This is a genomic window from Saccharothrix sp. NRRL B-16314 (assembly GCF_000716595.1).
Taxonomy (GTDB): Bacteria; Actinomycetota; Actinomycetes; order Mycobacteriales; family Pseudonocardiaceae; genus Actinosynnema.
In genome coordinates this window covers 228,726-286,396 of sequence record NZ_JNXC01000012.1, presented here as the reverse complement: position 1 = coordinate 286,396, position 57,671 = coordinate 228,726, and the positions used below count along the sequence as shown (strand labels likewise).

General features: G+C 72.1%; 50 protein-coding genes and 2 pseudogenes (2 of these 52 cut by a window edge). 22 read left to right on the top strand and 30 right to left on the bottom strand.

Features of this window, described 5'->3' with window-relative positions; all coding sequences use genetic code 11:
- The 5 genes in view from OQ02_RS20020 to OQ02_RS20000 are tightly spaced (at most 48 nt apart) and all read right to left on the bottom strand, a layout consistent with a single transcriptional unit that may run on beyond the window.
- A protein-coding gene (locus tag OQ02_RS20020; protein WP_033439966.1) for a PfkB family carbohydrate kinase crosses the window boundary here: on the bottom strand, positions 1-297 show its start. It extends 624 nt beyond the left edge of the window; 297 of the gene's 921 nt are visible here — the first part of the coding sequence; its start codon is at positions 295-297; the stop codon falls past the left edge of the window.
- 48 nt (positions 298-345) lie between these two features.
- The gene (locus tag OQ02_RS20015; RefSeq protein ID WP_033439965.1) at positions 346-1,611 is read right to left on the bottom strand and encodes a hypothetical protein; all 1,266 of its coding nucleotides are present in this window, start codon (positions 1,609-1,611) and stop codon (positions 346-348) included.
- Entirely contained in the window at positions 1,604-2,254 is a 651-nt protein-coding gene (locus tag OQ02_RS20010; protein ID WP_081915779.1) for an RNA polymerase sigma factor, read from the bottom strand. Before OQ02_RS20010 ends, OQ02_RS20015 begins: the two co-directional genes overlap by 8 nt.
- A 44-nt stretch (positions 2,255-2,298) precedes the next feature.
- On the bottom strand, positions 2,299-3,567 hold the full coding sequence (locus OQ02_RS20005; RefSeq protein ID WP_033439964.1) for a M1 family metallopeptidase: 1,269 nt from the start codon (positions 3,565-3,567) through the stop codon (positions 2,299-2,301).
- Complete coding sequence (locus OQ02_RS20000; RefSeq protein ID WP_051772546.1) at positions 3,564-7,400, bottom strand: Pls/PosA family non-ribosomal peptide synthetase; 3,837 nt, start codon at positions 7,398-7,400, stop codon at positions 3,564-3,566. Before OQ02_RS20000 ends, OQ02_RS20005 begins: the two co-directional genes overlap by 4 nt.
- 350 nt (positions 7,401-7,750) lie before the next feature.
- Between OQ02_RS20000 and OQ02_RS42500 the strand changes: the two are divergent.
- A pseudogene (locus OQ02_RS42500) lies at positions 7,751-8,593 on the top strand (IS5 family transposase).
- A 228-nt stretch (positions 8,594-8,821) separates the two neighbouring features.
- Here the strand turns inward: OQ02_RS42500 and OQ02_RS46945 are convergent.
- Positions 8,822-9,769 carry a cold-shock protein gene (locus OQ02_RS46945; protein WP_033439962.1) on the bottom strand — a complete coding sequence of 316 codons (948 nt, stop codon included), beginning with the start codon at positions 9,767-9,769 and terminating at the stop codon, positions 8,822-8,824.
- A 582-nt stretch (positions 9,770-10,351) separates the two neighbouring features.
- Between OQ02_RS46945 and OQ02_RS19980 the strand changes: the two genes are divergently transcribed.
- Positions 10,352-11,593: a cytochrome P450 gene (locus OQ02_RS19980; RefSeq protein WP_051772544.1), complete on the top strand. Its 1,242-nt coding sequence runs from the start codon at positions 10,352-10,354 to the stop codon at positions 11,591-11,593.
- 18 nt (positions 11,594-11,611) lie between these two features.
- Here OQ02_RS19980 and OQ02_RS19975 read toward each other — a convergent pair whose 3' ends face one another.
- Positions 11,612-13,978, bottom strand: coding sequence for an ATP-binding protein (locus OQ02_RS19975; protein WP_156077156.1), 2,367 nt, complete (start codon positions 13,976-13,978; stop codon positions 11,612-11,614).
- 230 nt (positions 13,979-14,208) lie between these two features.
- Here OQ02_RS19975 and OQ02_RS19970 point away from each other — a divergent pair, with 230 nt between their 5' ends.
- Positions 14,209-17,154: a carbohydrate binding domain-containing protein gene (locus OQ02_RS19970; protein WP_197043402.1), complete on the top strand. Its 2,946-nt coding sequence runs from the start codon at positions 14,209-14,211 to the stop codon at positions 17,152-17,154.
- Positions 17,155-17,208: 54 nt separating this feature from the next.
- Here OQ02_RS19970 and OQ02_RS19965 read toward each other — a convergent pair whose 3' ends face one another.
- Both OQ02_RS19965 and OQ02_RS19960 read right to left on the bottom strand, forming a co-directional pair.
- The gene (locus OQ02_RS19965; RefSeq protein WP_051772542.1) at positions 17,209-18,156 is read right to left on the bottom strand and encodes a winged helix DNA-binding domain-containing protein; all 948 of its coding nucleotides are present in this window, start codon (positions 18,154-18,156) and stop codon (positions 17,209-17,211) included.
- A gap of 26 nt (positions 18,157-18,182) precedes the next feature.
- A complete protein-coding gene (locus OQ02_RS19960) occupies positions 18,183-19,208 on the bottom strand; it encodes a LacI family DNA-binding transcriptional regulator (RefSeq protein WP_033440036.1) in 1,026 nt (341 codons plus the stop codon).
- A 134-nt stretch (positions 19,209-19,342) separates the two neighbouring features.
- Here OQ02_RS19960 and OQ02_RS19955 point away from each other — a divergent pair, with 134 nt between their 5' ends.
- Complete coding sequence (locus tag OQ02_RS19955) at positions 19,343-20,209, top strand: hypothetical protein (protein ID WP_033439959.1); 867 nt, start codon at positions 19,343-19,345, stop codon at positions 20,207-20,209.
- Between the two features lie 4 nt (positions 20,210-20,213).
- On the opposite strand, the gene OQ02_RS19950 is transcribed toward OQ02_RS19955, so the two are convergent.
- The 5 genes from OQ02_RS19950 to OQ02_RS19930 all read right to left on the bottom strand — a co-directional run bounded on the left by OQ02_RS19950 (position 20,214) and on the right by OQ02_RS19930 (position 24,755).
- The gene (locus OQ02_RS19950) at positions 20,214-21,074 is read right to left on the bottom strand and encodes a carbohydrate kinase family protein (protein ID WP_033440035.1); all 861 of its coding nucleotides are present in this window, start codon (positions 21,072-21,074) and stop codon (positions 20,214-20,216) included.
- A gap of 101 nt (positions 21,075-21,175) precedes the next feature.
- The gene (locus tag OQ02_RS19945) at positions 21,176-21,673 is read right to left on the bottom strand and encodes a hypothetical protein (protein ID WP_156077155.1); all 498 of its coding nucleotides are present in this window, start codon (positions 21,671-21,673) and stop codon (positions 21,176-21,178) included.
- Positions 21,674-21,677: 4 nt separating this feature from the next.
- Complete coding sequence (locus tag OQ02_RS19940) at positions 21,678-21,920, bottom strand: ATP-dependent Clp protease adaptor ClpS (RefSeq protein ID WP_197043401.1); 243 nt, start codon at positions 21,918-21,920, stop codon at positions 21,678-21,680.
- 30 nt (positions 21,921-21,950) lie between these two features.
- Positions 21,951-23,168, bottom strand: coding sequence for a cytochrome P450 (locus tag OQ02_RS19935; RefSeq protein WP_033439956.1), 1,218 nt, complete (start codon positions 23,166-23,168; stop codon positions 21,951-21,953).
- Positions 23,169-23,366: 198 nt separating this feature from the next.
- Positions 23,367-24,755, bottom strand: coding sequence for a KamA family radical SAM protein (locus tag OQ02_RS19930; RefSeq protein WP_033439955.1), 1,389 nt, complete (start codon positions 24,753-24,755; stop codon positions 23,367-23,369).
- 108 nt (positions 24,756-24,863) lie between these two features.
- Here OQ02_RS19930 and OQ02_RS19925 point away from each other — a divergent pair, with 108 nt between their 5' ends.
- The 8 genes from OQ02_RS19925 to OQ02_RS19890 all read left to right on the top strand — a co-directional run bounded on the left by OQ02_RS19925 (position 24,864) and on the right by OQ02_RS19890 (position 33,638).
- Positions 24,864-25,355 (top strand): FxsA family protein, encoded by a 492-nt coding sequence (locus OQ02_RS19925; RefSeq protein ID WP_033439954.1) that lies wholly within the window; start codon positions 24,864-24,866, stop codon positions 25,353-25,355.
- Between the two features lie 88 nt (positions 25,356-25,443).
- On the top strand, positions 25,444-26,403 hold the full coding sequence (locus tag OQ02_RS19920) for a TIGR03885 family FMN-dependent LLM class oxidoreductase (protein ID WP_033439953.1): 960 nt from the start codon (positions 25,444-25,446) through the stop codon (positions 26,401-26,403).
- Positions 26,400-27,944: an alpha-amylase family protein gene (locus tag OQ02_RS46735; RefSeq protein WP_033439952.1), complete on the top strand. Its 1,545-nt coding sequence runs from the start codon at positions 26,400-26,402 to the stop codon at positions 27,942-27,944. The genes OQ02_RS19920 and OQ02_RS46735 overlap by 4 nt, the downstream gene beginning before the upstream one ends.
- A gap of 122 nt (positions 27,945-28,066) precedes the next feature.
- A complete protein-coding gene (locus OQ02_RS19910) occupies positions 28,067-29,083 on the top strand; it encodes a hypothetical protein (protein WP_033439951.1) in 1,017 nt (338 codons plus the stop codon).
- 95 nt (positions 29,084-29,178) lie between these two features.
- A complete protein-coding gene (locus OQ02_RS19905) occupies positions 29,179-30,732 on the top strand; it encodes an amidohydrolase (protein WP_033439950.1) in 1,554 nt (517 codons plus the stop codon).
- A 109-nt stretch (positions 30,733-30,841) separates the two neighbouring features.
- Positions 30,842-32,407 carry a lysine 5,6-aminomutase subunit alpha gene (locus OQ02_RS19900; protein WP_033440034.1) on the top strand — a complete coding sequence of 522 codons (1,566 nt, stop codon included), beginning with the start codon at positions 30,842-30,844 and terminating at the stop codon, positions 32,405-32,407.
- Positions 32,404-33,237, top strand: a complete 834-nt coding sequence (locus OQ02_RS19895; RefSeq protein ID WP_231500120.1) for an OAM dimerization domain-containing protein — start codon at positions 32,404-32,406, stop codon at positions 33,235-33,237. The genes OQ02_RS19900 and OQ02_RS19895 overlap by 4 nt, the downstream gene beginning before the upstream one ends.
- Positions 33,234-33,638, top strand: a complete 405-nt coding sequence (locus OQ02_RS19890; RefSeq protein ID WP_033439949.1) for a hotdog fold domain-containing protein — start codon at positions 33,234-33,236, stop codon at positions 33,636-33,638. The genes OQ02_RS19895 and OQ02_RS19890 overlap by 4 nt, the downstream gene beginning before the upstream one ends.
- Before the next feature lie 63 nt (positions 33,639-33,701).
- On the opposite strand, the gene OQ02_RS19885 is transcribed toward OQ02_RS19890, so the two are convergent.
- The gene (locus tag OQ02_RS19885; RefSeq protein WP_033439948.1) at positions 33,702-34,139 is read right to left on the bottom strand and encodes a hypothetical protein; all 438 of its coding nucleotides are present in this window, start codon (positions 34,137-34,139) and stop codon (positions 33,702-33,704) included.
- A gap of 98 nt (positions 34,140-34,237) precedes the next feature.
- Between OQ02_RS19885 and OQ02_RS19880 the strand changes: the two genes are divergently transcribed.
- Entirely contained in the window at positions 34,238-34,591 is a 354-nt protein-coding gene (locus OQ02_RS19880; RefSeq protein ID WP_033439947.1) for a GntR family transcriptional regulator, read from the top strand.
- 17 nt (positions 34,592-34,608) lie between these two features.
- A complete protein-coding gene (locus tag OQ02_RS19875) occupies positions 34,609-35,355 on the top strand; it encodes a TetR/AcrR family transcriptional regulator (protein ID WP_033439946.1) in 747 nt (248 codons plus the stop codon).
- Here the strand turns inward: OQ02_RS19875 and OQ02_RS19870 are convergent.
- On the bottom strand, positions 35,349-35,534 hold the full coding sequence (locus tag OQ02_RS19870; protein WP_033439945.1) for a PspC domain-containing protein: 186 nt from the start codon (positions 35,532-35,534) through the stop codon (positions 35,349-35,351). The two genes, OQ02_RS19875 and OQ02_RS19870, sit on opposite strands and share 7 nt — an antisense overlap.
- 522 nt (positions 35,535-36,056) lie before the next feature.
- Here OQ02_RS19870 and lnt point away from each other — a divergent pair.
- Both lnt and OQ02_RS19860 read left to right on the top strand, forming a co-directional pair.
- Entirely contained in the window at positions 36,057-37,676 is a 1,620-nt protein-coding gene (gene lnt / locus OQ02_RS19865; RefSeq protein ID WP_051772540.1) for an apolipoprotein N-acyltransferase, read from the top strand.
- A complete protein-coding gene (locus tag OQ02_RS19860) occupies positions 37,651-38,442 on the top strand; it encodes a polyprenol monophosphomannose synthase (RefSeq protein ID WP_033439944.1) in 792 nt (263 codons plus the stop codon). Before lnt ends, OQ02_RS19860 begins: the two co-directional genes overlap by 26 nt.
- 101 nt (positions 38,443-38,543) lie before the next feature.
- Here the strand turns inward: OQ02_RS19860 and OQ02_RS19855 are convergent, their stop codons facing one another.
- From OQ02_RS19855 to OQ02_RS19845, 3 genes are all read right to left on the bottom strand, one after another.
- Positions 38,544-38,888, bottom strand: coding sequence for an RNA polymerase-binding protein RbpA (locus tag OQ02_RS19855; protein ID WP_033439943.1), 345 nt, complete (start codon positions 38,886-38,888; stop codon positions 38,544-38,546).
- Positions 38,889-39,352: 464 nt separating this feature from the next.
- Complete coding sequence (locus OQ02_RS19850; RefSeq protein ID WP_033439942.1) at positions 39,353-39,829, bottom strand: NUDIX domain-containing protein; 477 nt, start codon at positions 39,827-39,829, stop codon at positions 39,353-39,355.
- Between the two features lie 457 nt (positions 39,830-40,286).
- Entirely contained in the window at positions 40,287-40,892 is a 606-nt protein-coding gene (locus OQ02_RS19845) for a helix-turn-helix domain-containing protein (RefSeq protein ID WP_051772563.1), read from the bottom strand.
- A gap of 65 nt (positions 40,893-40,957) precedes the next feature.
- Between OQ02_RS19845 and OQ02_RS19840 the strand changes: the two genes are divergently transcribed.
- Positions 40,958-41,866, top strand: a complete 909-nt coding sequence (locus tag OQ02_RS19840; RefSeq protein WP_051772562.1) for an NAD(P)/FAD-dependent oxidoreductase — start codon at positions 40,958-40,960, stop codon at positions 41,864-41,866.
- Positions 41,867-41,902: 36 nt separating this feature from the next.
- On the opposite strand, the gene OQ02_RS19835 is transcribed toward OQ02_RS19840, so the two are convergent.
- Positions 41,903-42,625, bottom strand: a complete 723-nt coding sequence (locus OQ02_RS19835) for a thymidine kinase (RefSeq protein WP_033439941.1) — start codon at positions 42,623-42,625, stop codon at positions 41,903-41,905.
- 293 nt (positions 42,626-42,918) lie between these two features.
- Here OQ02_RS19835 and OQ02_RS19830 point away from each other — a divergent pair, with 293 nt between their 5' ends.
- Positions 42,919-43,233, top strand: a complete 315-nt coding sequence (locus OQ02_RS19830) for a PadR family transcriptional regulator (protein ID WP_033439940.1) — start codon at positions 42,919-42,921, stop codon at positions 43,231-43,233.
- Positions 43,230-43,964, top strand: coding sequence for a hypothetical protein (locus tag OQ02_RS19825; protein ID WP_033439939.1), 735 nt, complete (start codon positions 43,230-43,232; stop codon positions 43,962-43,964). Before OQ02_RS19830 ends, OQ02_RS19825 begins: the two co-directional genes overlap by 4 nt.
- A gap of 44 nt (positions 43,965-44,008) precedes the next feature.
- Here the strand turns inward: OQ02_RS19825 and OQ02_RS19820 are convergent, their stop codons facing one another.
- From OQ02_RS19820 to OQ02_RS19810, 3 genes are all read right to left on the bottom strand, one after another.
- Positions 44,009-44,677 carry a VOC family protein gene (locus OQ02_RS19820; RefSeq protein ID WP_033439938.1) on the bottom strand — a complete coding sequence of 223 codons (669 nt, stop codon included), beginning with the start codon at positions 44,675-44,677 and terminating at the stop codon, positions 44,009-44,011.
- Positions 44,678-44,770: 93 nt separating this feature from the next.
- Positions 44,771-46,786, bottom strand: coding sequence for a putative bifunctional diguanylate cyclase/phosphodiesterase (locus OQ02_RS19815; protein ID WP_231500119.1), 2,016 nt, complete (start codon positions 46,784-46,786; stop codon positions 44,771-44,773).
- Positions 46,787-46,933: 147 nt separating this feature from the next.
- Positions 46,934-47,290 (bottom strand): hypothetical protein, encoded by a 357-nt coding sequence (locus OQ02_RS19810; RefSeq protein ID WP_033439937.1) that lies wholly within the window; start codon positions 47,288-47,290, stop codon positions 46,934-46,936.
- Positions 47,291-47,357: 67 nt separating this feature from the next.
- Between OQ02_RS19810 and OQ02_RS19805 the strand changes: the two genes are divergently transcribed.
- Positions 47,358-48,134 (top strand): glycerophosphodiester phosphodiesterase, encoded by a 777-nt coding sequence (locus OQ02_RS19805; protein WP_033439936.1) that lies wholly within the window; start codon positions 47,358-47,360, stop codon positions 48,132-48,134.
- A gap of 97 nt (positions 48,135-48,231) precedes the next feature.
- Complete coding sequence (locus OQ02_RS19800) at positions 48,232-49,629, top strand: MFS transporter (protein WP_033439935.1); 1,398 nt, start codon at positions 48,232-48,234, stop codon at positions 49,627-49,629.
- Between the two features lie 7 nt (positions 49,630-49,636).
- Here OQ02_RS19800 and OQ02_RS19795 read toward each other — a convergent pair whose 3' ends face one another.
- A complete protein-coding gene (locus OQ02_RS19795) occupies positions 49,637-50,098 on the bottom strand; it encodes a PPOX class F420-dependent oxidoreductase (protein WP_033439934.1) in 462 nt (153 codons plus the stop codon).
- An 83-nt stretch (positions 50,099-50,181) separates the two neighbouring features.
- Here OQ02_RS19795 and OQ02_RS19790 point away from each other — a divergent pair, with 83 nt between their 5' ends.
- Positions 50,182-51,057 carry an alpha/beta fold hydrolase gene (locus OQ02_RS19790; protein ID WP_033439933.1) on the top strand — a complete coding sequence of 292 codons (876 nt, stop codon included), beginning with the start codon at positions 50,182-50,184 and terminating at the stop codon, positions 51,055-51,057.
- Here the strand turns inward: OQ02_RS19790 and OQ02_RS19785 are convergent.
- The 6 genes and pseudogenes from OQ02_RS19785 to ku form a co-directional block, all read right to left on the bottom strand.
- Positions 51,054-54,083: a BTAD domain-containing putative transcriptional regulator gene (locus tag OQ02_RS19785; RefSeq protein ID WP_269321628.1), complete on the bottom strand. Its 3,030-nt coding sequence runs from the start codon at positions 54,081-54,083 to the stop codon at positions 51,054-51,056. The genes OQ02_RS19790 and OQ02_RS19785 overlap by 4 nt on opposite strands.
- Positions 54,084-54,158: 75 nt before the next feature.
- On the bottom strand, positions 54,159-54,293 hold the full coding sequence (locus tag OQ02_RS46730) for a hypothetical protein (RefSeq protein WP_156077154.1): 135 nt from the start codon (positions 54,291-54,293) through the stop codon (positions 54,159-54,161).
- A 293-nt stretch (positions 54,294-54,586) separates the two neighbouring features.
- Positions 54,587-55,492 carry a non-homologous end-joining DNA ligase gene (ligD, locus tag OQ02_RS19780; protein WP_033439931.1) on the bottom strand — a complete coding sequence of 302 codons (906 nt, stop codon included), beginning with the start codon at positions 55,490-55,492 and terminating at the stop codon, positions 54,587-54,589.
- Positions 55,482-56,483: a non-homologous end-joining DNA ligase gene (gene ligD / locus OQ02_RS19775; protein ID WP_442973658.1), complete on the bottom strand. Its 1,002-nt coding sequence runs from the start codon at positions 56,481-56,483 to the stop codon at positions 55,482-55,484. The genes ligD (OQ02_RS19780) and ligD (OQ02_RS19775) overlap by 11 nt, the downstream gene beginning before the upstream one ends.
- Before the next feature lie 72 nt (positions 56,484-56,555).
- Positions 56,556-56,978 (bottom strand): annotated as a pseudogene (locus OQ02_RS47170) (DNA polymerase ligase N-terminal domain-containing protein); the annotation flags it as partial.
- 17 nt (positions 56,979-56,995) lie between these two features.
- On the bottom strand, positions 56,996-57,671 hold the 3' portion of the coding sequence (gene ku / locus OQ02_RS19770; protein WP_033439929.1) for a non-homologous end joining protein Ku. It continues 209 nt past the right edge of the window; only the last 676 of its 885 coding nucleotides appear in the window; the start codon falls outside the window, past its right edge; the stop codon is at positions 56,996-56,998.

The window sequence follows — 57,671 nt, the reverse complement described above, 5'->3', positions numbered from 1 at the left end:
GGGCATCCGCACCACCTGGTCGCGTCCGCCTTCACGCCGGTCGTGCACGTACCCGCCGTTTCGGGCGGACACGTCCCGCGCCTTCAACTCGACCCCGATCAGGTGCCGCAGCACCTGGCCCGTCTCACCGCCCAACGCCGAGCACAGCACCACCTCGGCACCCAGGGATTCGATCATGCGCGACATCCACACCCCCTGCCCTCCGGCGTGGATGTGGATGTCGGGCGTGCCGTCCAGCTCTTCCACCGTCACCGTCAGCTCAGGCGACGGCGCGAACACCGCTACTCGACCCGTCATGACCGAGAGCTACCCGGTTTGACCGTGATCGAAGCCCGCCGGGGTGACTCAGAACTCGTGGGTGAACTCCTCCAGCACGGTGCCGGAGGCGTCCCGGACGATGATCCGCACCGGCGTCGGGCCCACGCCGTTCGAGGCGAGGTCCCTCAGGACCACTGAGCCGGCCACGGGTTCGGCGGTGACGTCGGGGCGGCCGGGGCCGACCAGGGTCACGGTCGCGACCCGCGGATCGGTGACCTCGGCGATCACGGCCTGCGTGCCGGACGTCGCGAAAGTCGTGCCGTCCCGGGTGGTCGGGACGAAGTCGTAGTGCATCAGCACGCCACGAACCGTCGCACCGGTGAAGAGCACCCTGCCCCACTCCGCGGCGTCGGGCCGCCGGAAGTCGTACACCGCGACGGTCCGGTCCTCACGGCACAGCAGCAGCAAGTCCTGGTAGTGGCCCAGCTGCACGGACTCGGTCGCGGTCAGGGCGATCGCCTGCCCGGCCCGCCACGCGGAGGGGTCCGCGACCGGCTGCGGCTGGTCGGCCAGGCACTCGCCGAGCCGACGACCTTCGGCGCTGCCGCGGTCCTCGGGGGTCACCGGCCGGTCGACCGCGGTCGCGGTCGGAGGTGGCGTGGTCAGCTCGAACTCCTGGACGAGTTCGGTCGAGGTGGCCACCTCGGGCTGGGCGACGACACCGTCGGCGACGAAGCCGTCGGGCATCAGGAACAGGCGGCCCGATCGGGCGACGATGGCGCGTTCGTCCTCCTCCGCGCGTGCGGCGAGGGTGAACGACCGGGCGTCGGAACCGGTGAACCCCGCCATCGACCCGGTCGCCGTGCTGAACGCGACGGTGAGGGCGCCGGGGTCGGTCCACGGCGACGACACGGTGACCGACATGGGGGTGTTCTCGCAGAACACGATCCCCGCGGCGGTCTCGAACGCCATCAGGTCCACCCGGTGCCGGGACGCCGTGGCGATCGGGGTCCACCGGTCGGCCGGAGGCAGGCCGGTCGACTGCGCGTGGCAGCGCCGCGCCGCGCCGTCCGGTGCCGAACCCTGGCGCAGGTCGTAGAAGACCGCCGCGTCGTGGTGGCGCAGCTCGGGGATCTCCGCCGACGTCGAAGGGGTCGTCGCGGTGGGGTCCCTGCGGTCGGTGAGCTGCACGGCCAGCCCCGTCGCGGTGACCACGGCGACGGCGATGGCGGCGATCTTGAGGGGCACGTGGCGGGGGGGAGGCGCGTCCAGCCCCGCCCGCAGGCGGGTGAGCGCGGCGGAACGCACGCCGTCGGGCAGCGGGCTGTCCGGGGGCAGGTCCAGGTCAGTCATCGGAGTCCTCCTCGAGCAGCGCGCGGAGCCGGGCACGGGCGCGGGACGTGCGGGAGCGGACGCTGGCCTCGGCGATGCCGAGCAGCCGGGCCGCGTCGGCCGTGGACACCTCGCCGAGCAGGCACAGCCGGACGACCTCGCGCTCGGCGCGGGGCAGGCGGTCGACGGCCCTGACCACGCGGCGCAGGCGGCGTTCGGCGAAGTCACCCTCCACGACCGCGTCGGCGTGATCGCGTTCGGCGGTCGTGCGGGACAACCGCTGGAGCAACGCCGTCAGGCGTGCGCGGGCACGTCGCTCGTCACGGGCCAGGCGGGCCGTGACGGTGAACAGCCACGGGCGCGCGGAGTCCCGCGTCAGCACGGCCCGGCCCCTGGTGCGCCAGGCGTTGAGGAACGCGGTCGACAGCAGGTCGTCGGCCTGCGCCCACGACGCCGTGAGCCGGTAGGCGTAGTTCCACACCGCCTCGGCGTGCCGCTGGAACAACTCGGTGAAGGCGGCGTGCGCCTCCGGTCCGTCGCCCGCGATCGTGTGCCACAATCCGGCGTCGGAGTCCGGGGGCGGGTCCGGTTTCGGGGGCGGACCGGTGTCGGGGGCGTCGGGCAAGGCCAACACCCCGACCGCATCCGTGGGAGCTTCCGTCATGCCTGGTATGAGGACACCGAGGGGTGCGCGCTGCGTGCCGTGGATCACAGCGCCGGGAGTCGGGCATCCTCCAGCCAGGAGCGGAAGAACAGGCCCAGCGGGTAGGCGGTGTGGCGTTGGGCCAACGCCATGAAATCACCGGTCGTCGCCGTGCGGTGACGATAGGAGTCCGTCCACTCGCGGAGGGTGGCGAAGAAGTCGGGATCGCCTTGGCGGGTCCGCAGGCCGTGCAACGTGAGCGCGCCGCGCTTGTAGACCCGGTCGTCGAACAGGTTCGCCACCCCGGGGTCGCCGATCCGGAGGTCCTGCGGTGCGCGGGCCAGCCGGGCGCGGGCGCGGTCGGCGAGGACGGCGGCGGTGGGGCCGCCGGAGCGTTCCGACCACAGCCACTCGGCGTAGCAGGCGAAACCCTCGTTGAGCCAGATGTCCCGCCAGTCGGCCAGGCCGACGCTGTTGCCGAACCACTGGTGCGCCAGCTCGTGCGCGACCAGCCGTTCGTGCCCGCGCTGCCCGTCGACGTGGTTGGCGCCGAACACCGACATGCCCTGCGCCTCGACCGGCACTTCCAGCTCGTCGTCGGTCACCACGACCTGGTAGGCGCGGAACGGGTAGGGGCCGAACAGCTCCTCGAACACGCCCATCATCTGCGGCTGCCGGGCGAAGTCGTGCCGGACGGCCCGCAGCAGCCGGGCGGGCGCGGCCACGTCCTGGCCGTCGCCCAGCGGCAGCCGCACGTACTGCCCGACCTGCACGGACGCCAGGTACGTCGCCATCGGCTCGGCCTGCTCGTAGACCCACGTCGTGCTGCTGCCCCCGCTGCGCCGCTCGACCTGCACGCCGTTGGCCAGCACCGTGTACGGCGACGGGGCGGTGACCGAGATCCGGTAGGTCGCCTTGTCCCGCACCAGGTCGTTGCACGGGAACCAGGACGACGCGCCGACCGGCTGGCTCGCCACCAGCGCGCCGTCGGTGAGCTGGTCCCACCCCAGCTCACCCCAGTGCCGGGTCCGGATCGGGCGTGCGACACCCGAGTACCGGACCTCGACGGTGAACGGCCCGTCCACCGGGCGCGTCGGGCGGACCCGCAGCTTGCCGCCGCCGTGCGCGTGGCGGGCGGGCCGGCCGTCCACCAGCACCCGGCTCACGGGCAGCGCGCCGAAGTCCAGCACGACCCGGCTCAGCGGCGCCGCCGTGACGGCGGACAGCGTCGCCCGCCCGCCCAGCCGCCCGGTGTGCGGCTTGTAGTCCAGGTCGAGGTCGTAGTGCGCGACCCGGTAGCCGCTGTCACCGTGATCGGGGAGGTACCCGGTCATCGCCAGGCGGAGATCGGGTTGCCCAGCCACCGCGTGCCCGCCGGCACGTGCTCGCCGCGCATCACCAACGACGCCGGGCCGACCGTCGCGTGCGCGCCGACCGTCGCGCCGGGCAGCACGATCCCGTGCGGGCCGAGCGTGGCCCCGTCCGCCAACTCCACCTGGTCCATGCGCAGGATCCGATCATGGAAGAGGTGGGTCTGCACCACGCACCCCCGGTTCACGGTCGCGCCGTCGCCCAACCGCACCAGGTCCGACTCCGGGAACCAGTACGACTCGACCCACGTGCCGCGCCCGATCCGCGCGCCCAGCGACCGCAGCCACAGCGCCATCACCGGCGACCCGCCCGCCGAGCCGACCAGCCACGGCACCGCCAGCACCTCCACGAACGTGTCCGCCAGCTCGTTGCGCCAGACGAACCCGCTCCACAACGGGTACTCCCGCGCCCGGAACCGACCGACCAGCAGCCACTTCGCCACCGCCGCCACCGCGCACGCCGCCACCCCCGCGGCGAGCAGCACCAGCCCGGCCAGCAGCGGCCACGCCCACAGGGACATCACGGCTCGCAGCGCGAACACGACACCCACGACCAGCGCGACGTGGCACATCACCGGCACGACCCGGCACAGCTCGACCAGCGCGCGGGCCACGACCAGCCGCCGCGGCGGGTCGAACGTCCGGCTCTGGTCACCCTGCTCGGCCGCGCGCGGCAGCTTCATCGGCGGCATGCCCAGGTACGAGCTGCCCGCCTTGGCCCGCTTCGGCGTCGCCGACAGCACGCCCACCAGCCCGCGGTTCGGCACCGAGCGGCCCGGCGCGGTCATCCCCGAGTTGCCCAGGAACGCCCGCTTGCCGACCCGCGCGGCGGCGATGCGGAGCCAGCCGCCGCCCAGCTCGTAGGACGCGACCATGGTGTCGTCGGCGAGGAACGCGCCGTCGCCGATCGTGGTCATCTTCGGCAGCGCGAGCACGGTCGACGCCTCGACCCGGCGGCCGACCCGCATCCCCAGCGCACGCAGCCACACCGGCGTGAACAGGCTCGCGTACAAGGGGAACAGCGCGACCCGCGCCATGTTCATCAGCCGTTCGGTGGTCCACGCCTGCCAGGCGATCCGGCTGTGCACCGGGTACGTGCCGGCCCGCAGCCCGATGCCGAGCAGCCGCACGGACACGAGGACCAGCAGCGCGTACGCGCCCAGCCACGCCACCGTCGCCAACGGCACGGCAGACAGCGCCGACCCGAGCGTCAACGGCCGGCGCACGACGAGCAGCACCGCGGGAACGGCCGCCGCCACCGGAAGCAGCCCCAGCGCGGACGTCGTCACCGCGTAGACCAGCTTCCACCACGACGACCGCGGCGGGCGCGGGCCGGGACGGCCTGCCTTGCCGTCGCGCGTCGCGGGCACACCGGCCCACCGCTGCCCCGTCGGGACCGAGCCGGTCACCCCCGAACCGGGCGCCACCTCGGCCCGCTTGGCGACCCGGGCACCGGGGAACAGGGTGCTGCGCGCACCGACCACCGCGCCCGCGCCGACCCGGATGCGCCCGACGTGCAGCCGGTCGCCGTCCACCCAGTGGCCGGACAGGTCCACCTCGGGCTCGATCGCGCTGCCCTTGCCGAGCTTGAGCATGCCGGTCACCGGTGGCGCGGAGTGCAGGTCGACGTCCGGGGCGATCTTCGCGCCCAGGGCACGGGCGTAGTGCGTGAGCCACGACCCGGCGAGGTTCGTCGCGCCGCTGAACTCGGCCAGCCGTTCGGCGGTCCACAGCCGCAGGTGCACGCCGCCGCCGCGCGGGTACGTGCCGGGACGCAGACCGCGCAGCAGCAGCCGCGCGCCACCCGCCGCGATGGCCACCTTGCCGGGCGGGCTGACGAACACGAGCCACCCGGCGGCGATCCACCACCACGAGACCGGAGTGGTGAAGCCGACGACGTTGCCCACCGCCGCCAGCGCGACCGACCAGCGCAGCCCGACCAGGCTCATGAGCGGGACCAGCAGCAAGGACTGGATCACGCCGGTCCGCCGGGGCGTCGGCACGACCTCGCGGGTGGCGGCGCGGTGGCCGCTCAGCTCGTCCAGCCGCGCGGCCAGCTGCCGCAGCGTCGGGTGCTGGTAGATGTCGTTGACCGAACCGCCGGAGTGGCGGGTCCGGATCGTGGAGACGAGCTGCGCCGCGGCGAGGCTGCCGCCGCCGTGGGCGAAGAAGTCCGCGTCGGGACTGGTGATGCGCGCGCCCAACAGCTCCGTCCACTGCTCGGCCAGCCACGCCTCGGTGCCGGTGAGCGCGTCCTCGGGCACTCCGACGTCCAGCGACGGCAGCGGCCACGGGAGCGCCGCCCGGTCCACCTTGCCGGACGTGCGGGTGGGCAGCGTGTCCACCACGGCGAGCAGCGGCACGAGGGCGGCGGGCAGTGCGGTCCGCAGCCGGGCCAACGCGTCCGCGTGGTCGAAGTCCGCCGGTTGATCGGAGTCCTGCGCGGCCACCACGTACCCCACGAGGACCTGGTTGCCGCCCTTGGTGGTGCGCACGGCCGCGGCGGCCCCGGCGACGGTGGGCAGCGCCTGCAACGCCGCGTCCACCTCGCCCAGCTCGATCCGCCGTCCGCCCAGCTTCACCTGCTCGTCCGCGCGGCCAAGGAACAGCAGGCCCTCGGGTTCGGCGCGGACCAGGTCGCCGCTGCGGTAGGCGCGGTCCCACCCCGGTCCGTACGAGGCCAAGCCGGGCATCGGCGCGAACTTCTCCGCGTCCTTGGCCGGGTCGAGGTAGCGGGCCAGGCCGACGCCGCCGATCACCAGCTCACCGGAACCGCCCATCGGCACGGGCGCGCCCGCGGCGTCGACCACGGCCAGCTCCCAGCCGTCCAGCGGCAGGCCGATGCGCACGGGACCGTCACCGGTCAGCCGTGCCGCGCACGCCACCACGGTGGCCTCGGTCGGGCCGTAGGTGTTCCACACCTCGCGGCCGTCGACGGCCAGCCGCTCGGCCAGCTCGGGCGGGCACGCCTCACCGCCGAAGATCAGCAGCCGAACGTCGTCCAGCGCGTCCACCGGCCACAGCGCGGCCAGCGTCGGCACCGTGGACACCACCGTCACCTCACGCTCGACCAGCCACGGCCCGAGGTCGAAACCGGTCCGCACCAACGCCCGCGGCGCGGGTACCAGGCACGCGCCGTTGCGCCAGGCCAGCCACATCTCCTCGCACGAGGCGTCGAACGCGACGGACAGGCCCGCGAGCACGCGGTCGTCCGGGCCGATCGGGTCGTCCGGCAGGAACAGCCGCGCCTCGGCGTCCACGAACGCGGCGGCGGACCGGTGCGAGACCGCGACACCCTTGGGCTTGCCGGTCGAACCGGACGTGAAGATGATCCACGCGTCGTCGTCCGGGCCGGGAGTGTCGAGCAGGCCCATCGGCGTGCCGCGAAGGTCGAGCGTCTCGCCGACCACGGCGCACACGTCCGCTTCGGTGAACACCAGTTCGGCGCGCTCGTCGGGATCGTCGGCGTCCACCGGCACGTACGCCGCACCGGCCGCGAGGACGGACAGCACCGCGAGGTACAGGTCGACCGTGCCCGACGGGACGCGGACGCCGACCCGGTCGCCGACACCCACGCCGGACGCCGTCAGCACCCGGCTCCGCGCGTCGACCTCGTCGAGGAGTTCGCGGTAGGTCAGGGACGTGGCGCCGTCGTCCAGCGCGGGGGAGTGGGGGTGCCGGCGGGCCGTGTCGGCCAGGACGTCGAGCAGGGTGCGCTCGGGCGCGGCGGCCTCGGCGCGGAACAGCGCCGGCGTGCCGATCAGGGCGGGGAAGGCGGTGTCGGGGGCGATGGTCACCGGCGGGCACCGGTGGGACGCGAACGCACTGTGTAGTCCTCCGAGGGTCGGATCGCTGCTCCGCACCCGGTGGGGGACCGGCCAAGCAGCCTCGGCGGTCGCAGCCACGAAACCGCCGACGTGCGACTTTACCCGCCATTCACGTGGTCGGTCGGTGAACGTGCCGCCAAGTGGGTGGTGTCACACAGCGTCATGACGGTGCGCGGAGCACCGGAACGTGACGGTCGCGCACCGGCGTCCGGTGGGCGTAGTTCCTTGTGCGCCAACGACATCACCTAAGACCTGGTCTCAGAACTTCAGGGTGTGGCACTGCGTAACCTGCCGGTCCTGGTCGTCGATCGTGGGCAGTCATGGCGAAGACGACGCAGCAGCGGCGGGTCGAAGACCGGCTCTGGGAGCTGATCGAACCCCTGATCCCCGTTCCGACCAGCGCCGCGCGGTCCGGGTGGGCGGCCCCGGATCGATGACCGTGCCGCGCTAGAGGGGATCTTGTTCCTGCTCGACACCGGCTGCCGCTGGCGAGACCTACCCGAGCAGCTCGGATGCGGTTCCGGGCACACCGCGTGGCGGCGGTTACGTGAGTGGCAGGACGCTGGTGTGTGGGACCGGCTGCACCAGCTCGTGCTCGACGAGCTGTCCAACATCGACGAGCTCGACTGGACCAGAGGCTGCATCGACGCGGTGTCGGTGCGGTCGAAAAGGGGGGCGAGCTGACCGGCCGCAGCCCCACTGACCGGGGTAAAGCCGGCTCCAAGTACCACGTTCTGTGGGACGCGAACGGGCTACCGCTGCACATCATGTTGTCGGCGGCAAACACCCACGACAGCATGCTGTTCGAGCCGCTGCTGGACACGAACCCGACCGTGCGTGGCCACCACGGCCGGGCGGGCCGGCCACGATGCCGACCGGACAAGTTGCACGCCGACAAGGGCTACGACTACCGCCGCTGCCGCCGCTACCCGACCCGCCGCGGTATCAAGGTCCGTATCGCCAGGCGCGGGATTGAGGGCAAGTCCCGCCTCGGCCGGGTCCGCTGGGTCGTCGAACGCACCATCTCCTGGCTGCTGCGGTTCGAACGCCTCGGGCTGCGCTACGACCGGAGCGAACGCACCACGCCGGCGCTACTCACGCTGGCCTGCACCGTGATCAACGTCCGCCGGCTCATAAAGATCGAGCTCTGCGACCAGGTCTAACGCATCCATTCACTCGTTGGGGATACATCGGTGGCTCTGTGTCGTCGGGTGGGGTGACTGGTGAGCTTCTGAGCGCGGAGCAGGTCCTCGGGTCGGTACGGGGCTCCGTCACCACGAGGGAGATCGATCTCCTGGAGGAGGCTGCAGCCGCGTTGCTGACGGCACCATCGACGGGGATGAACGAGCACTCTCGTCGGGAAGTGATCAGCCATCGGTGGGGCCGCCTCTTCAGAGGCGTTCGATGCGGTCGGCCTGCGGGCCCCGGTCGCTCTGACGCACCGCGTACCGGACCCGGTCACCCTTCTGCAGCGGCTCCGACCCCATGATCACGGACACGTGGGCGAAGAGATCGTCGCCGCCTGCGTCCGGGGTGATGAAGCCGAAGCCGCGGTCGCCGTCGTAGCGCGCGACGACGCCCTCGCCGCCTCGTACGGGCACGTCCCGCGCGGCCGGCCCCGCGGCCGCGGCAGGTGCCGACCGCTGCGGCGCCGTCTGGGGCTCGGCGCTCCGGACCAGGTGCACGTCGCGGGCCTGCGGGCCCTTGTCTCCACGAGCCACCTCGTAGGCGACGCGGTCGCCCTCCGCGAGCCACGTCAGCCCCTCGGCCAGAGCCTGGGCGTGAACGAAGATGTCCCCGGCGCCGGAGTCGGGGTTGATGAAGCCGAATCCCTTGTCCTCGTCGTACCAGGCCACCGTGCCGTCGGCACCGTCCGAGATACCAGCCGCAGCGGGTGAGCCGGCCCCTGCTCCCAGCGGGATCACGTGCCCGGCCTGCGGGCCGCGCTCGCCTTCGACGATCAGGAATGCCACCCGCTGCCCCTCGGTGACCACGCCGCCGGTCACGATGGCGGAGCTGTGCACGAAGATGTCGGCGCCGCCGCCGTCCGGCGACGCGAAGCCGTACCCCTTGCCCGGCTCGTACCAGTTGACGGTGCCGAGCAGGCCCACGGCGCTGCCGGTGGCCGCATCGGCGGTGACGCGAACGCGCAGCGCCTGGGGCCCGCGGTCGTTCTCGCCGACCTCGAACACGACGGCCTGACCCTCGCGGAGCACTTTCGCGCCGCCGTCCTCGACGATCTCGGAGGCGTGCACGAACACGTCCGGCGAGCCGCCCTCGGGCGCGAGGAAGCCGAAACCACGTTCGGCGTCGAACCAACGGACGGTCCCTTGCGGCATCAAAGGCTCCAGGTCGAGAGGGCGGGCACTGGCCCCCAGTCTCTCTGACGGACTTCCGGTCCGTCGGGCCGGGCCCACGGGCGGGCGGTGCGGAGCCAGGGGCGGGCCGTTGGTTCACCTAGCGACACGCCGAGCTTTGAGACCAGGTCTCAGGGCCGGGCAGTTCGACCGCGGCCGTCACGGGTCGGTGCGGCACCCCGCACCAGTGCCTCCGCGGCGCGTGCCGATCGGCGTTCACCGTCCCGCCCACCGGGACTCCCGGAGGGACGACCGCCGATCGCGCGGGAGAACGGGCGGGAAAAGGGGCCGCGCGCGCGGCCCCTCCCGCCCCCCGGGATGTCGGGCGGCGGCCAACCCGCCTGACCCGCCCGGCTCGTCCGGCAGTCGGGGTGCCGGACTCCCCTTGAGCGTCCCGGACGCGCGTGCCCGCCCGCATCGACAGACCTCCGTATGCGCCTCCGTATACGCGGACGTACACCTGTTTCCGTACGTCGTCATCGCGGATACGGATCGCGGTGGATGCGCGACGGTGGTCGATCACAGGAAAGTAGGCGCCGCAACCGCACCACCCGAGGAGACGATGTGCAGCTGACCGCGGAGTTCGCCCCGGACCGACAGGCCCTTGTCGGCGGTCCGCTGCGCGGATGGCAGCACCACGCGCACGAGGACGCGCTGGCCCGTCGCGGCCCCGTGCACGCGGCCGAACTGCCCAACGGGCTGGAAGTCCTCGTCACCACGATGGGCCTGGAAGCGACCAAGGCGCTGCTCAACGACGGCCGGATGGCCAAGGACGCCGCCTCGCTGAGGGCCGCGATGCAGGACCAGTTGGCGCGCAAGGGCAGGCCGACCGACCTGTCCCGGATCATCGGCCCGTCGATGCTCAACACCGACCCGCCGCACCACCGCAAGCTGCGCGCGCTCGTGTCGCAGGCGTTCACGTCACGCCGCGTCGAGGAGCTGCGCCCGGCGGTGGAGAAGACGGCCCGGGACATGGTCGCCGCACTGCCCTCGGACGCCGACCTGATCAGCGGCCTGGCGTTCCCGTTGCCCCTGGCGGTGATCTGCGACCTGCTCGGCGTGCCGGCCGACGACCGCGACCAGCTGCACCACTGGACCGCGGCGATGATGACCGAACGCCCCGAGCTCGTCGTGCCCGCGTCCGACGCCATGTTCGGCTACCTGGCCGGCCTGATCGAGCACAAGCGCGAGCAGCCGGACGACGCGCTGCTCAGCGCGCTGTCGCAGGCGCAGGTCGACGGCGACCGGCTGACCCCCGAGGAACTGCTGACCACCGCGATCCTGCTCGTCGTGGCGGGGCACGAGACGACGACCGGCCTCATCGGCAACGCCGCCACCGCCCTGCTCGCCACCCCCGGCGCTTGGGAGGCGTTGAACGAGGACACCGTGTCCGCCGCGGTCGAGGAAGCGGCCCGCTGGGACCCGCCGGTCCGCGTCACCCCGCACTACCGCGCCACCACCGACGTCGAAGTGCCCGGCGGCGTCATCCCGGAGGGCTCCGTGGTGATGATCGGCCTGGGCACGGCCGGCCGCGACCCGCTGGTGCACGGGCCGACCGCGGACGTCTTCGACCCGACGCGCGTGCCCGCGACCGGCAACCCGGCCCTGGGCCACGCGGCGTTCGGGCACGGCTTGCACTTCTGCCTGGGCCACCACCTGGCCCGGATCGAGACGCGCGCGGCGCTCCTGGCGTTGCGCGAACGCGCGCCGCGTGCCCGCCTCTCGGTGGACGCGGCGGAGTTGGAGCGCGGCGACAAGGTCGTGCCGAACACCTTCGCCGCCGTGCCCGCGGCGCTGGACGCGTAGAGCGAACAGGACGGGAACTCACATGTCGGCACGACTGGGCGAGCTGCGGCGGACGGTGCCGGGTGGTGGCCGTTCGACCATGCTCGCCAGCAAGGTGATGAGCTGGTGGCGGTTGGCGATGTCGAGCTTGCGGTAGATCCGGGTCAGGTGGGTGTGCACGGTCGCGGGGGAGATCACCAGCCTGGTGGCGACCTCCGGGTTGGACAGGCCGTCGCCCACCAGCCGGGCCACGTTCCACTCCGCCGGGGTGAGCCCGGCCGGGCGGTGGTCCGGCTCCGGTGCGTCCTCGGCGGCGTCGCCCTCGTCGAGCACGATGGCCAGCGCCTCGTCCACCGACTCGGCCCGGCTCGCGTAGGCCCGCTCGTACTCGTCGTCGCCGAGCGCCGCCCTGGCCTGTGCCGCGGTCTGCTCCGAGAGCCGGGAGAACGGCACCAAGCCGTCGACCCGCACGCCGGTGACGCGGTGCAGCCGGTGCGCCAGCCCCAGCATCCGTGCGGCGGCACGGGCGTCGCCGGCACGCGCGTGCGCCCAGCCCAACGCCTCGATCGTCCACAGCGGGCCCCACTTGTCGCGGATGGCCCGCTGGATCCGCAGGCCTTCCCGCAGCACCTCCAGCGCGCGCCCCGGATCACCCCACCGGGTCTCCACCACGCCGTTGCACCAGTGCGCCCAGCTCAGCCCCCACGCGGCGTCGAGCTGCCCGCACGTGGCGAGGAAGTCCGCCGCCGCGGGCTCGGCCTGCTCACGGGTGCCGAGCAGCACGAGCGACACGGTGAGCAGGATGTGCGCGAGGTGGTGGTCCACCGCGAACGGCTGCCCGAGCTCCCCGAACTCCTTGTGCGCCTGGCGCAGCAGCTCCGTGCCGTCCAGGTCGCCGTTCGCCATCACGATGTACGCCCCGTGCACGAACGTGACCGCGGCCAGCGGCACGTCGACCTCCCGGGCCAGCGCCGAGGCCTCCTCCACCCGCCGGGCGACCTGTTGCCGCTCCACCCCCAGGCACAGCGCGATCCACGCGTCGAGGGCGATGGCACTGGCCCGCAGCGGGTCCGCGGCGGCCGGCGCGGCGGCCAGCGCCCGCCCCAGCCACAGCCGTTCCTCCGGTAATCGGCCGGCGTAGGTGAACCAGCGGGTGCGCGCCAGGTCGACGCTCATCTGGAGCCCGGCGTACGCGGTGGCGGGGTTGCCGATCAGGTCGGCCAGCACCACCCGGTGGTTGGCCATGTCCGCGTCGACCGCCGACAGCAGCGCGGCCTCGTTGTGCCCGACGAACGACTCGGCCAGCCGGGCCGCGTCGCGGCGGAAGTAGTCCTGGTGCCGCAGCCGGACGGCGTCCCCCTCGCCGGCGTCCCGCAACCGGGCCGCGCCGTGCTGGCGCAACGGTTCCAGCAGGTGGTAGCGGCTGCGGTCGGCGGACGGCAGCGCGATCGACTTGTCCACCAGCCCGGCCAGCGTGTCGGCCACGTCGTCGGCGCCCAGCCCGTCGCCCGCGCACACCGACTCGGCGGCGGGCAGCGTGAACCCGCCTTCGAACACGGACAGCCGCGCCCACAACAGGCTTTCGGCGGGCGTGCAGTGGGCGTGGCTCCAGTCGATCAGCGCGGCCATGGTCTGGTGGTGCTCGACCGCGGTGGTGTCGTTGGCGGTGAGCACGCGCATCACGTCGTCCAGCCGGTCGGCCAGCAGTGACACCGGCATGGACCGCATCCGCACCACGGCCTGCTCGATGGCCAGCGGGATGCCCGCGACGCGGCGCAGCACGCGCACCACGTCCGGCCAGTTCCCCGGCGTGACACCACCCCAACCGGGCACGCCCGCGTCGGCCCGGTCGACCAGCAGCGCCACCGACTCGTGGCCGAGGTCGAGCGGTGAGCCCTCGGCGGGCACCTCCAGCGGCGGCACCATGACCAGCACCTCGCCGGGCACCCGCAACCGCGCCCGGCTGGTGGCCAGGATGCGCACGCCGGGCGCCGCGCGGAGCACCGTGCGCACGAGGTGCGCCACCGGTTCGACCAGGTGCTCGCAGTTGTCCAGCACCAGCAGCAGCCGCCGGGAGCCGAGGTAGTCGACCAGCGTCTCCAACGGCGTCGTGGTGGCCTGGTCCGGCACGCCCACCGCGCTGGCGACGACCTGTGCCAGCAACTCCGGGTCGCCGCCGCGCGCGGACGCGAGTTCGACCAGGCGCACGCCGTCGTCGTAAGCGCGATCCACCTGCGCGGCCAGTTCCAGTGCCAACCGGGTCTTGCCCGCGCCGCCCACGCCGGTGAGCGTGATGAGCGGTGCGACGCCGATCCGTCGACGGAGATCGGCGAGCAGTTCCTTGCGTCCCACGAATGAACTCAGCGCGCGCGGCATGACACCGCTTCCCGATGCCCGGTCGGTCATCCGGACACCGTACGACACCGACCGGTCGACGCGGCGTGAGATCGCCGAAGCGTCGCAACGGCGAATCGCCCTGCAAATCCTTGCGAAGAGTGCTCCGCAGCAAGGCTGTTCACGCCGTTTACAGCCGTACAGCCCCAGGTCTAGCCTGCAAGGAATTGCACTACCTTGCGCAAAGACGCGTGACGGGAGCAGTGATGCGAGCAAGATCGCGACGACTGACCGCCTTACTCGTGGCAGCGGGCCTGGCCGGGGCAACCTGGGCCGCGCCGAGCGGTTCCGCCGAGGACTCGACTCCACAACCGGCCGCGGCCGACACCACGACCGTCTTCTACCGCCTGCCGTCGGGCTGGCCCGCGGCGAACCTGCACTACCAACCGCGCAACGGGCCGTGGACCGCCGTGCCGGGCGAACGCATGGAAGCGGCGTGCGCCGGCTGGGTGCGCCGGACCGTGCCGCTCGGCGACGCCACCGGCCTGGTCGCGGTGTTCAACAACGGCTCGGGCACCTGGGACAACAACAACGGCCGGAACTACAGCCTGGGCACCGGGAACGTCACGGTCGCCGCCGGCGTCGTGGGCGTCGGCGACCCCTGCGGCACCGACCCCGACCCGGACCCGGAGCCCACCGCCGACGCCGAGGTCTACTACTTCACCAAGACCCGCGGCTGGACCGCGACCCGCATCCACTACCAGCCCACCGGCGGCACGTGGACCGCCGTGCCGGGCGTGCCCATGGAACAGGTCTGCGCGGACTGGGCACGTGCCTCGGTCGACCTGGGCGACGCCACCGGGCTCAAGGCCGCGTTCAACAACGGCTCCGGCCAGTGGGACAACAACAGTGGCGCCGACTACGCCATCGGAACCGGGCGCAGCACCGTCAAGGACGGCGTGGTCACCGCCGGCGCGGCCGACCCCTGCGGACCCCCTGCCCCGCAGGACACGATCGCGCCCAGCGTGCCGACCGACCTGAGGGCCGCGGCGTCCGAGCTCACCGTCTCGCTGACCTGGGACGCCTCCACCGACAACGTCGCGGTCGCGGGCTACGAGATCACCCGCACCGGCGGCGCGCTGGGCACGGTCGTGCGCAACACCGGCGCGGTGGGCTTCGCCGACGGCCCGTTGACGGCGAACACGACCTACACCTACTCCCTCAAGGCGTACGACGCGGCGGGCAACAAGTCCGCGTCCACCGCGTCCGTCGCGGTGACCACGGGCGACGCGCCGCCGGCGCCGCCCGGCGGCACCCCGTTGGGCGGCGACCCGCGCGAGGACTCGATCTACTTCGTGATGACCGCCCGCTTCAACGACGGCGTCCCGGGCAACAACCGGGGCGGCAGCCAGCACGTCCGCTCCGGCAACGCGGCGAACAACGACCCGATGTTCCGCGGCGACTTCCAGGGGTTGGTGGACAAGCTCGACTACATCAAGGGCCTCGGCTTCTCCGCGGTCTGGATCACGCCCGTCGTGCTCAACCGCTCGGACTACGACTTCCACGGCTACCACGGCTGGGACTTCTACCGCGTCGACCCGCGCCTGGAGACACCCGGCGCGACGTACCAGGACCTGATCAACAAGGCGCACGCCAAGGGCCTGAAGATCTACCAGGACGTCGTCTACAACCACAGTTCGCGGTGGGGCGCGAAGGGCCTGTTCCAGGCGAAGGTCTTCGGCGTCCGGGACGACCAGTGGTCCTGGTTCTACGACCAGCCGGTGCAGGGCTTCGAGTACGACGGCCTGACCATCGACCCGAACACCGGCAAGTCGTACTACAACGGAGACCTGTGGTCGACCACCGAGCCGACCGGCAACACGTGCGTCGACTGGGGCAAACCCACCCAGTACACCAGCCCCGAGGGCTACCGGATCTACAGCTGCCAGTGGCCGAGCCCCACCTCGGGCATGTTCCCCGCGCAGCTCTACCACCGCTGCTGGATCGGCAACTGGGAGGGCGAGGACTCCCGGTCGTGCTGGCTGCACGACGACCTGGCCGACTTCAACACCGAGAACCCGATCGTGCAGAAGTACCTGGTCGACGCCTACAACCGGTTCATCGACATGGGTGTCGACGGCTTCCGGGTGGACACCGCCGTGCACATCCCGAGGGTGACGTGGAACCGCCGGCTCCTGCCCGCGATCCAGCAGCACGCCACCGCGAAGTTCGGCGAGAAGGGCCGGGACTTCCTGGTCTTCGGCGAGGTCGCCGCGTTCGTCAACGACAAGTGGAACCGCGGCTCGGTCAACCACTCGGCGCAGTTCTTCACCTGGAAGGAGCGCCGCGAGTACAGCGCCGACGACGCCACCGCCGCGCTGGAGCAGTACGACTACGAGCAGGGGCTGGGCACGGCCGGGCAGCCGACGAGCCGCAACGCGTTCCTGGACGGCAACGCCTACCACGCGCCGGACCACTCGAAGTTCTCCGGCATGAACATCATCGACATGCGCATGCACATGAACTTCGGCGACGCGAACAACGCGTTCTGGAACGCCAAGGACTCGGACGACTCGACCAACGACGCCACCTACAACGTGACGTACGTGGACTCGCACGACTTCGGGCCCAACAAGTCCAGCGTGCGCTACGCGGGCGGCACGGACGCGTGGGCGGAGAACATGAGTCTCATGTGGACGTTCCGGGGCATCCCGACGCTCTACTACGGGTCGGAGGTCGAGTTCCAGGCGGGCAAGCCGATCGACTGCGGACCGACGTGCCCGCTGGCCACCACCGGGCGGGCCTACTACGGCGACCAGATCGCGGGCCAGGTCACCGCGTCTGACTACGGCGTGGTGTCGTCCGCGTCCGGCGCGGTCGCGACCACGTTGCAGAAACCGCTGGTCAAGCACGTGCAGCGGCTCAACCAGATCCGCCGGGCGGTGCCCGCGCTGCAGAAGGGCCAGTACTCGACCGACGGCGTGTCCGGCGGCATGGCGTTCAAGCGCCGCTACACGTCCGGCTCGGTGGACAGCTTCGCGCTGATCACCGTCTCCGGGTCGGCGACGTTCGCCGGCGTGCCCAACGGCACCTACCGGGACGTGGTCACCGGTGACACGAAGGTCGTCACGGGCGGCAGCCTGACGGCGTCGGTGAGCGGCAAGGGCAACGTGCGGGCCTACGTGCTGGACCTGCCGGGCAACCCCGCGCCGGGCAAGGTCGGTGTCGACGGGCCGTACCTGAAGTGACTTCCGGCGGGCGGGCGTGCACTCTCCCACCGCCCGCCCGCCGGATCCCAGGGGTCACGCCCAGGCCAGCACCGACTCCACCTCGACGTCGAGTTCGGACACCGGGATGTGGCCGAACTGCTCCACCACGACCCGCCCGTCCCGCCGCCGCCACGTGCCGCGCACCTGCCCGTCCACCACGACGTGCGGTACCGGGGTGCCACCGGCGCCACCCCGCACGAGCGACGCGTGTTCGGGGGCGAGCAGGAGGCCGCGGTCCTGGTAGCCGAGCAGGAACGTGTCGAACGGGCCGAGCAGGCGGACCGTGCCGTCGAGGTCGGCGGCGTCGGTGGCGGGCAGCTGCCAGCCGTGCTTGCCCTCCACCAGCTCGTCGTAGGGGAACGCGGCGTGCGCGTCGACCGCGGGCAGCCCGCTCCAGGCGGTGAAGTCCTCGACCGTGGCCGGTCCGTGGGCACGCAGGTAGCGGCGGACCAGCTCCGCGACGCCGTGCCGGGTGCCGTCGGGGTGGGGGAGCAGCCGGTAGGTCGACCGGCCCGCGCTGACCACGCCCTTGTTCGCGGCGTAGGCCAGCAGGTAGGCCGCCGCGGCGGTGGTCGGGTCGAGCACCACGCCCACCTCGGCGAGCCGGGCGACGACCTGCGGCCTCGTGAGCGGTTCGGTCAGCACTTCCCGCAGGGCGTCCAACGCCTGCGCGCACAGTTCGTCGGTGAGCCCGAGCTCCAGCCGGTGTCGCCGGGAGCGGGCCACGTTCACCGGGCCGAGCAGCGCCACCAGCCAGCCGACGTCCTCGCGGCGCAGCAGGTGCACCGCGCCGCGCATGGCGCAGGTACGCACGACCTCACCGGAGTCGAGCGCGGTGACGAGGTCGGCGGGCGTGACACCGGTGGTGCGGGCCCGCACGGCGAGACCAGCGGCCGTGACGTCCTGCGCCTGAACGGCCAGCACGTCGTGCAGCAGTTCGGGCAGGGAACGGGCGGGTGTCGTCAGGCGCTGCGCACGCATGCGGAGCGCTCTCGCCCGACCGGCGGTCACCTCGGCCCCGCGCCCGTCGAGCCGCGGACCACGAGCTCGGGCATGAAGACGAACTCCGCGTGCGGTGCCGGTGTGCCGCCGATCTCCTCCAGCAGCGCGTTCACGGCGGCCTGGCCCATCGCCTCGACGGGCTGGCGCAGCGTGGTCAGCGGCGGGTCGGCGAACACGATCAGCGGCGAGTCGTCGAACCCCACCACCGACACGTCCTGCGGCACGCTCAGCCCGCGCTGCCGTGCCGCCCGGATCGCGCCGAACGCCATCAGGTCGCTGCCGCACACGATCGCCGTGCAGCCCTTGTCCAGCAACGCCGTCGCCGCGGACTGCCCGCCCTCGACCGTGAACAGGGAGTGCTGAACCAGACCTTCGGCCTGTTCGGCGGTGTAGGGCAGGAGCGTGCGCATGTGCTGGACGAAGCCCTCGATCTTGCGCAGCACCGGCACGAACCGGCGCGGGCCGACGGCGAGGCCGATCCGTTCGTGCCCCAGCTCCACCAGGTGCGACACCGCGAGCCGCATGGCCGCGCGGTCGTCGGTGGACATGAACGGCGCGGAGATCTTCTCCGTGTACCCGTTGATCATGACGAACGGGATGCCGCGCCCGGCGAGCTTGGTGTAGCGGTCCATGTCCGCGGTGGAGTCGGCGTGCAGGCCGGAGACGAACACGATCCCGGCCACGCCCCGGTCCACCAGCATCTCGGTCAGCTGGTCCTCGGTCGAGCCGCCCGGTGTCTGCGTGCACAGCAGCGGCGTGTAGCCCGCGCTGGTCAGCACCTGCTCCACGACCTGGGCCAGGGCGGGGAAGATCGGGTTGCTCAGCTCCGGCGTGATCAGCCCGATGAGCCCCGCGCTGCGCTGCCGCAGCCGGGGCGGGCGTTCGTAGCCGAGCAGGTCCATCGCGGCGACCACCGCCTGCCGGGTGGCCGCCGAGACGCCCGCCTTGCCGTTGAACACCCGGCTGACGGTCGCCTCGCTGACCCCGGCCTGCGCGGCGATGTCGCTCAACCTCGCGGTCACGCCGTCCATGTCGATCCTCTCGTCCGTGGTCACCCGCACCCGTCAGGAAAGTCCTTGCAAGCGGTTTCTGCAAGCCCTTGACGTCGACCACTGGTCGGTGGCACGTGCTTTGATCTTGGACCAGCGCGTCGAGGAGGAGGACCATGGACTTGCCGCCGGTCCCGGCCACCGTCACCAGGCTGATCACTTCCGGCCGGCTCCCGCCGCCGGTCGCCGGGCAGTTCACCCCTGCCGGGGACCTGGCCGACGGGGCCGACTGGTCCTCCGTCGCGGACGCCGTGGAGGAGCACCTGGCGGACGGGGGAGCGGACGACCTGCGAGGCGGGCTCGCGCTGGTCGGGGCGTACGGACGCCTGGACTCGCTGGACTGCTACGCGGACCCGGACGACGTGGACGAGGGCAACGACCGGGCCGTCGTGCTGCTGGGGGAAGCCGAGGCGAACGGCGTCGGCGAGGACGAGACGGCCGGGCTGTGGTGGTACTCCGAACACCTGCGGAACCTCGTGGCCGAACTCCGGGACGAGAACGCCGAGATGGAGGCCTACGTCGCCGAGCACGGGGCGACACCGCGAGGACGGCTGAACGCCAAACTGATGTCGGCGCACGATCTCCACGCCGCCGGTGATCGTGCCGCGGCCCTCGCGTTGTTCCGCGAGGTCGCGGAGATCAGTCCCTGGGAGAGCGAGTTCGGCGGCTGTTTCGACCTCGTCGACGTCGGTTGGTGCCGGCTCCTGCACGACGCGGCCCACGTCGACGGACCCGAGGCGGCGCGGGCCGTGTGGCGGGAGGCGAGGGCGCACTACCGGGGAGCGAAGTTCCCCGTCACGGAGCACGCCTGCCGGCTGATCGACATGCTGCTGGGCACGGGCGTGCCCGACATCCTGGCGGTGATCGCCGCCGACCGGCGGGTGACCGCCGAGCAGGACGACCCGCCCGGCGGTCTGCGGGTGCCGTTGGGCGAGGACGAGATCCGCACGCTCCGGCTGGCCGACGCCGAGATCGGCGGGTAACCCGTCAGACCGCGGGCGCCAGGTCCGGTGAGGCCAGGCAGCGGGCGGCCTGCTCGGCGCCGGCGGCCATCGCCGCGGGCATGTCCGCGCCCGCGAGGTGGGCCACCAGGAACCCGGAGAAGAACGCGTCGCCCGCGCCGTTGGTGTCCACGATCTCCTCGATCGGCACGGCCGGGACGCGGTGGACGGCGCCGTCGGCCACGCCCAGCGCACCGGCGGCTCCCAGCGTGGCCACGGCCGGCTTGTCGAGCGACTTCAGGAACGCCAGTACCGCGCTCTCGGCCACGTCGTGCCCGTCCTTGAAGGCGTCGTCGTTGAGGAACACGTGGTCGGCGGCGTCCAGGAAGTCGCGGTGGAAGTCGGCGACACCGTCGTAGTCGTGCAGGTCGCACCACACCGGCACCCCGGCCGTGCGGGCGGCGGCGAGCAGGGGACGGGAGTGCTCGGCCAGGTCGATTACCGCGGCGTCGGCCGCTGCCAGTGCCTGCGCGGTCCGCGCGGCGTGCGCGGCGGCACGCAGCTCGGGCAGTTCGAGGTAGATCGACACCCGCCCGCCGTGCGGGTCCATCAGGTTGAGGTGCTGCTCGGTGGCGCCGGCCGCCACCTCGGCGATCACCTCGACCCCGGCCCGTTCCAGCACGTCGAGCACCGCCTGCCCGGCGTCGTCGTCACCCACGACGGTCCGCAGCGTGACGTCCGCGCCGAGCGAGGCCAGGTTCAACGCCTTGCCCGCGGATGTGCCGCCGACCGCCGTCCGGTGGCCTGAGGCGAACACGGTGTGCGGCCGTGCCTCGGGCAACCGGTTTACGAAGACCAGCCGGTTCCACGACACCGGCCCCGCGACGAACACCCTCGGCTTCCGCATGCCCGCCATTGTGGGGGGTGATCAACGAACGGGCGAGCGCTCGGCAAGCCGGGCTGCAACTCCTGTCATGTTCATCTCTATAACTTCAGTGTGGAATGAAATCAGCCGATCCACCGTGCCTCCGATTGAGGGCGAACTGCCTCGAAGGCCATCAGGTACAGGTCCGGGGCCGCTACCGAGAGCAGGAGGTTCTGGTAGCCGCAGAGGGTCGCCGCCACCTTGTTGGACCGTCGCCACCAGTCCCGGTGCAGTCGCGCCACGGACCTGGGCACGACCAGGGTCTTGAGCCAGCCGAGGGCGCACAGCCACTGCTGCAGGCCGTGGTCGTCCAGCCGCACGTCCTCGGCGGACGCCAGGTCCCGCGCGAACCGAAGCACCGCGTCCAGCACGTCGGCGTGCTCCTTCGACCCAGGCGGCGGCATTTCCCGCCGCACCACCTCGGGCGCGCGGTACAGCCGGCGTTCGACCAGCCCGCGACGCCGTGCCTGCTCGTCGCCGTCCAGCAGCGCCCGGAGCCGGTCGGCGAGCTCGCGCAGGAAGGTCCGCGCCCGCGTGTCGAGGCACACCACGAGGGTGTCCCCGTCCCGCTGTACTCGCACGCCCTCAAACACGGCTCACCAGCTCGCAGTGCAGACCGTAGTAACGCAGCCCGGTCACGACGTCGCCGGCGGGTCCGGCCTCGTCGAACGCCGCGGCCGACACCGAGCCCTCGCGGTGGGCGCGCATCGCCAAGGCGAGCGCGTCGGTCGGGGGCAGGTCGAGCACTCGCACCAGCGCGTAGGTCACGACATCCGGTGACGTGATGTCGTCGCTGTGCAGGACGACATCCCAGGTGGGGGACTTCACGCGCACATGATGCGTGATCGGCCGCCGGTCTCAGAATTCGACGTGGAGCGAGTGCAGCCGGTGTCCGAGCGGTGGCACGGGGGAGCGGTCGAGGACGTCGGACACCGGGTGGAGGTCGGGGAAGCGGTCGAGCAGGAGGCGGAAGCACTCGTCGGCTTCGGTGCGGGCCAGGGCGGCGCCCAGGCAGTAGAACGCGCCGAGGCCGAACGCGGTGTGCCGGTTCGGCTTGCGGCCGATGTCGAAGCGGTCGGGGTCGGCGAACACCTCGGGGTCCCGGTTGCCGGCCATCATCGCCAGGTAGAACCGCTTGCCCGCGGGCAGGTCCAGGCCGCCGACCTCGACCGGCTCGGTGCTCACCCGGACGATCACGCTCGCGGGCCCGTCGCAGCGCAGCATCTCCTCCACCGCGCCGGGCGTCAGCTCCGGGTCGGCCTTCAGCCGCGCCAGCTCGTCGGGGTTCTGGAACAGCAACGCCAGCCCGTTGGCGATGAGCCCGGCGGTCGTCTCGTGGCCCGCGAACAGCAGCAGCACGCAGTTGGCCACGATCTCGTCCTCGTCGACCTGGCCTTCCCGCTCGGCGGCGACGAACATGCTGATCAGGTCGTCACGCGGGTCGGCGCGGCGCTGCCGGACCAGGCCGCGCACGTACTCCTGCATCTCCAGCACGCTGCGCTGGGACCGGCGCAGCTGCTCGACGTCGGAGAGTTGGAAGATCGCCAGGATGTCCCGCGACCACGCCTGGAGCTGTTCGCGTTCCTCGGTCGGCATGCCCAGCATCTCGGCGATCACGTTGGCGGGCAACGGGTATGCCAGGTCGGCGACGACATCCATCCGCCCCTGTTCGGCGGCGGCGTCGAGCAGTTCGCCGGTCAGCTCGCGCACCCGCGGGCGTAAGCCGTTGACGGTGGCGGGGGTGAAGTAGCGCTTGAGCAGCTGCTGGAACCGCACGTGGTCGGCCTCGACCGTGTGGCCCATCCACAGCTCCATCGACTGGCGCAGGGGGAGCAGCTCGTCCTGCTCGGCCTGGCTGAACGTGGCGAGGGTCTGGGCCATGTTGGCGGGGGAGAGGCGGCGGTCCTTGAGCGCGGCGACGATGTCGGCGTGCCGGGTGAGCAGGTACGCGTCGAGCCGGGGGACCAGGCTGACGGGGCTTTCGGCGCGGATGCGGTGCAGCAGCCCGTTCGGGTCGGCCATGGCTTCGGGGGTGAACAGGTCGTAGGACTGGACGGCAACGGCTGAATCGCTCATGACGGCCAGTCTGTCCCGGAGTCGACGCCGGGGGCCATGCGTGCCAGCGGAATGGCGTAGTCGAGCGATCGTCACGCCATAATCCTCTTAATAACTTCAGTGTAGACCGAAATTTGCACCAACTCGGTGGTCCGGCAATCACCCGAGAAAAAGAAGCCCTGGACCGAGGATCCAGGGCTTCCGTCGAACGGTCGGGGGTCAGGGCTGCGACGCCCACCACTGGCGGCCGGTCTCGCCGAGGGTGGAGATCGGGTCGTAGTACGGGTAGCGGCGGTCCAGCGCGTCCTGGTCGTCCAGTTCGATGCCGGTGCGGTAGTTCTTGGTCCAGTACGAGATGCCGAGTTCGCGGTCGTACTCGTGGAGCTGGTGGACCCAGCGCTTGCCGACGTACGGGACGTCGCAGACGATGCGCGGCGTGGCGTAGCCGGGGAGGTAGCCCATGATGGCGTGCTGGAGTTCCTGTGCTTCCCAGACGGCGACGCGCCAGTGCTCGGCGTTGGGGATCATGTCGCACATGTAGAAGTAGTACGGCAGGATGTTCGCCTCGCCTTGGAGCGCGAAGCACAGGTCGAGCAGGTCGTCGGGGGTGGCGTTGACGCCCTTCATCAGGACGCCCTGGTTGCGGACGTCGCGGACGCCGACTTCCAGCGCGGTGCGTGCGGCCTCGGCGACGAGTGGTGTCACGGACTGCACGTGGTTGACGTGGGTGTGGATGGCCAGGTTGACGCCGCGTCGTGAGGCGGTGCGGGCGACGCGTTCGAGGCCTTCGACGACCTTGGGCTGGAGCCAGTGCTGGGGCAGTCCGGCGAGGGCTTTGGTGGCGAGTCGGACGTCGCGGACGGTCTCGATGTCGAGCAGCCGCATGAGGAACGACTCGAGCTGGGGCCAGGGGACGTTGGCGACGTCGCCGCCGGAGACGACGACGTCGCGCACGCCGGGTGTGCGCTTGAGGTAGTCGATCATCTGGTCTTGGCGGTCGACGGGTTTGAGTTCGAGCTTCTGCTTCTGGATCTGGGGGGTGGAGTTGCCGACGAGGTCCATGCGGGTGCAGTGGCCGCAGTACTGGGGGCAGGTGGAGACGAGTTCGGCGAGGACCTTGGTGGGGTAGCGGTGGGTGAGGCCTTCGACGACCCACATCTCGGCTTCGTGGAGCGAGTCGCGGCTGGAGTGGGGGTGGCTGGGCCAGTCCGGGTCGCGGTCGGATCGGACGGGGATCATGTAGCGGCGGACGGGGTCGGCGAGGAACGCCGCGGTGAACGTCTCGGGGTCCAGTGGCGCGTGGGGCGCCATGGTGTTGAGCATCTGGGGCGGCGTGAGCATGGACATGGTGGCCGCTTGTTCCTGGTCGGCGACCAGGTCTTCGTAGAAGCGGTCGGTGAGCAGGTCGCCCATGAGGGTGCGGAGCTGTTTGAGGTTCTTGACGCAGTTGACGCGCTGCCACTGGGCGTCGCGCCACTGGGCGTCGGTGACGTCGCGCCAGCCGGGGAAGCGGCGCCAGTCGGGTTCGGTCAGCTCTTGGCGCACGTAGGTGTAGGGCTGTAGGTCGGCCCGGTGTGACGTGGGCGTGACCTCATGCAGCGCAGTCATCCATGCTCCCTACCCGTCGAGTTGCTTAAAGATATGCTGCCAGATGACCCCTGCGACGTAAATATTTCGGCGGGGAGCGTTTCGGGGTGGCCGTGCGTTGGGGTGGGTATGCGCGTGTTGGCGGTACTGCTCGTCGGCCTTGCGGTCGAGGTCACGGCCCTGGTGGCGGCGTTCGACGCCTGGGGTGCGTTGCCGACCCTCGGCTTGTTGGTGCTGGGCGGGGTGGCGGGTTCGGTGCTGATGCGCCGTGAGGGCGCCCGCACGATGGGTGCGTTCTCGGAGGCGTTGCGGACGCGTCGTCCGCCGCACCAGGAGATCGTGGACGGCGTGCTGATCGCGGCGGCGGGTTTCCTGATCGTTGTGCCGGGGTTCATCAGTGACGTGGTGGGGTTGTTCCTGCTGTTCCCGCCGACGCGGCGGTTGGTGAGCAGGGGGTTCGTCCGGCGTGCGGAGGAGCGTGAGCGGGCGATGGCGCTGAACTTCCGGTACGGGCAGTCGCCGATGGCCGGCGGTGTGGTGGTGGACGGTGTCGTGGTCGAGGGTGATGTGGTGGACGTGCGTCCGGATTCGGCGTCGGCGGACCGGCCCGAGCTGACCTGACGTCCGGGAGCGGCCGGGATTGCGGTTCCCGGGCCCCGGTGGACGCCTGGGGGTGTCGTGGGTTGGGGCCGTGGGTACGTGACACGGCATGACTGTCATCGGTGTGCACGCCTCGCATGAGCAGGTACATCCGTCGGCGCTGCTGGAGGCGGTGCGTCGGGCGGAGGAGGTGGGGTTCGACGCGGCGATGAGTTCGGACCACTTCTCGCCGTGGAGCAGCAGGCAGGGGCAGTCGGCGTTCGCGTGGTCGTGGCTGGGTGCCGCGCTGCAGGCGACGTCGTTGCCGTTCGGGGTGGTGAACGCGCCTGGTCAGCGGTATCACCCGGCGATCGTGGCGCAGGCCATCGGGACGTTGGGTGCGATGTTCCCGGGTCGGTTCTGGGCGGCGTTGGGCACGGGTGAGGCGAGCAACGAGCACATCACGGGTGAGGCGTGGCCGCGGAAGGACGTGCGGGCGGCGCGGTTGCGTGAGTGTGTGGACGTGATCAGGGCGTTGTTGGCGGGGGAGGAGGTGTCGCACGACGGTCTGGTGCGGGTGGACCGGGCGCGGTTGTGGACGAGGCCGGCTGAGCCTCCGCCGTTGGTGGGTGCGGCGGTGAGTGAGGCGACGGCGCGGTGGTGCGCGGGGTGGGCGGACGGGTTGATCACGGTCAACGCGCCGGTGGAGCACTTGAAGCGGGTGGTGGGTGCGTACCGGGACGCGGGCGGTGGGGGTCCGTTGTACTTGCAGGTGCATTTGAGTTGGGCGGAGTCGGAGGAGGAGGCGTCGGCGGTCGCGCACGAGCAGTGGCGGAGCAATGTGTTCGGTCCGCCGGTGTGCTGGGACTTGGAGACGGTGGAGCACTTCGACGTGGTGTCCGAGCGGGTCACGTCGGAGCAGGTGGCGGCGGTGGTGAACGTGTCGTCGGATCTCGGTCGGCATGTGGCGCTGTTGCGGGAGTACGTCGGGTTGGGGTTCGACGGGTTGTTCTTGCACCACGTGGGTCAGGAGCAGGAACGCTTCCTGGACGTGTTCGGGGCGCGGGTGTTGCCGGGGGTGCGGGCGTGAAGCTCACGAGGACGGCTGATCTGTGGTGGAAGAACGCTGTGGTCTACTGCTTGGACGTGGAGACGTTCCACGATTCGGACGGTGATGGCTGTGGTGATTTCCGGGGTTTGACGCAGCGGATCGACCATTTGCACCGGTTGGGTGTGACGTGTGTGTGGTTGATGCCGTTCTTCCCGACTCCGGAGCGGGACGATGGTTATGACATCACGGATTTTTACGGTGTCGATTCGCGTCTGGGTACGCTGGGTGATTTCGTGGAGTTCGTGCGGACGGCCCGCGACCGGGGTATCCGGGTGATCGCGGATCTGGTGGTGAACCACACGTCGGACAAGCACCCGTGGTTCCAGAGCGCGCGTGATCCGGGGAGTCCGTTCCACGACTGGTACGTGTGGCGGGACAAGCCGCCGCCGGACGCGGAGAAGGGTGTGGTGTTCCCGGACAAGGAGACGTCGCTGTGGACGTACGACCGGAAGGCTAAGAAGTACTACCTGCACCGGTTCTACAAGCACCAGCCTGATCTGAACGTGGCGAACCCGGCGGTGCGGGACGAGATCGCGCGGGTGATGGGTTTTTGGATGGAGTTGGGGCTGTCGGGGTTCCGGGTGGACGCGGTGCCGTTCTTGTTGGAGGCGCCGGTGGAGGAGTTGCCGGATCCGCACGATTATCTGGGTGATCTGCGGGCGTTCTTGTCGCGGCGCAACGGCGAGGGTGTGTTGTTGGGTGAGGTGAACCTGCCGTATGCGGAGACGATGAAGTTCTTCGGGCAGGCCGATGGTGTGGGCGACGAGTTGCACTTGTGCTTCGACTTCGTCGGGATGCAGCAGATGTACTTGTCGTTGGCGCGGCAGGACGCGGGTCCGTTGACGCACGCGTTGACGGAGCGTCCGGTGCCGCCGCGTGATTGTCATTGGGCGACGTTCGTGCGCAATCACGACGAGTTGACGTTGGACAAGTTGACGGTGCCGGAGCGTCAGGAGGTGTTCGACGCGTTCGGTCCGGACGAGGACATGCAGTTGTACGGGCGGGGTCTGCGGCGGCGGTTGCCGGGGATGTTGGGGTTCGACCTGCGGCGGATCCGGATGGTGTACAGCCTGTTGTTCTCGTTGCCGGGTACTCCGGTGTTGTTCTACGGGGAGGAGGTGGGGATGACGGAGGACCTGGCGGTGGAGGGTCGGGGTGCGGTGCGGACGCCGATGTGGTGGGACGCGGTGGCGGAGCAGCGGTGGGACGGGGAGTCGTTGTTGGCGTGGACGCGGTTGTTGATCGAGCGGTACCGGGAGTGCCCGGAGTTGGCGTGGGGGACGTTCGCGGTGGTGGAGTCGGGGGATTCGGCGGTGTTCGCGCATCGGTGTGACATCGACGGCGGGACGGTGGTGGCGGTGCACAACTTCGCGGAGCGGGAGGTGTCGGTGGAGTTGTCGGGGTTGGAGGGTGTGCTGACGGACGTGTTGGTGGACGGCACGGTGGAGGTGGTGGACGGTCGGGCGCGGGTGGAGTTGGGTCCGTACGACTGTCGGTGGTTCCGTCAGGTGCGTCGCTAGCGTCGGTGGTGTGGTCGGGGGTCGGCGTGGTCGCGGGTCGACCCCCGAACCAGATACTTGCGGAATCCTGGTCGTGCACGTGAAGATATTCGCGTCCTGACCCTGTCGACCGAAGGATTTCCATGACTTCGCCGTACGGTCTGCATCGCGTCGTCGAACCCGCGGGGGTGTTGCCGCAGCAGGCGTGGCGGTTGGACTCCTCCCCGGAGTGCGGTCCGGACGAGGTCGTGGTCGACGTGGAACGGCTCAACCTGGATGCCGCGTCGTACCGGCAGCTGCGTGAGGAGCACGGTGTCGCGGGGGTGCGGCAGGCGGTGCTGGACATCGTGGCGGCGCGCGGGAAGATGCAGAACCCGGTGACCGGTTCGGGCGGGATGCTGCTGGGCACGGTGCGTGCGGTGGGTGCGTCGTCGCCTCTCGGTCTGCGGGTCGGTGACCGGGTGGCGACCCTGGTGTCGTTGACCTTGACCCCGTTGCGGATCACCGACGGCTTGGCGCGGTGGGACGGCGGTGACGAGCAGGTGCCGTGTTCGGGCACGGCGGTGCTGTTCGGCCGGTCGATCGCGTCGGTGCTGCCCGACGACCTGCCGGCCGGGTTGGCGTTGTCGGTGCTGGACGTGTGCGGTGCGCCCGCGTTGACGGACCGGGTCGTGCGTCGTCACGGTGCGCCGTCGGTGCTGGTGCTGGGCGGTGGGGGCAAGTCGGGGTCGTTGTCGTTGGCGGCTGCGCGGCGGGCGGGTGCGTCGCGGTTGGTGGCGCTCGTGCCGACGGAGCGCGAGGCGGGTGCGGTGCGTGACGCGGGTCTGGCCGACGTGGTCGTGGTGGCGGATGCCCGTGATCCGGTCGCGGTGGCGGACGCGGTCGGCGGCCAGGTCGACGTGACCGTGGTGTGCGTGGATGTGCCGGGGTGCGAGCACGGGGCGATCCTCGCCACGGCCGACGGCGGCACGGTGGTCTTCTTCTCGATGGCGACGTCGTTCTCCGCCGCGGCCTTGGGCGCGGAGGGGTTGGCGGCGGACGTGGAGATGCTGGTCGGGAACGGTTACGTGCCCGGTCATGCGGCGTTCGCGTTGGACCTGCTGCGGGCCGAGCCTGCCGTGCGGTCGCTGTTCGAGCACCGGCAGACTCAGCAGGCGTGACTACTGTGAACGGCGTCCCGGCGTCGAGCAGCCCCGACCCGGCCGGCTCTGGTCCGACGAGCCCCGGTCCGACGAGCCAGGGTTCGACGAGCCCGGTGACGCGTCTGCTCGTGGGGGGACGTGTCCACTCCCCGACCGCGCCGGACGCGACGGCGATGGCGATCAGCGACGGCACCGTGGTGTGGCTGGGCCAGGACTCCGTGGGCCGCGCGCTGCACCCCGGAGCCGAGGTGGTCGACCTGGACGGGGCGTTCGTCGCGCCCGCGTTCGTCGACGCCCACGTGCACGCCACTTCGGCGGGTCTGCTGCTGACGGGCCTCGACCTGACCGGTTGCCGTTCCCTGGCCGAACTGCTGGACGCGGTGCGCGCCGCCGAGGGTCCGCTGGTGTGGGGTCACGGGTGGGACGAGACGCGGTGGCCGGAGAACCGTCCGCCGACCCGTGACGAGCTCGACGACGCCGCCCGCGGCGCTCGTGTCTACCTGTCGCGGGTGGACGTGCACTCGGCGTTGGTGTCGTCGGCGCTGGTCGACCTCGCGCCGGCCGCGCGCGACGCCGACGGCTGGTCCCCCGTCGGGCCGTTGTCCCGGGCGTCGCACCACCACGTGCGGGGTGCGGCGAAGGACGCGATCCCGGTGGGGCGGCGGCGCGAGGCGCAGCAGGCGTTCCTGGCGCACGCCGCGTCCCGGGGCATCGCCTCCGTGCACGAGTGCGCCGGACCGGACATCTCGGGCGTCGACGACCTGGCCGACCTGCTGGCGACCGACGTGCTCGACGTCGTCGGCTACTGGGGTGGCCTGGAGCCCGTCGACCTGCCGGTGCGGGGTCTGGCCGGTGACCTGTTCGTGGACGGCGCGCTGGGGTCCCGCACGGCGGCGCTGTGCTCCCCGTACGCGGACGCCGACACGTCCGGTGCCCTGTACCTGGACGCCGATGCGATCGCCCGGCACCTGGTGGTGTGCACCGAGGCGGGGTTGCAGGGCGGGTTCCACGTCATCGGCGACGCCGCGGTGGCGGCGGTGGTCGAGGGGTTCGAGAAGGCGGCGGCGGTGGTGGGCGCCCCGGCTCTCGCGGCCCGCCGGCACCGGCTCGAACACCTGGAGATGGTCACCGCGGAGCAGGCGGCGAAGCTCGCCTCGTGGGGTGTCGTGGCCTCGGTGCAGCCGTTGTTCGATCACGAGTGGGGTGGCCCGGAGGGCATGTACGCGCAGCGGCTGGGGGTGGAGCGGGGCACGGCGCTGAACCCGTTCTCGCGGCTCGCCGCCGCGGGCATGATCCTCGCGCTGGGTTCCGACGCGCCGGTGACGGCGGTCGACCCGTGGGCGACGGTCAGAGCCGCCGTGCGGCACCGCACCGACGGCTCCGGCCTGTCCGCGCGCGCCGCGTTCACCGCGCACACCCGCGGCGGGTGGCGTGCGGCGGGTGTGGACGACGGTGTCACCGGCACCCTGCAGCCCGGCGCGCCCGCCACCTACGCCGTGTGGGACGCCGGGGACCTGGAGGTCGCCGCCCCGGACAGCCGCGTGCAGCGCTGGTCCACCGACCCCCGTTCCCGCGTCCCGGCGCTGCCCGCGCTCGACGGCCCCGCCCCGACGTGCCTGCGCACGGTCCTGCGTGGCCGCACGATCTACGACCGGGACGCCCGGTGACGCCCCCTCGTGACGCGCTCCCGGAACCGGCCCGCGCGGCCGGGCGGCCGTCCCCGGTCCGCCGCCGGGTGATCGGCGCACCAGACCTCGAAGAACAGGAGTGAACCCGATGGCGTTGCTCGACCTCGACCCGAAGGTGGTCGCCACGGCGCGGGAACTCGCCGCGCGGGCCGCCGAACCGGTGGTGGCCCTGGCGAAGGCCCACACCACGGTGGCGGTCGAGCGCGCCACGCTCCGCCTCGCCGGCATCACCGGCGCCGACTCCACCCACCGGGCGGGTGACGTGCCGTGGGTGAACCGGGTGGTCGACACGGTGCGGGAGCACTGCGGCCTGGAGCACGGGGTGGTGCTGCCGGTGTTCCACGCGCTGCGGGAGCACGGCCTGGCCGGGCTCACCGACCTGGCCGAGGCGACCGCCGCCGGGCAGGTCCGGTACCGGCTGCCCACCGGGCGCGACCGGGACCGGGCGGCCAAGGCGGCGACGGCGGCCGTCACCAGAGGTCTGAAGACCGTGGACCGCAACCGGGCGCAGCGCGACAAGCTCGTCGCGCGGCTCGGCGACCCGCCCCGGCGGCCGTGGATCTACCTGATCGTCGCTACGGGCGACATCGACGAGGACGTCGTGCAGGCCAAGAACGCCGCGCGGGCGGGCGCGGACGTCATCGCGGTGATCCGCTCGACCGGGCAGTCGCTGCTGGACTACGTCCCCGAAGGCGCCACCCACCACGGGTTCGCCGGCACGTACGCCACGCAGGAGAACTTCCGCATCATGCGGGCCGCGCTGGACGACGTGTCCGCGGAGGTGGGCCGGTACGTGCGGCTCACGAACTACGCGTCGGGGCTGTGCATGCCGGAGATCGCCGTGCTCGCCGGGTTGCAGCGCCTGGACATGATGCTCAACGACTCGATGTACGGCATCCTGTTCCGCGACATCAACCCGGTCCGCACGTTCGTGGACCAGCGGTTCTCGCGGCAGGTGCACGCCCGCGCCGGGATCATCATCAACACCGGCGAGGACAACTACCTCACCACCGACGACGCCGTGGACGCCGCGCACACCGTCACCGTGTCGCAGCTGCTCAACGAGCACTTCGCGCACGAAGCCGGCCTGCCCGACGCGCTGCTGGGCCTGGGGCACGCGTTCGAGATCGACCCGAAGGTGCCCGAGTCGTTCCGCCTCGAACTCGCCCACGCCCTGCTGGCCCGCGAGCTGTTCCCCGACGCGCCGCTGAAGTGGATGCCGCCGACCAAGCACATGACCGGCGACGTGTTCAAGGGCTACCTGCTGGACGGGTTCTTCACCCTCGCCGGTGTGCTGACCGGGCAGAGCATCCTGCTGGTCGGGATGATGACCGAGGCCGTGGTGACACCGTTCCTGTCCGACCGGGACCTCGCGCTGGCCAACGTCCGCTACGTCCTGGACGCGGCGGGCGGCCTCGCCGAGGACTTCCGGCCCGCCCCCGACGGACTCATCGTGAAACGCGCGCACCAGGTGCTGGGGGAGGCGGTGGACCTGCTGGCGCGGATCGTGGACGACGGACTCCTCGACGCGATCGCGGACGGCACGTTCGGTTTGATGAAACGCCCCGCCGACGGGGGACGCGGCGCCGACGGCGTCGTGGCGAAGGCCGACGACTACCTCAACCCGGCGTCCGAGCTGCTGGAGGCCCGGTGAAACGGCACGTCCGACCCTACGGCGACACCACCGGCGACGGCATGGTGCAGATGTCGTTCACGCTGCCCGTCCCCGCCGGCCCCAAGGCCGACGGCGCCGCCCGGCAGCTCGCGAACCGCATGGGCGTCGACCCCGCCATGGTCGTGCACTCCAACCCCATCGGCGACGACTTCACGTTCTTCGTCGTCTACGGCTCCGTGCAGCACATCGTCGACCTCGACGAAGTGCGCGTGGTGGAGCGCGAGTACCCGCTGCTGCCGCCCGCCGAGGTGAACACGACGCTGAAGAAGCTGCTGCGGCGCAAGCTCGTCGTGGTCGGGGCGTGCATCGGCAGCGACGCACACACCGTCGGCATCGACGCCATCCTCAACATCAAGGGGTTCGCCGGTGAGAAGGGCCTGGAGTACTACCGGGAGCTGAAGGTGGTGAACCTCGGCGCTCAGGTGTCGGTGCCCGAACTCGTGCGGCGCGCCCGTGCGGAGAAAGCCGACGCGGTGCTCGTGTCGCAGGTCGTGACGCAGCGCGACGCGCACATCCTCAACATCCGGGAGATGTCCGCCGCGTTCCGCGAGGCGATGGGGGAGCGGCGTCCCCTGCTGATCGCCGGCGGACCCCGCTTCGACCCGCTGATGGCCGGTGAACTGGGCGTCGACCGGGTGTTCGGCCGCGGCACCACCCCCGGCGAGGTCGCCGGCTACCTCGTGCACGCCATCCGGACCAGGAAAACCACCCCGCCGGCCAAAATCCCGCCGGCCAAGACTGCACCTGCCAAGACGGCGCCGGTGAAGAGCGCACCGGTGAAGAGCGCGCCGACGAAGGAGAACATGTGAGCCCCGCCGAGGAACCCCTCACCGAGGGATTCGCCGTCACCCACCGCCGCTACGTGCCCCACTCGCACGCCCACTACGGCGGCGCCCTGGTCGACGGCGCGTACGGGCTGGGCCTGTTCGGCGACGTGGCCACCGAACTGCTCATCCGCACCGACGGCGACGAAGGCCTGTTCGCCGCCTACTCCTCCGTCGAGTTCCTCGCCCCCGTCCTCGCCGGCGACGTCGTGGAGGCCACCGCCACCCTCGTCCGGGTCGGCACCCGCTCCCGCGAGATCGACTTCGAGGCCCGCGTCGTGTGCCGCTCCGCACCCGACCGCGGCCCGTCCGCCGCCGACGTCCTCGACCCGCCCCTGGTCGTCACCCGCGCCCGCGGCACCGTCGTCGCACCGAAACGGGGCTGACACCCGGACCAAGCCGACACCCGGACCAAGCCGACAGCCGTCCAGGCCGGCACCCGGACCGGGTCAGCCGCCGTCCTGGAGGACTTCGGGGTTCTCGCAGGCGTCGATGTGGTTCACCCGGTGCCGCAGCCTCAGCTCGTCGGCGAACACCCCGGCGTCGACCCCGAACGCCTCCACCACCCGCAGCGACGCCGGGGTGTGGTCCACCGCGGCGGCGTCGGCCAGGTCGTCACGCCCCGCCTGCCGCAGCTCCTGCGTGAGCCGCTCGTGGTTCTCCGCCTTCGTCCGCTCGTCCCGCACTTCCCGGACCCGGTCGTCCTCGCGCAGCACCGCCGCGGCGCTGCGCATCTCCTCGTCGGTGTCGAACAGCACCCGCAGCACCGTGCAGTACGGGATCGGCGCGCCGGGGACGTCCCGGACCTGCGGGAAGACCACCGCCAGCCCGGCCACGCCGGTGACCAGCGCCAGTGCCACGGTGAGCAGCAGCGGTCTGCGGAACACCCCACCAGCCTGCCACGTACCGTCGCATGGCCGCGACCCAGCGTCACCTCGCGTGCCGCGGGACGCGTCCCGTCCGCCGCTCTGCCAGGATCGGGCACGTGATCAGCCTCGACCCGGCCTCCGCCGTCCCGCCCTACGAGCAGGTGCGGTCCCAGTTCGCCCGCCGGATCACCGAACGGGAACTCGCCGTCGGCACCCGCCTGCCCACCGTGCGGGCACTGGCCGCGGAACTGGGCCTCGCCGTGAACACCGTCGCCCGCGCGTACCGGGAACTGGAGGAAGCCGGTCTCATCGAGACCCGCGGCCGGGCCGGGACCGTCGTCAGCGCCGCCGGTGAACGCAGCCGCGAACGGGTCCTGCGCGCCGCCCGCTCCTACGCCGCCACCGCGCGCGAGCAGGGCCTCACCGCCGACGAGGCGCTGGAGATCGTCCGCGCGGCGCTCGCCGGCTGACCCGTAGGGTTGGGCGCGTGGCGACCGAACACGGCGGCGACCCCGCCCGGACCCTCGCGGTGCTGTGGCGCACCACCGAACGCACCGCGCGCAAGGACCTCGGCGTGGACCGCATCGTCGCCGCCGCGGTCGCCCTCGCCGACGCCGAAGGCCTCGGGGCGCTGTCGATGCGGCGCGTCGCCGACCGGCTCGGCGTCGGCACCATGTCGCTGTACACCCACATCCCCGGCAAGGCCGAACTGGTGGACGTGATGGTGGACGCGGTGCAGGGGGAGACGGCGCGGCCCGTCGACGTGCCCGGCGGCTGGCGCGGCAGGCTCACGCAGGTCGCCCGCGAGAACCGGGCGCTGCACCTGCGCCACCCGTGGCTGCTCGACGTGCCCGTCCACCGCGCCGTCCTCGGGCCCAACGTGGCCGCCAAGTACGACTACGAACTCGGCGCGGTGGACGGCATCGGCCTCACCGACGTGGAGATGGACTCGGTCCTGAACCTCGTCCTCGCCCACGTCCGCGCCGCCGCCCGGATCGCCGTGGACGCGGCACGCGCCGAACAGCGCTCCGGCCTCACCGACGAGCAGTGGTGGCAGGCCGCGGCGCCGTTCCTCGCGAAGGTCTTCGACCCCGACCGGTTCCCCACCGCGGCACGCGTCGGAGCGGCGGCGGGGGAGGTGCACGGCGCGGCGTACGACGGCGGGCACGCGTTCACGTTCGGTCTGGAACGCGTGCTCGACGGCATCGAGGCGCTGGTCAGGTCCCGTCAGTAGGGACGCTTGGGCATGATCGCCCACAGCACGAGGTAGACGAGGAACTGCGGTCCCGGCAGCAGGCACGACAACACGAACACCAACCGGACGGTGCCGGGCTTCCACCCGTACCGCGCGGCCAGTCCCGCGCACACGCCCGCGATCACCTTCTGGTTCTGAGGCCTGGTCAACGTGGTCATGGCTCCACCATCCCCGCACTGGACGCCCCCCACATCGGTGGGAACCCTGATTGATACCCCCGCCCGCGCCCACCCAACCCCAGGGCAACCAACAACCCGCCCACACGTCCACCACCCGCTTCGGCGGCGACGCGCCGAACCTGTCCGGCACGGGATGGCACCGGCTCACAGACGGGCTGCGTCGACACGCCGGGCCTGCGAGCCGTGTCGAACGACAATCCCCGTCGTCCGCTCCACCCGGCCCACCCCGAACCCCGTGGCCGTGGCGACCGGCTGGCGCACTGCCACCCGCGAACCGCGTACCCCCGACGACCGACGCACTGCCACCCCCGTGCCCGCAGCGACCGGCATAGGCGGTACTCGCACCCGAGCCGGCGCGACGCACCGACCGCCGCGCGTGGCACAGCCCCGCGCGGTCGCGGCCGAGGGGTTGACGCCGATCTCCTACCGGTACCGCGTCGGATGGCCGACCGGCGTGGGACGGGCTGTGGGTTCGTGACCGGGGGCTCGTAGGCTGATCGGGTGGTCGCAACCCCCGTGGCGTCGGGTCAGTCCGTCGCCGACACGCCCCCCGCCCGCCGCCGGGACCTGCGCGGCACCCTGACGCGGGTCGTGGTGGCCGCCGCGGGCGGCGGGGCGGTGTTCCTCAGCTTCCCTCCCCGCACGATGTGGTGGCTGGCGCCCGTCGGGTTCGCCGTCCTCGGTGTCCTGCTGCACGGGCGGCGGGCGCGCGCCGGGTTCGGCCTCGGGCTCGTGTGGGGCCTGGGGTTCATGGTGCCGCTGCTGCGGTGGACCGGCGAGTTCGTCGGCCTCGTCGCCTGGCTGCCCCTCGCGCTGCTGTGCGCCCTGCTGATCGCCGTCGGCACCGCCGCCATGGCCGTCGTGTCACGGCTGCCCGGTGCGCCCCTGTGGATGGCGCTGGTGTGGGCCGCCGACGAGGCGCTGCGCGCCGTCGTCCCGTTCGGCGGGTTCCCCTGGGGGAAGATCGCGTTCGGACAGCCCGAGGGCTGGTACCTGCCCCTCGCCTCGGTCGGCGGAGCCCCGCTCGTCGGGTTCGCCGTCGCCCTGACCGGCCTCGGCGCCGCCCACGTCCTCCGCCAGCGCGGCTGGAGCGGCCGGGGGATCGCGGTGGCCACCGCGGTGCTGCCCCTCGCCGCGGGGGTCGGCGCGTCCGCGCTCGTGCACACCGACCCCGACCAGGGCACCGCGACCGTCGCCGCCATCCAGGGCAACGTCCCCCGCGCCGGCCTCGACTTCAACGCCCAACGCCGCGCCGTCCTCGACAACCACGTCAAACGCACCCTGCAACTCGCCGACGACGTCCGCGCGGGCCGCGCCGACCAACCCGACCTGGTCATCTGGCCCGAGAACTCCTCCGACATCGACCCGTTCCGCAACGCCGACGCCGCCGCCCGGATCCAGCTGGCCACCGAGGCCATCCGGGCGCCCATCGCGGTCGGCGCCGTCGTCATCGACCCCGACGACCGGCTGCCCCGCAACACCGTCGTCCTCTACGAACCCGGCCGCGGCGCCACCGACACCTACACCAAGCGCCAACTGCAGCCCTTCGGCGAGACGATGCCCTACCGGTCGTTCTTCCGGATCTTCAGCGAGACCGTCGACCGCGCGGGCACGTTCCAGCCCGGCACCGACCCCGAGGGCTTCACCATGGGCCCGGCGAAAGTGGCGATCGACACCTGCTACGAGGTCGCGTTCGACGGTGTGGTGCGCGACTCCGTCACCGCCGGCGCGAACATGATCGCGATCCCCACCAACAACGCCACGTTCGGCTACACCGAGATGACCTACCAGCAGCTCGCGATGTCCCGCGTGCGCGCCGTCGAATACGGCAAAACGGTGGTCGTCGCCGCCACCAGCGGGGTGAGCGCCATCGTCCAGCCGGACGGGTCCGTCACCGCCCGTACCGGCCTGTTCACCCCCGACGCGCTGGTGGCGACCGTGCCGCTGCGCGGGGAGGCTACGCTGGCCACCCGGCTCGGCGCATGGCCCGAGTGGGTGATGACCGCCCTGGGCCTTCTGGCCGTGGCGTTCAGCGTGACGATGAAACGACGATCGCGTCCGACCCCCGAAGCGGGTGTCGGCGAGGAGGAAACGGATGGCGGACCAGCAGGCGCAGCCTGACCGCGAGCTCGGGCCGGTGCTGGTGGTGATCCCGACCTACAACGAGCGGGACAACATCGGGAAGATCGTGCGGCGGCTGCACACGGCACTGCCGGACGTGCACGCGCTCGTCGTCGACGACGGCAGCCCCGACGGCACGGGCGACCTCGCCGACGAGATGGCCGCCGCCGACGACCGGGTGCACGTGATGCACCGCACGGAGAAGGCCGGCCTCGGCGCCGCCTACGTCGCGGGCTTCCGGTGGGCACTGGACCGCGGCTACGCCGTGGTCGTCGAGATGGACGCGGACGGCTCCCACGCCCCCGAGGACCTGCCGCGGCTGCTCGACGCGCTGCGCGACGCCGACCTCGTCCTCGGCTCCCGGTACGTGCCCGGCGGCAGCACGGTCAACTGGCCCAAGTACCGGGAGCTCATCTCCCGCGGCGGCAACGTCTACTCCCAGATCGCCCTGGGCGCGAAGGTCAAGGACATCACCGGCGGCTTCCGCGCGTTCCGCGCCGAGGTCCTGCAACGCCTCAAGCTCGACACGGTGGCCTCGCAGGGCTACTGCTTCCAGATCGATCTCGCGTGGCGCACCATCGAACTGGGCCACCGCGTCGTGGAGGTGCCGATCACGTTCACCGAGCGTGAGGTCGGCGAGTCGAAGATGAGCGGCAACATCGTCCGCGAGGCGCTGTGGAGGGTCACGAAGTGGGGCGTACGGCGCCGCGCGACCCAGCTGCGCGACCTGTTCGCCCCCAAGCCCAAGACCCCCAGCAACCACTGACCGTCGGCGACACCGTCGGCACCCGCCGACCGCCGACACCGCGCACGAACGCCGAGGGGCCCGCCGGACGAATCCGGCGGGCCCCTCGCACGTCACGCGGCTCAGGCGGTGCGGGTGCGCCGCCCCTTCAGCTCTTCCAGCCGCTCGTCCAGCAGCTCTTCGAGCTCCGGGATCGTGCGCCGCTCCAGGAGCATGTCCCAGTGCGTGCGCGGCGGCTTGACCTTCTTCTCCTCCGGCACGGCACCGTCGATGATCTTCGACACCTGGCCGTGCAGACGGCACTCCCAGGTGTGCGGGATCTCCGCGTCGTCGGAGAACGGCACCTCGAAGTCGTGGTTCTTGGGGCAGGCGTACCGCACCGACCGGCGCGGGGCGAGGTCGTGATTGCGGTCGGTCTCGTAGCTGACTGCTCCGAGCCGGCTACCCCGTAGAACGCGGTCGGCCATGGCGGTGTCCTTTCGCTCGGCTCAGGGCCGGGGCCCAGGCTTGTTGCTCACCGAGTGCAACGATCGGACTGCTCCGTTCGTTCCCGGCTTCACGGTCATCGTCGCCCACAGTGACGTCTTTCACCCGTCAACGAAGGCTTCCTCCTAAGGGATGCAATCGCGACCGGTTCGTGACGCGTTATCAAGCTACCGGGGTACGTCATCACACTGATGGAGCAGTCCCGGGAGAAGTCGTGCGGCTGCGACAGCTTAGACCGACCACGTAGGGCGACGTTACGGCGGGTTTAACTCGACAGTAGTGACACCCGTCATGGTTACGGTCACGCAAAGTTATTCGGAGAAGTTTCGACCGCGTCGCCACGCTGGGTGGCGACGCGAGTGTGGGCGGTGGCGGACATGAGGATGAATCACCCGTCCGGGCCGCACCCAAACGTCCACTCGGACGCTTTGTGCCCTCGATGACTTCAGTGTTGCCCAAAAGCAACGTTCTCGATCAGTCTGTCGAGCAGCTCACGTTGCGCCGCCACGACTTTCACCCTCGCCTCGACCAGCGGAAACCAGGCCACCCGGTCGAGCTCGGGATACTCCCGGAACCGGCCCGAACCCCGCGGCCACTCGAGCGTGAACGTGCCCGGAATCACCCGATCGGGATCGAGGTCGGCCGCCAGCGCCCACGCCTGGACGACTTTCCCGCCCGACTGGCGGACCTCGCCGAGCGGCACGAGGTCGCCGTCCGGCACCGGCAGGCCCAGCTCCTCGGTGAACTCACGGCGCGCCGTGGCCTCCGGGGTCTCGTCGCCGTCGGGCTCACCCTTCGGGATCGACCACGCACCGGCGTCCTTGCGGACCCAGAACGGGCCGCCCATGTGCCCGAGGAGGACCTGGAGTTCGCCGTCCACCACGCGGTGGAGCAGGATCCCGGCGCTGCGCCTGCCTGTCATGCGCACAGTGTGGCGTGTCCCGCGCCGCCGGACTCGTGTGGGCCGGGGATCACGCGGGCGGCCGGAGAAGCCGGCCCTGGGCGCTGCCAGGAGGCAGCCGTCACAGGGCAACCGGTGGGACGGGACCGCGCGGGAGAGCGCAAGGGGACGCGTGGGAACGCAGGTCGCGGCCGGACACGGCAGGGGTGACCCCGGGACCGGCCGTCAGGACCTCGGGGCCGAGAGCCCGGGGCGGGGTAGGGAAGGGCGGCTCGGAGGATCGGCCGCAGAGGGCCGGCGGAGGGCGCTGAACGCTCCGGCTCGGCTGCCGACACTTCGGCCAAGCGGGTTCGGTGCCGGTGCCGGGTCCGGTCGGGTGGGTTACGGCGCGGGGTCGACTCGACCAGGTTCGGCGCACGACCAGGTCAAGCGGGTGGGGCGGCGGGGGAAGAACCGGCCGGGTTGATGCGGGGCGGGGTCAGGTTTTGCGGCGGGTGCGCATGTGGATCTGTTCGCCCTGCTTGCCGAACAGGCTCAGCACCTCGACCGGTTCGCTGCCCGCCGCGCCGAACCAGTGCGGCAGGCGGGTGTCGAACTCGGCGGCCTCGCCGGTCACCAGCACCACGTCGTGGTCGGCCAGGATCAGCCGCAACCGCCCCGACAGCACGTACAGCCACTCGTAGCCGGTGTGCGTGCGCGGATCGGGTTCGCCCCGGGGCGGGATGATCATCTTGAAGGCCTGGAGGCCGCCGGGCTGCTGGGTGAGCGGCAGGATCGTCATGCCGTGGCGGCGGATCGGCACCGGCCGGATGCGCGGATCGCCGACCGGTGGCGCGCCGACGAGCTCGTCGAGCGGCACGCGGTGCGCGCGGGCGATGGGCAGCAGCAGTTCCAGGCTGGGGCGCCGCTGCCCGGACTCCAGGCGCGAGAGGGTGCTCTTGGAGATGCCGGTGGCCTCCGCGAGGTCGGCGAGGGTGGCGCCGCGGCTGGTGCGGACGTGGCGGAGCCGTTCGCCCACCTTGCCCAGCACGTCGTCGGTCGGGTCGGTCGCGAGGAGGTCCGGCGGGTCGGTCGCGTTGTCCATGATCATTTCCCGGTTTCGGCAACAAGGTTTGTCCATTGTGGGACACCGGGGTGATGCTCGTCCACATGGAACGCAGTGACGGTGGGTACGGGGAAGACGGCTACGAGGTCGTGGTGATCGGTGGCGGCGCGGCGGGGTTGAACGCGGCGCTGGTGCTGGGGCGTGCGCGGCGCCGGGTCGCGGTGGTCGACTCGGGGCAGCCGCGCAACGCCCCCGCGGAGGGCGTGCACGGGTTCCTGTCGCGTGACGGGGTGCCGCCGGGGGAGCTGCTGGCGATCGGCCGCGACGAGGTCGCCCGCTACGGGGGCCGGTTCGTGCCCGGCCGGGTCGCGCGGCTGGAGCAGGTGGCGGGGGACGGGCCGTCGTTCCGGGTGGTGCTGGAGGACGGGACGGCGTTGGCCGCCGCGCGGGTCGTCGTCGCGTCCGGCCTGCGTGACGAGCTGCCGGACGTGCCCGGCCTGCGGGAGGGCTGGGGCGACTACGCGCTGCACTGCCCGTACTGCCACGGCTACGAGGTGGCCGACGAGCCGCTGGGCATCCTGGGGACGCACGAACGGTCGCCGCACCAGGCGTTGCTGGTGCGGCAGTGGTCGTCGGACGTGGTGTTCTTCGCCGTGCGGCCGTTGTCCGACGAGGACCGGGCCGCGTTGACCAAGCGGGATGTCCGGATCGTCGACGGCCCGGTGCGCGCGGTCACCGCCGCCGGGGTCGAGACGGCCGCCGAGGGCGTGGTGCCGCGCCGGGCGGTGTTCGTGGCGCCGGAGTTCCTGCCCCGCGACGGGTTCCTCGACGGGCTGGGGTGCGAGCGGGACGACGCGGGCTGGGTGCGGGTGGACGAGTGGGGCGCGACGAGCGTGCCCGGTGTCTACGCGGCCGGGAACGTGGTGGACGCGATGGCGCAGGTGGTGTCCGCCGCCGCGGCGGGCGCGAAGGCCGCCGCCGCGGTCAACGCGGACCTGGTGTTCCAGGCCTGAGCCGCACCACCGGGCCCCGTCCGAGGCCGCCGACGGTCAGGTGAGGCTGAGCTGGTGGCCCTTGACGGCGTGCGGGCCGAGGTCGCCGGTGCGGTAGTGGTTGCGGCACAGGACCTGGTAGCGGATCTCGACGCCGTCGGGCGCGGCGACGGACGTGGTGTCGGCGACCAGGACCGTGTCGCCGGCGCGGACCACGTCGCCGTCGTGGACGCGGGCGTTGAACCGGCCCGGACGGCCGCACCAGCACAGCACCTCGACCTGGATGGCGTCGAGTTCGTCGGCCAGTTCGAACAGGCGCTGCGAACCCGGGAACAGGGTGCTGCGGAAGTCGGTGGCCAGGCCGAAGCAGTACACCTCGAGGTGGGTGTCGTCGGCGAGTTCGGCGAGCTGGTCGACCTGCTCGGCGGACAGGAACTGGGCCTCGTCGACGATGAGGTAGTCCACCCGCGCGCCGTGGGTCCAGTGATCGCGGACCAGGGTGCGCAGGTCCATGTCCTCGTGCACCTCCAGCGCGTTGCGGGCCAGGCCCATGCGGCTGGAGATGGTGGGCGTGCCCGACCGGTCGTGGCGGACCAGGAGCAGGCCGCGACGGCCCTGGCGGGCCTGGTTGTGGTCGATCTGCAGCGCGAGGGTCGACTTTCCGCAGTCCATGGGGCCGAAGAAGAACCGCAGTCGCCCCGTGGGCGCGCGGCCGTCGCCGGAGGCGGGCACGGAGGACAGCGCGTCGGTCGGGTCGGCTGCGGTGTTGATCGGTTCCACGGCGCGCCACCCTAACGGGCGGTATCGGCGGGTGCGCCGCTACCTCCTCGGAGCCCGGTCCGGGAGGCCCGGTCCGACGCCCTGGGGAGGACGCCCTGGGGAGGACGCCCTGAGGAGGACGCCCTGAGGAGGACGCCCTGAGGAGGACGCCCTGAGGTGGACGTCGTGCGGCGAGATGTCGTGTCGTGACGGTGACCCGCTGCCAGTGGCCCACTGCCGGTGACGACCGCCGGTGACCACCTCACACTGGACGAGATATACCGCTTGGCGATATAACCTGCGGTGTGAGAGGTATGTCGGAGCAGGTGTTCCTGGTGCTCACCGCGTTGGCGGAGGAGCCGTTGCACGGGTACGCGATCGTGCGGGCCGTCGAAGGGTTGTCGGAAGGGCGGATGCGGCTGCGGGTGGGCACGCTCTACGGCGTGCTGGACCGGCTGGTCGCGGAGGGCCTGGCCGAGCGGGACCGCGAGGAGGTGCACCAGGGCCGGTTGCGCCGCTACTACCGGCTGACCGATCCCGGTGTGCGGGTGTTGTCCGCGGAGGTGGCACGGCTGTCGGCGAACGTGCGCGCCGCGTCGTCGGTGTTGAGGGCGAGGGGTGCGCTGTGAGCTCGAACCTGGAACGCCGCTACCGGGCGCTGCTGACGGTCCTGCCCGCCTGGTACCGGGCGGAGCGGGAGGAGGAGATGGTCGGGATCTTCTTCGCCGACCGCGACGACGACCTCGACCTGGAGCACGGGTGGCCGGGGTGGGGCGAGGCGGGCGCGACGCTCGGCCTGGCGGTGCGGGTCCGGTTCGGGGCGCGGCGCCCGGCGGGCGCGGTGGTGCGGCTGCTGGCGTTGACCGGTCTGCTGGGGCAGCTCGTCGCGGCGGCGCAGTCGTGGACGGTGGCGGCGCGGTTGGGCTGGGGCGAGGGCCGGTCGGTGCTCTGGTACGACGTGCTGGCGGCGGTGGCGTTCGTGGCGCTGGTGTCGGGGCGTCGCGCGGTCGGCCGGGTCGCGGGCGGGCTGGTGGGCGTGGCGGGTCTGGTGGCGGTCGGGTCGACGCTCGTCGGGTTCGGGCCCGGTTCCCCGTGGTGGCCGGACGTGCTGTGGCAGCTGCCGGTGTGGGTGACCGCGGTGGCGGTGCTGCTGGGGTTCCACCGGGAGGCGCCGCCGGTGCCGCGGGTGTGGTGGGCCGCGGTGGCGGTCGGGCTCGTCGGCGGGGTGGTGTCGGTGGTGGCCGCGTCCGGGCTGTCGACGGCGACGTTGCTGCTGGCGTGGCTGGTCGCCGTGGCCGTGGTGGCCGCGTTCCGCCCGTGGACGGCCCGCGTCACGGCCCCGGCGACCCCGAGCCGCTAGGACACCCGACCCCCGGTGCCCACGACGGACACCGGGGGCGGGGGCTAGTCGGGTCGGCGGCGGGGCGTGCACCAGGCGCCGCCCCAACCGGCCGGGTCCTGCAGGATCGCGAACACGCTCCCCTCCGGGTCGGCGACGGCCGCCACCACACCGGTGGGGACCTCCTTCGGGCCGACCAGCACCTTGCCGCCGAACTCCGTCGCCTCCGCGGCGGTCTTCGCCGCGTCGGGCACGGCGAAGTAGCACGTCCAGCCGCCCTCGGCGGTGAGCCGGCCCGCGACGGCACGGCGGTCGTCGGCGACGTGCGCGTCGTAGAGGGTGAACTCGGCGCCGGGGTCGCGGACCTGCCAGCCGAGCTCACCGGCCCAGAAGTCGTCGACACCGGGATCGGCCATCAGCTCGACCCAGCAGGGCTCGCCGTGCCGGGGCTCGGGCGCCCACGGCCCGTGCAGCACCCGCCCCTGGTCCACGGCGGCGGCCGGGGCGAGGTCACGCGGTCGGGGACCGGCGAACACGACGAGCCAACCGGGGTCGCCCGCGCGGACGCGCAGCGCGAGCCGGTCACCCACCCAGCCGGTGAACGAGCCGTCCGGCTCGGCGATCAGGACCCACCCCAGCAGGTGGGCGTAGAACTGGGCGGTCTTCTCGGGGTCGGTGGTGCTCAGCTCGACGCGGCGGACACCGCGCGCGGGGCTGTCGGGGGTACCGGGCACGGCGGAGGGTTTCCCATCGGGGGGCGGCGGAGATCAGGAACGCGCCCCATCCTCCGCACCCGCCATGCGGGACGACAATGCTCCGTTCGGCCGCTATGACTGGCCCGAACGGACCTGTCCCGAATGGCTCTGCTCCGTCCGGACCTGCGCCGACAGGACCTGGGTGAGGGGGATCGGCCTGCCCAGGTGGAAACCCTGGCCCACCCGCACGCCCAGCCGCAGCAGCGCGTCGACCTGCGCGGGGCGTTCGACCCACTCGGCGACCGCGTCCAGGCCCAGACCCCGGGCGATCTCCACGATGCCCGCGACGAGGACCGCGTCGGTGGACCGCTCGTCGATACCGCGGACGAACTCGCCGTCGATCTTGATGCCGGTGATCGGCAGGTGCTTGAGGTGGACGAACGACCCGAAACCGGAACCGAAGTCGTCCAGGATGATGCGGCAGCCGAACGCGCGCAGCTGCACCGCCAGGGCACGCGCCGCGTCGAGGTTCGTCACCGCCGCGGTCTCCGTGATCTCCAACCCCAGCCGCCCCGGCGCGACACCGGCGGTGGCGAGCCGGTCCAGGACGAAACCGCCGAAGTCCTCGTCCTCCAGGGTGCGGCCGGAGACGTTGACGTTGAACCGCAACCCCGGATCGGGGTGCCGCACCAGGGCGTCGATCGCGGTCGACAGCACCCACCGGTCGATGTCGAGGACCAGGTCCGACCGCTCGGCCTCGGGCAGGAACTCCGCCGGCCCCAGGTACGGGTCCTGCCCGTCCTCCAACCGCAGCAGCAGCTCGTGACCCAGGGTCCGGCCGGTCGCCAGGTGCAGCATCGGCATCGCGTGCAGCGCCAACCCGCCGCCGTCCAGCGCGGCCCGCAGCCGGTCCAGCACGGACACCCGCTTGGCGGTGTCGGCGTAGTGGCCCGGCTCGTACACGGTGACCCGGTTGCGGCCCGCCGCCTTCGACGCGTACAGGGCCAGGTCCGCGTTCGCCAGGACCAGCTCCCACGTGTCACCCGGCCCGTACTCGGCGACACCCGTCGACACCGTGACGCCCCGCGCGGGGCCCACGAGCGGCAACGACGCTACGGCGTCCCGAAGGCCCTCGGCGATGCGCGCCGCGTCCGCGGACACCGTGCCGGGCAGCACGACCGCGAACTCGTCGCCGCCCAACCGGCCGATCAGCTGCGCCGGTTCCAGCCGCGACCGCAGCGCCGTCGCCAACGCCTTCATCAGCCGGTCCCCGACGGCGTGGCCGCGCAGGTCGTTGACGTCCTTGAAGTTGTCCAGGTCCAGCAGCAGCAACGCCCCCGGCCCGCCCGTCGCGAGCTGCCGCTCCAACTCCCGCGTCACCGCGCGCCGGTTCGCCAGCCCCGTCAACGGGTCCTGCTCCGCGAGCGCCAGCAGCTCGTCGTGCACGCGACGGGCGCGGGTGATGTCGTGCGCGGTGCCCAGCACCCGCAGCGGCGTGCCGTCCGGGTCGGCGACGATCTCGCCGAAGCACTCGAACCACCGCTCCGTGCACCGGTCCGCCAACATCATGCGGTGGGTGTAGGAGAACCCCGCGCCCGACCGCATCGCCTCCTCCAGCGTCGCCTGGATCATCGGCAGGTCGTCGGCGTGCACCAACTCGGCGTAGCGGTCGAAGTCCAGGTTCGTGCCCGCCGGGAACCCGAACATCTCCAACAGGGTGTCCGACCACACGACCCGGTCCTCGGTGACGTGCCACTCCCACGTGCCCATCCGGCCCAGGACCTGCGCGCGGCGCAACGCGTCCGCCTCGTGCGTCGCCTCCAGCTCGCGGTCACGCCACGCCGTGACGTCCGCGACCCGGTACAGCAGCTGCCCGTCCGCGCCCAGCGGCTGGCACGTCACGTCGAGCCAGCGGTGGCCCCTGCGGTAGGCGCTGGGCGCGAGCAGCGCCAGACCCGACCGCGGCCGGTCCGGGGCGCCGGGCAGCAGCGCGGGCAGCGACCTGCCCACCACATGGCCCTCCTGGACACCCAGGATCTCCGCCAGCGCCGGATTCACCCACGCCAGCACGCCGTCCGCGTCCGTCACACCGAAACCGACGTCGGCCCGGTCGAGCACCTCACGGTGCAACGCGCCGTTGCCGTCCACGCGCCCTCCTCGCCACCCGCGCGCCATGATGGTCGAGACCACGCGCAACGGGCAAGCCGACGCGACCCGGCCCGCACACCCGCGCCCAGGCCCGCACCGGGACCGCCACGGAGGCCGTCGTGGACGTCGGGGGAGGTCAGGGGGAGGTCAGCGCAGCCGTTCGAGGCCCCGCGCGGTGTCGACCAGCTCCTCCGCCAGCCGCCGCAACTCGGCGCGCTCCGCACCGTCCTCCGCCGCCGTCGCCACGTCCTCCGCGGCACACCGCAACTGGAACAGCCGGTCCTGCAGGTCCGCCAGCTCCCCGGCCGACAGCACCACCGCGTCCTCCGGCAACCCGCCCCGCTGCACCGCCGCCCGACGCTCGTAGGCGCGCTGCCGGCACGGCTGCGCGCAATACCGGCGGGGCCGCCCGATCCGCCCGCTGTCGGGCAGGCGACGCCCGCACCACGAGCAGTGCCTGGCTTCCTCACGGCGCGCCGCCACGGCCTCGGTCACCGACTCCATGGCGCGCGACGGTATCCGGCTACCCGCCGGTCACCACCGCGCCACGCCGCCAGGGCAGACTCCCGGTGTGACCGCGAACCACCCGTACCTGTCCGGACCGCACCCCCGGGCGTTCGCCCACCGGGGCTGGCACCTCGCCGAACTGGCGGGGATGGAGAACTCGCTGGCCGCGTTCCGCCGCGCCGCCCGGGAAGGCTTCCGCTACCTGGAGACCGACGTCCACGCCACCTCCGACGGTGTCGTGGTCGTGCACCACGACACCGTCCTGGACCGCACCACCGACGCCACCGGGCCCGTCGCGGCGCAGCCGTGGTCCGCGGTGCGGCGCGCGAACGTCGGCGGGCGGGAACCGATCGCCCGCCTCGACCAGCTCCTGGAGGAACTCCCGGACGCCCTGGTCAACATCGACGTGAAGGCCGACTCCGCCGTCGTGCCCGTCCTGGAGGTGCTGCGCCGCACCGGCTCCCTGCACCGCGTGTGCCTCGCGTCGTTCTCCGAGAAACGCCTCGCCCGGCTGCGCCGCCTCGGCGGACCCGACCTGCTCACCTCGATGGGGCCGCGGTCGGCGGGCGCGCTGTGGGCGGCGGGCCGGATGCCGCTGGTCGGGCTCCCCGTGCGCGGCACGATCGCGCAGGTCCCCGTGAACCAGGGCCGGCTGCTCGTGGTCGACGGCCGGTTCGTGCGCGCCGCCCACCGCCGCGGCCTCGAAGTGCACGTGTGGACCATCGACGACGAGACGACCATGCGGCACCTGCTCGACCTCGGCGTCGACGGCCTCGTCACCGACCGCCCCGACCGGCTGCGCGACGTGCTGATCGACCGCGGGGCGTGGACCGGCAGCTGACACACCCGGGTGCCGGGGTGGCGCGCGGACGGCCGGTTGGCAACAGGTTGGTGGTGATCACCACCAACCCATCGCCGGCGATATACAGTCCCCGCCCATGAGCGTGGCCGACAGCACCGCACCCGCCGTGGACCGCAAGCGGGAACAACGCGGGTGGACCTGGTACGACTGGGCGAACTCGGTGTTCCCCACCTCGGTGGTCACCGTGTTCCTCTCCGGCTACCTCACCGCCGTGGCCAAGGAATCGGCCATCGCCGACACCGCCCGCAACGGCCCGGACGCCTGCGTCGACGGCTCCCTGCGCCAGTGCGACATCTCCCTGTTCGGCGCCTACTTCCCGGCCGGGTCCCTCTGGGGCTACCTGCTGTCCATCGCCACCGTCGTCCAGGTCCTCGTGCTGCCCGTCATGGGCGCCATCGCCGACCGCACCCAGAACAAGCGCCGCATGCTCGGCGCCCTCGCGTTCACCGGCTCCGTCGCCACCATCGCGCTGGCCACCGTCTCCGGCGACAACTGGCACCTCGGCGTCGCCCTGTTCATCCTCGGCAACATCTGCTACGGCGCGTCCGTCGTCGTCTACTACGCGTTCCTGCCCGAGATCGCCGGACCCGACGAACGCGACGCCGTGTCCGCCCGCGGCTGGGCCTTCGGCTACCTCGGCGGCGGTCTCGCCCTGGGCATGCAGCTCGCCCTGTTCATCGGCCACGACGCCATCGGCCTCAGCGAAGGCGGCGCCGTCCGCGTCGGGTTCGTCCTGTCGGGCCTGTGGTGGGCCGGGTTCACCCTCATCCCGCTGTCCCGCCTCAAGCGGCACCAGGCGCCGCACGGCACCGAATCCGGGGCGTCCGTCATCACCGCCGGGTTCGCCGAACTGCGCCAGACCGTCAAACAGGCCCGCATGTTCCCGCTCACCCTCGCGTTCCTGGGCACCTACCTCATCTACACCGACGGCATCGCCACCGTCGCCAACGTCTCCGCCCAGTACGGCCGCGACGAGCTCAAACTCGACGAGACCGTCCTCATCACCACGATCCTCATCGTCCAGTTCGTCGCGTTCTTCGGCGGCATGCTCCACGGACGGCTCGCCAAGTCGTGGGGCGCCAAGCGCACCATCATGGTCAGCCTGTGCGTGTGGATCGTCGTCATCGGCGCGGCGTTCTTCGTGCAGGCCGGGCAGCAGACCCAGTTCTACGCGCTCGCCGCCGGCATCGGCCTCGTCCTCGGCGGCACCAACGCCCTGTCCCGGTCGCTGTTCAGCCAGATGATCCCGCCCGGCCGCGAAGCCCAGTACTTCTCCCTCTACGAGGTCGGCGAACGCTCCACGTCGTGGCTCGGCCCCATGGTGTTCGCCGGTGTCGGGCAGGCCACCGGGTCGTTCCGGCTCGCGATCATCTCGCTGGTCGTGTTCTTCGTCGTCGGCTTCGTCCTGATGATCTTCGTGCCGGTCCGGCGGGCCATCGTCGCCTCCGGCAACCCGGTGCCCGCCATGGTGTGAACCCCCGTCAGACGCCGAGGTCCGGCGGGAAACCGCCCGTCGCGACCGGACCCCACCGGTCGATCGTCACCCGGATCAGGACCTTCCCCTGGCGGCGCATCGCCTCCCGGTACTCGTCCCAGTCCGGGTGCTCACCCGAGATCGACCGGTAGTACTCCACCAGCGGCTCCAGCGCCGCCGGCAGGTCCAACACCTCCGCACGCCCGTCCACCTGCACGTACGGGCCGTCCCAGTCGTCCGACAGCACGCACACCGTCACCCGCTCGTCGCGGCGCGCGTTGCGGGACTTCGCCCGCCCCGGGTACGTCGACACCACGATCCGGCCCTCGGCGTCCACCCCGCACGACACCGGCGACACCTGGGGCCGCCCGTCCGCCCGCGTCGTCACCAGCAGCGCCCGGTGACGCGGCCGGAGGAAAGCGAGCAACCCGTCGCGGGACACGGCGTCGGCAGTGGCGATTCTCGGCATGCCCACCAGCCTAGGAGAACCCGCCCCACCGGCAACCCGCCCTGCCCTCAACCCGCCCCACACCGCCGGGAGAAGATCACCACATGCCCGGATTCACCGCCCACGACGGAACCACCCTCGCCTACCACGAGATCGGCGACGGCCCGCCGCTGCTGTGCGTGCCCGGCGGCCCCGGCCGCGCCGCCTCCTACCTCGGGAACCTCGGCGGACTCGACCGCCACCGCACCCTGCTGCTCCTGGACAACCGCGGCACCGGCCACTCCGACACCCCCGCCGACCCGGCCACCTACCGCCGCGACCGGCTCGCCGCCGACATCGACGCCCTGCGCACCCACCTCGGCCTCGACCGCGTCGACCTGCTCGGCCACTCCGCGGGCGCCGGCATCACCCTCGCCTACGCCGAACAGCACCCCGACCGGCTCGCGTCGCTCGTGCTGCTCACCCCGTCGCTGCGCGCCATCGACGCCGCACCCACCCCAGCCGACTGGGGCGCCCACCTGAGCCGACACACCCACCAGCCCTGGTACGCCGACGCCGCGGCAGCGCTCACCGCCTGGAGCGAAGGCGACGACACCCCCGCCAACCGGCTCGCCGCCGCACCCCTGTTCTACGGCCGCTGGGACGACCAGGCCCGCGCCCACGCCGCCGCCGAACCCGACGAAGCCGCCCCGGCCGCCGCCACCGGCTACGGCGCCGACGGCGCGTTCACCCCCGACCACACCCGCCGCGCCCTCGCCGACCTCGACGTACCCGTCCTCGTCTACGCCGGCGGCGCCGACCCGGTGTCCCCGCCGCACCTCGTACGCCTGCTCGCGGACCTCATCCCCGGCGCCCGGTACGTCGAACAACCCGACGCCGGCCACTTCCCGTGGCTCGACGACCCCGACTTCCTCGTCGACCGAATCCGCGACTTCCCCGACCACCGGCCGGACACCGCCGACCGGGGACCGCGCGGCTAGGACGCGGCGTCGAGGAGCGCGACCAGCTCGTCACGGCCCAACGCCGCACCACGCGCGGACACCGCGTCGAACCGGTCGCCCACCGCCTCCCGCGCCGCCTCCAGCACGTCCGGATCGACCACCGCCACCTCACCCCGCAACCCCCGCGCCGCACCCGCCAACAACGCCGCACGCCCACCGTCACCCACCACCACGGCCAACGCCGCGTGCGCGTCCACCACCCGCGCCAACACCATCTGGTTGCCCCACCCCAACGCCGACACCGCGGCGAGCCGCCACCGCCGCACCGCGGCACCCCGATCACCGCACTCCAACTCCACCCGCCCCGCCGTCACGTGGATCAACGACCGCACCTCGTCCGGCCCGAACCACCCCTGCGGGCACACCCGCAACGCCTCCGCGCACCACCGCCGCGCCGCCACCGGATCACCCCGCCGCCGCGCCACCTCCGCCATCCCCAGCCACGCGTGCGCCACCGTCTCCACCACACCCTGCGACCGGGCCAACTCCGCCGCCCGCTCCACATCCGCCGCCGCACCGTCCAGATCACCCGCGTGCCGCGCCCACTCCGACCGCCGGCACAACAGGCTCGCCGTGTGCTCCGTCGCCCCGAACTGCCGCGACAACGCCAACGCCTCGTCCAGGAACCCCACCGCGCCCGCCAAGTCGCCACGCGCCCGCGCCAACTCCGCCAACTGCGACAACGCCATCGACATGCCCCACCGCTCACCGACCGCCCGGAACCCCGCCAACGCCGCCGTGTGCTCCTCCCACGCCACACCCACCCGCCCCGAATACCGGTGCTGCATCCCCGACCCCAACCGGCCCAACGCCCGACTCCACGGATCCGTCGCCAACAGGCTCGACCGCACCCGAAGCACCTCCGCCGCCGGCGCGTCCATCCGCGGCACCCCGTGCGCCATACCCCACAACACCGACAGGAACGGCCTCGTCGGCGGACCCGTGAACCCCTCCGGCGTCGGCTGCCTCGGCGACGGCGCACCCGGCAACCCCACACCCGTCGACGACGCGTTCACCACGCACAACAAATGCTCCTCCGCGAACCCGACAGGCGGCACCGGACCCACCGCCCGCACCACCTCCGCGGCCAACGACGCACCCTCCGACCGCAACCCCCGCAACCACAACGGCCACCCCAGGTCCGCCACCAACCGCAACGCCAACCCGTGATCACACCCCGCCGCCCACCGCACCGCCGCCACGAAGTCCCCGTGCTCCGCCGCCAACCGCCCCAACCACTCCAACTGCCCCGACCCGAACAGGTGCGGCGCCGCCTCAGCCGCCAACCCCGCGAAATGCTCCGCGTGCGCCCGCCGCACCACCTCCTCCTCACCCGACTCCGCCAACCGGCCCGCGCAGAACGCCCGGATCGTGTCCGACATCCGATAACGATCCCCGGACACCTCCACCAACGACTTGTCCGCCAACGACGGCAACAACTCGTCCGTCCCCACCACCCCGCACACCGCCGCCGCGGCCGACAACGTCGCACCACCCCGGAACACCGTCAGCCGCCGCGCCAACACCCGCTCGTCATCGCCCAGCAGCCCCCAACTCCACTCCACCACCGCGTGCAGCGTCCGATGCCGCGGCACCGCACCCCGACTGCCCCGCGACAACAACCGGAACCGGTCACCCAACCGGGCCGCCACCTCCGACACCGGCAACGACCGCACCCGCGCCGCCGCCAACTCGATCGCCAACGGCAACCCCTCCAGCACGCGGCAGATCTCCACCACCACACCCGCCGACACCGGGTCCAGGCGGAACGACGGGTTCACCGCCACCGCCCGATCCGCGAACAACCGCACCGCCGCCGACCCCACCCCGTCCGACACCAGGGGAGGCACCGGACGCACCGTCTCCCCGGTCACCCCCAACGCCTCCCGCGACGTCGCCAACACCCGCAACCCCGCACACGCCGCCAACAACCGGCCCGCCAACGCCGCCACGTCCTCCACCACGTGCTCGCAGTTGTCCAACACCACCAACACCGGCCGGTCCTGCAACGCGGCCACCAACCGCTCCACCGGCGCCCGCTCCGGACGCAACCCGTCCTCACGCAGCCCGTCCTCGCGCAACCCCAACGCCGCGACCACCGCCCGCGGCACATCCCCACCCACCGCCAACGGCGCCAAGTCCACGAACAGCACCTCACCCGCGTCCCGGCCCGCGACCTCCACCGCCAACCGCGTCTTCCCCGCACCGCCCGGCCCCGTCAACGTCACCAGCCGCGACGCCGCCAACGCCGCCCCCACCAGCCGCAACTCACCCTCACGCCCGACGAAACTCGTCAACTGCGCCGGCAACACGTGCCGAGCCCGCGGCACCTCACCCCGCACCACCTCACCGTGCGCCGCCGCCAACACCGGCGACGGATCAGCACCCAACCCCTCCGCCAGCACACCCCGCACCCGACCGAACAGCTCCAACGCCTCCGCCTGCCGCCCCTCCCGGTGCAGCACCCGCATCAACCGCGCCACCAGCCGCTCCCGCGTCGGGTGCGCCGCCACCAGCTCCCGCAACAACCCCACCGACGCCACGTCGTGGTCCTCCACCACCCGCAGCCGCAACTCCTCCCACCGCGCCGCCGCCACCGCCGCGAACGGCGCGTCACCCACATCCCGCAACGCCGGACCACGCCACAACGCCAACGCCTCACCAGGCCGGCCCCGCGCCACCAACTCCTCGAACCGCAGCGCGTCCACCTCACCCCGGTCCACCACCAGCCGGTACCCGGCGGGGGAGCGCTCCACCTCCACGTCCACCAACGACCGCAACCGCGACACCTGCGACTGGATCGCGTTCGCCACCCCCACCGGCGGCTCCGACCCGTACAGGGCGTCGCCGAGCCGGTCGACCCCCACCACCCGGCCCGCGTCCACCACCAACACCGCCAACAACGCCCGCAACCGAGGCCCGCCGACCCGGACCTCCGTCCCGTCCGCACGCCGCACCACCATCGGACCCAACACCCCGAACCGCACCCGCGAATCCTCCCGCACCCGCACCCCCCGAAACCGCCACACCGGCAGGGGAGAGGAGCGGCACACCCCGCGGGGCACACCCGGCACGAGAAGTCAGGCGCGCGTCACGATGTCGTCCACCACCGCGTTCTCGGCGTCGGCGTACTCCCGGACGTACGTCCAGGTCCGCGCCGCCAACTCCCGCTTCGCCCGCTCGTGCAACGCCCGACCCGCCTCATCGGCGCGCAACCGGTCCGGAACGCCACCATCCGCCCAACCGCCCCGGCTCCCGGATCACCAACCGGTACCCGGCCGCCTCCAACAGCACCACCTACGACGCCTCGTCCGGGCAGGACCGGGCACCACCACGTCCACGACCCGCTTCGCCGCCGACCCCGGCACCGCCGACGACCCCCACCTGCTCCGAGCACAGCACCCGACAACGACCGCAGCCGCCGCGCCTCCCGCTCGAACAACCCCGGCCACGCCGGGTCACAACCCACCACGACACCGACACCACACGACGACCCAACACGACGACCTCAGCGGGGGAGAGGCACCGGGTCACCCACCGCGAACAGATCACCCTCCGACTCCACCCGCTCCCGCACCTCATCCGCCAGGAACACCAGGTCCTCCACCACCCGACACCCCTCCACCTCGTCCCACCGCACCGGAGCCGACACCGAAGGCCGCGCCCGAGCCCGCAACGAATACGGCGCCACCGTCGTCTTCGCCGGGTTGTTCTGCGACCAGTCGATCAACACCTTCCCCGTCCGCTCCGCCTTCGCCATCCGCCACACCACCTCACCCGGCACCTCACCCGCCAACCGCTGCGCCACCCCCTTCGCGTACTCCGACGTCCGCTCCGCCGACGACACCGACACCGACGCGTACACCTGCAACCCCTTCGACCCACTCGTCTTCACCAACGGCACCAACCCGTCCGCCACCAACACCTCCCGCACCCGGCACGCCACCCGACAGCACTCCACCACCGTCGCCGGCTCACCCGGATCCAAGTCGAACACCACCAGATCAGGGGAGTGCCGACCACCACGCGGCCCCACCGTCCACTGCGGCACGTGCAACTCCAACGCCGCCAGGTTCGCCAACCACACCACCGTCGCCAACCCGTCCACCACCACGAAATCCGCGAACTCCGCACCCCGCGACGACCCCGGCGTCTCCACCCGCACCGTCCGCACCCACTCCGGCGCGTGCGACGGCACGTTCTTCTCGAAGAACGACTTCCCCTCCACCCCGTTCGGATACCGCCGCAACGTCACCGGCCGATCCCGCACATGCGGCAACAACACCGGCGCGATCCGCGTGTAGTAGTCGATCACCTCAGCTTTGGTGAACCCCACCTCCGGGTACAGCACCTTGTCCAGGTTCGTCAGCTTCAGCAGACGCCCCTCCACCCGCACCACCGCGTCACCCGCCACCCCGACGCACCTCCCCGGGCGACCTGTCCGGCCGCAACCCCCGCCACGTCGGAAACCTCATCCGCCCGTCCGCTGTCCACTGCCGATGCGCCACCTCACCCACCAACACCGGACGCACCCACCGCGCACCCCGAGCCCGATCCCGCGGCACCTCCGACACGAACGGCGACCCCTCCACCTCCAACTCGCGCAACCGCGCCGTCAACCGCTCCAACTCAGCCTGACCGAACCCCGTCCCCACCGACCCCGCGAACACCAACCCCCCACCCTCCGGAAGCCCCAGCAGCAACGACCCCACCAGCCCCTTCCGCTTCCCCTCACCAGGCCGCCACCCCCCGACCACCACCTCCTGCGTCAACACCCCTGTCACCTTCACCCAGTGCGGGGACCGCCGACCCGGCACGTACCGCGAATCCAGCCGCTTCGCCACCACCCCCTCCAACCCCTGCTCACGACTCGCCGCCAACACCGCCGCCCCCTGACCCGGGAACGCCCTCGGCGTCAACCAGTGCGCACCCCGCAACCCCAGACCCTCCAACAGTTCCCGCCGCCGCGAATACGGCAACTCCACCGTCGACGAACCATCCAGGTGCAACACGTCGAACACCAGGAACGTCACCGGCACCCGCCCCACCAACCGCCGCGCCTGCGCCGCCGACGCGTGCATCCGCTCCTGCAACGCAGCGAAACTCGGCCGCCCACCCGACAACGCCACGATCTCCCCGTCCAACAACACCTGCGTCACACCCAACTGCGCACCCAAGCCCTGCAACTCCGGATACGTCCCCGTCACGTCATTGCCCGCACGACTCGTCAGCTGCACCCGGCCACCCTCCACCCGCGCGACCGCCCGCACCCCGTCCCACTTGAACTCGAACGCGAACCGCGACCCGGGCCCCGGCAACTCGACCGCCGCCGTCGCCAACATCGGCGCCACGAACTCCGGCAACGGCGCCCAACCCGGCCGCACCGCCTCGTGCCGCCGCCGCACCATCCAATCCTTACCGCCCGACGAACCCCCACCAGAAGAATCGCCGCCCGAAGAACTGCCGCCCGAAGAATCACCGCGGAAGAAAACGAACTCGCCCTCCACCCGCGAACCGTGCAACACCACATCCACCTCGCGGTCCGACCACTTCACCGTCTCATACCGACCGCGATCCCAGATGAACATCTCACCCGCGCCGTACTCACCCTTCGGAATCACCCCCGAAAACGACGCGTACTCCAACGGATGATCCTCCGTGCGCACCGCCAACCGAATCGTCCCCGGCTCCGCCGGCAAACCCTTCGGCACCGCCCACGACACCAACACCCCACCCCGCTCCAACCGCACATCCCAATGCAGCCGCGACGCGTGGTGCTCCTGGATCACAAAAGTGTCGTCACCGCCCCGCGGCAACGCATCATCGACATCGGGCACCGGCTCCGGCGTCCGCCCCGCCACCCGCTTCCGCCGGTACTCCGAAAGATCCCCACCCGCCATCCCGCGCCGCCACGCCCTCAGGCGGGCTTCGCCTTCTTCTTCGGCGGAGCCTTCCGCGACGACGACGAACCGTCAGACCCCGAAGCAGCCTTCTTCGCCGCAGGCTTCCGCGCAGCCGACTTCCCGCCACGCGCCGACTTCGCCTGCTCCACACTCCGCTCCAACGCCGTCATCAAGTCGATCACCTCACCGGCCTCCTCGGCCTCGGGCTGCTCCGGCAACTCCGCACCCTCGGCCTTCGCCTCGATCAACTTCTGCATCGCCACCGTGTAATCATCCGAGAAATCACCCGGATCGAACGAACCGGCCATGCTCTCCACCAACGACGACGCCATCTTCAACTCCTGAGGCCGCACATCCACATCCGAACCCAGGAACTCGAAATCAGGCTTCCGCACCTCATCCGGCCACAACATCGTGTGCATCACCAACAAGTCCTCACGCGCCCGCAACATCGCCAACGTCTCCCGCTGACGAATCGTGATCTTCACCACCGCGAGCTGACCGCTCCGCTCCAAAGCCGTCCGCAACAACACATAAGGACGCGTCGCAGCCTTGTCCGGCTCCAGATAATAGGACTTCTGGAAATAAATCGGATCCACCTCGTCGACCGGCACGAACTCCAACACGTCGATCGCGTGATCCGTGTTGATCGGCAGCTTGTCGAAATCCTCGCTGTCCATCACCACCACA

What these genes read in the sequence shown, in the direction of transcription:
- OQ02_RS19855 (WP_033439943.1), bottom strand. Translation starts at nt 38,888, where the DNA reads ATGGCCGACCGCGTTCTACGGGGTAGCCGGCTCGGAGCAGTCAGCTAC.
- OQ02_RS19975 (WP_156077156.1), bottom strand. Translation starts at nt 13,978, where the DNA reads ATGACCGACCGGGCATCGGGAAGCGGTGTCATGCCGCGCGCGCTGAGT.
- OQ02_RS19950 (WP_033440035.1), bottom strand. Translation starts at nt 21,074, where the DNA reads ATGCGGAAGCCGAGGGTGTTCGTCGCGGGGCCGGTGTCGTGGAACCGG.
- OQ02_RS19960 (WP_033440036.1), bottom strand. Translation starts at nt 19,208, where the DNA reads ATGGACGGCGTGACCGCGAGGTTGAGCGACATCGCCGCGCAGGCCGGG.
- OQ02_RS19800 (WP_033439935.1), top strand. Translation starts at nt 48,232, where the DNA reads ATGAGCGTGGCCGACAGCACCGCACCCGCCGTGGACCGCAAGCGGGAA.
- OQ02_RS19850 (WP_033439942.1), bottom strand. Translation starts at nt 39,829, where the DNA reads ATGACAGGCAGGCGCAGCGCCGGGATCCTGCTCCACCGCGTGGTGGAC.
- OQ02_RS19900 (WP_033440034.1), top strand. Translation starts at nt 30,842, where the DNA reads ATGGCGTTGCTCGACCTCGACCCGAAGGTGGTCGCCACGGCGCGGGAA.
- OQ02_RS19830 (WP_033439940.1), top strand. Translation starts at nt 42,919, where the DNA reads ATGTCGGAGCAGGTGTTCCTGGTGCTCACCGCGTTGGCGGAGGAGCCG.
- OQ02_RS19840 (WP_051772562.1), top strand. Translation starts at nt 40,958, where the DNA reads ATGGAACGCAGTGACGGTGGGTACGGGGAAGACGGCTACGAGGTCGTG.
- OQ02_RS19910 (WP_033439951.1), top strand. Translation starts at nt 28,067, where the DNA reads ATGACTTCGCCGTACGGTCTGCATCGCGTCGTCGAACCCGCGGGGGTG.
- OQ02_RS20005 (WP_033439964.1), bottom strand. Translation starts at nt 3,567, where the DNA reads ATGACCGGGTACCTCCCCGATCACGGTGACAGCGGCTACCGGGTCGCG.
- OQ02_RS19965 (WP_051772542.1), bottom strand. Translation starts at nt 18,156, where the DNA reads ATGCGTGCGCAGCGCCTGACGACACCCGCCCGTTCCCTGCCCGAACTG.
- OQ02_RS20010 (WP_081915779.1), bottom strand. Translation starts at nt 2,254, where the DNA reads ATGACGGAAGCTCCCACGGATGCGGTCGGGGTGTTGGCCTTGCCCGAC.
- OQ02_RS19935 (WP_033439956.1), bottom strand. Translation starts at nt 23,168, where the DNA reads ATGAGCGATTCAGCCGTTGCCGTCCAGTCCTACGACCTGTTCACCCCC.
- OQ02_RS46945 (WP_033439962.1), bottom strand. Translation starts at nt 9,769, where the DNA reads ATGCCGCAAGGGACCGTCCGTTGGTTCGACGCCGAACGTGGTTTCGGC.
- OQ02_RS19795 (WP_033439934.1), bottom strand. Translation starts at nt 50,098, where the DNA reads ATGCCGAGAATCGCCACTGCCGACGCCGTGTCCCGCGACGGGTTGCTC.
- OQ02_RS19955 (WP_033439959.1), top strand. Translation starts at nt 19,343, where the DNA reads ATGGACTTGCCGCCGGTCCCGGCCACCGTCACCAGGCTGATCACTTCC.
- OQ02_RS19845 (WP_051772563.1), bottom strand. Translation starts at nt 40,892, where the DNA reads ATGGACAACGCGACCGACCCGCCGGACCTCCTCGCGACCGACCCGACC.
- OQ02_RS19920 (WP_033439953.1), top strand. Translation starts at nt 25,444, where the DNA reads ATGACTGTCATCGGTGTGCACGCCTCGCATGAGCAGGTACATCCGTCG.
- OQ02_RS19810 (WP_033439937.1), bottom strand. Translation starts at nt 47,290, where the DNA reads ATGGAGTCGGTGACCGAGGCCGTGGCGGCGCGCCGTGAGGAAGCCAGG.
- OQ02_RS20015 (WP_033439965.1), bottom strand. Translation starts at nt 1,611, where the DNA reads ATGACTGACCTGGACCTGCCCCCGGACAGCCCGCTGCCCGACGGCGTG.
- OQ02_RS19790 (WP_033439933.1), top strand. Translation starts at nt 50,182, where the DNA reads ATGCCCGGATTCACCGCCCACGACGGAACCACCCTCGCCTACCACGAG.
- OQ02_RS19860 (WP_033439944.1), top strand. Translation starts at nt 37,651, where the DNA reads ATGGCGGACCAGCAGGCGCAGCCTGACCGCGAGCTCGGGCCGGTGCTG.
- OQ02_RS19870 (WP_033439945.1), bottom strand. Translation starts at nt 35,534, where the DNA reads ATGACCACGTTGACCAGGCCTCAGAACCAGAAGGTGATCGCGGGCGTG.
- OQ02_RS19925 (WP_033439954.1), top strand. Translation starts at nt 24,864, where the DNA reads ATGCGCGTGTTGGCGGTACTGCTCGTCGGCCTTGCGGTCGAGGTCACG.
- OQ02_RS19930 (WP_033439955.1), bottom strand. Translation starts at nt 24,755, where the DNA reads ATGACTGCGCTGCATGAGGTCACGCCCACGTCACACCGGGCCGACCTA.